Origin of the sequence: Candidatus Frankia alpina, from assembly GCF_902806485.1 — a bacterium.
GTDB lineage: Bacteria > Actinomycetota > Actinomycetes > Frankiales > Frankiaceae > Frankia > Frankia alpina.
Genome location: NZ_CADCWT010000017.1, coordinates 1 through 41,210 on the forward strand (window position 1 = coordinate 1; position 41,210 = coordinate 41,210).

A 41,210-nucleotide genomic window follows, 5' to 3' on the forward strand; every position below is an offset into this window, starting at 1 on the left:
ACATTGATGTCACGCAAAGCGACGAAACGTTATCGGGAAAGGCTCAATGCGATGGAACACCGCGGCGTCCGCGCCGAAGGGCAACTCGCCGGTGAGCCTGTAGTAGGCGGTGGAGCCCAGGGCAAAAATGTCTCCGGCGGGTCCGAAGGATCGTCCCTGAACCTGCTCCGGCGCCATGAATGCCGGTGTGCCTATCCGGGCCCCGGCCTGGGTGATGGCGCCGGACGAGGCCTCCACCGCACGGGAGATACCAAAGTCGATCACGCGTGGGCCGTCCGACGCGAGAATGACGTTCCCCGGCTTGAGATCACGGTGGATGACACCAGCGGCGTGGATGGACTGCAACGCCTCCGCAACTCCGGCGAGCAGGACCAGGACGGTCTCCGGGGGGAGCATGCCCTGACGAGCGACAGCCGCGGCCAGCGAGGGCGCGGCGACGTACGCGGTGGCCAACCAGGGCTGCGCGGCGTCGGCGTCATAGTCGATGACCGGGGCGGTATAGAGGCCCTGCACCCGTTGGGCGATTGCCACTTCCGAGGCAAAGCGTCGGCGAAACTCCGCGTCGGCGGCGAACTCCGGCCGAGCAACCTTGATCGCCACCGGTCGGCCGCCCGGGGTGTAGGACAGGTAGACCGCGCCCATGCCGCCCGCACCGATCCGGGCCCGGAGCCAGTATCCGCTGATCTGGCGAGGATCCTGTGGAGCGAGCACCGCGTCCCAGACCGGCGTCGAGCCACCCGGAACGCCCGGCGGCCTGCTGCTCATCGTCCTCCTCCGAGCCATGCCGACCGGCGGCGTCCAACCGAAACGCATCTAATTATAACGTTCCGCATCAATATGAGTACGGGAAGCAAGGCGACGGGATCGCGGCATCGGCACCGCTCAGCCGCACGCTGCCTGGCCACAGCGGACATGCGTTGCCCAGGAGAAACGCTGAGGATGGACGGCGGGCCGCCCGCTCGTCCGGAGCTGAGACAGCGCATGGATCGTCGGCCCCAGGACGGACGGGGGCGACAGGATGCGGGACGAGACATGGGCGACGAGGGGTCGGGAAGGCGGTGCGTGCGAACCCGGACCTGGGCCTGGGCCCGTTGCCGGGCTCGGGGACACAGTCGCCCGGAGCCTGGCATCTACGGCACGATCCTCACCGCCGGGCTGATAGCCGCCCAGGACCCGCGGACCGATCCGCTTGCCGACGTCCTGATCACGGCCGCCGTGTTCTGGCTGGCCCATGGCTACGCGCACGCCGTCGCCCGGCCGGCTCACCCCCGGCGAGGCCACCAGCGCGCGGGCGGCCGTCTCACCACCACGAGGGCTGCGGCTGGCCTGGACGGCGCTGGTGGCGAACTGGCCGCTCGTGCGGGCCGCGCTCGTCCCGCTCGGCGTGCTGGTCCTGGCCCGCGCCGCCCGCGCCGCGGGCCTCGGCGGCTGGCGGTTGGCCCGCTACGCGACCGGCAGCTCCCTGCTCGGCCTGATCCTAGTCGCCCTGGAAGTCCTCATCCACTGAGGCGGTTGTCCTGGCCGGCGACGCGGCTGATTGTTCGGTCGATCACTGCGCGGACCGGAACGGGGGGCCGCCCTCGAATACTTCTCGCGCGTACCGCGTCGGTTCCGAAACAGGGGCTCTGACCTGCAGCGATGTCGTGATCATGTCATTGCGGTGACTTTTGCTCCTCGTCTGTCGAGCTCCCGGATGTTTCGATGCGCGGGTCCGGCGCCGCCCGTCCTCCGCTCCACCTGGCGACCCCGCCACCTGGCGTCGGCGCAGTCGATTCCTTCCTGGCCCGAGGAGCCACCTTGAAGATCTTTACTGCGACGGCGGCCGCCCAGGGCCGCCGACACAACGACTTCAACTACTGCATCGAGGGGGAGCTCGTGTGGATCGGGCTCGTCTGCGCGACCGATCGCCGGAACCCCGACGGTGGATGTGGCTGTGGGCGCGCGTTCGCAGGGATGTCCTCTCACCGGGCGACGACGACGGCGATGATTCGTGACGTCGCAACGGACCGCCGCCGGTACATCGGTGCGTTACGAGCGAGTCTCGAAGCGTAGCGATGGCCTGCCTCCAGCGCCGACGACCTGGCCGACGGTTTGATGCAGCTCGTCGGTGACTGGCCGGTGGGTACCGTCGTCGAACGCCGGCTTGACGAGGTGCGCGTCCGTGTCTGGCCGCGGCATGCTTGATCGGTGGATCGGCGTGGTCCTGCGACGACGGAAGGCGAAGGCGTCCGAGGCCGGCCGGCGGGTGGCGCCTGCCGGCCCCGGGAGCCGCGGCTTAGGTGAGGGCGGCGAGGGCGGCGAAGACGGGGCCGAGGCGCTCGGTGTAGCGCTCGGGGCGGCTGACCTCGTCGAGGCGGGCCTCGTCGAGCGGGAGGCCGCGGTCGCCGGCGTGCTTGCGCAGGGTTTCGCGGAACGGCACGCCGGTCTGCCAGGTCTCCATCGCCGCCGCCTGGGTGATGGCGTAGGCGTCCTCGCGGGACAGGCCCGTCTCGACCAGTTCCAGCAGCACCGCCGAGGTGTAGACCAGCCCGCCGGTGGCGTCGAGGTTCGCCCGCATCCGGGCGGTGTCGACGACCAGGCCGGTGACCAGCCGGGTGGTCAGGTGCAGCAGGTAGTCGACGCCGGCGGCGGCGTCCGGCAGGGCGATCCGCTCGGTCGACGAGTGCGAGATGTCACGCTCGTGCCAGAGCGGCACACCCTCCAGCACCGGGACGTACTGGGCCCGCACGATCCGGGCGAGGCCGGCGATCCGCTCCGACATGATCGGATTCTTCTTGTGCGGCATCGCCGAGGAGCCCTTCTGCCCGGAGCCGAACGGCTCGGACAGCTCCCGGACCTCCGTGCGCTGGCCGTGGCGCACCTCCAGCGCGACCGCCTCGCAGATGGTCGCCAGCCCCGCCAGCGCCGCCACCCAGTTCGCGATGCCGTCGCGCAGCACCACCTGGGTCGCCACCGGCGTCGGGCGCAGGCCCAGCTTGTCGGCGACGTACGCCTCGACGTCCGACTCGATGTTCGAGTACGTCCCCACCGCGCCGGAGATCTTGGCGACGGCGACGTCGGCGCGGGCGGCGCGCAGCCGGTCGCGGCAGCGGGCGAGGCCGAACGCGAGGTCGGCGACCCGGTGGCCGAAGACGGTCGGCTCGCCGTGGATGCCGTGGGTGCGCCCGACCCGCAGGGTGTCCCGGTGGGCCAGGCCCAGCTCGCGCAGGGCCGCCACTAGCGTGTCCGCGCGGGCCAGCAGCAGGTCGGTCGACTCGACGAGCTGCAGCGCCAGCGCCGTGTCCAGCAGGTCCGACGACGTCATCCCGAAGTGGACGTAGGCGGCGGCCGAGCGGGGTTCGGTGCGGTCCGCCCAGGCCGACAGGAAGGCGATCACGTCGTGCTGGGTGGCGGCCTCGATCTCCGCGACCGCCTCGGGCGTGGGAGCGGGGGCCGCCCGAACCGGTGCGACGGAGTCGGCGGGAATCCGGCCGGCGGCGGCGTGCGCCTCCATGACCAGCACCTCGACCTGGCACCACAGCTCGTACTTGCGTGCCTCGGACCATACCCGGCCCATGTCGGGCAGGGTGTACCGGCCGATCACGGCTGGGCGGCGGCGGTGGCCACCGTGCTCAGGGCGTCCGCCGCGGCCTGCTCGAAGTCGTCCTTGAACGCGGCGAGCTTGAGGCTCAGGTCGGGGTCGGACAGCGCCAGGATCTGAACGGCGAGGATCGCCGCGTTCGTTGAGTTGTTCAGCCCGACGGTGGCGACCGGCACGCCCGGGGGCATCTGGGTGATGGCGAGCATCGAGTCCATCCCGTCCAGCGCCCCGCCGGAGATCGGCACCCCGATCACCGGCAGCGTGGTCAGCGCCGCGACGGCACCGGGTAGCGCCGCGGCCAGGCCTGCCCCGGCGATGACCACCGAGATGTCCCGGGCCCGCAGCTGGCCGACGTACTCGGCGAGGGTGCGCGGGGCCCGGTGCGCCGACAGCGACACCTGCTCGTACGGCACGCCGAAACGCTCCAGGGTGGCGCCGGCCTTGCTCATCGTCTGGGTGTCCGACGGCGACCCGAAGACGACGGCCACCCGGGGACGGTCGGATCCGGTGCTGCTCTGCGACACGGTCTACTCCTTCTTCCTCGGCCGCGTCGGGTCCCCGCCCGGCGCGGTGTCCGCGCGATGTACGTCAGCCGCATGACGCATCCGCGACGGTTCCCCGATATCGGTTCGGTAATGGGCGTCGGCCAGCGAGATCCGGCTGACGGCCTCGTAGGCAGATCCTCGCGCGGACTCCAGGTTGGAGCCGATCGCCGTGACGGACAGCACGCGCCCGCCGGACGAGACGACCTGGCCGCCGGTGTCCCGGCGGGTTCCGGCGTGCAGGACGTCGACGCCCGTCAACGCGCCGGCGGCGGCGAGCCCGCGGATCGGGTCGCCCAGGCGCGGGGCCGCCGGGTAGCCCGGCGCGGCCACGACGACGCTGATGGCGGCGCCCGAACGCCACACCGGCGCGCGGCGCCCCGACAGCACGTCGGTCAGCGGCGTGCTGAGCAGGGCGAGGATGGCCTGCACCTCGGGATCGCCGAAGCGAACGTTGAACTCCACCACTCGCGGGCCGCGGGTGGTCAGCGCGAGCCCGGCGTAGAGCAGGCCGGTGAACGGGGTGCCGCGCCGCGCCATCTCGTCCACGGTCGGGCGGATCACCGTCGCCACGATCTCTGCGGACAGCCCGTGTGACGCCCAGGGCAGCGGGGTGTACGCGCCCATCCCGCCGGTGTTCGGCCCGGTGTCGCCGTCGCCGACCCGCTTGTGATCCTGGGCGGGTAGCAACGGCAGGACCGCGCCGGACTCGGTCACGACCGCGAACAGCGAGACCTCCGGGCCGTCGAGGTACTCCTCCAGGACGACCCGGTCATCCGGGCCACGCAGGCTCGCGCGCACGGCGGCGACGGCGGCATCGCGGTCGTCGGTCACGGTGACACCCTTGCCGGCGGCCAGTCCGTCGTACTTCACCACGTACGGCGGGCCGAACTCGTCGAGGTCGGCCAGGGCAGGCTCGACCTCGGTGTGGTCGCGGGCGGCGGCCGTGGGAACGCCCGCGGCGGTCATGACTCCCTTGGCGAACGCCTTGCTGCCCTCCAGCCGGGCCGCGGCGGCGCTCGGCCCGAACACCGGCAGGCCGTGGGCACGCAGCTCGTCGACGGCCCCGGCGACCAGTGGCACCTCCGGACCGATCACGGTGAGATCGGCGCCGACCCGCTCGGCGAGCTCCGCGATTGCGTCCGGGTCGGCGACGTCGAGTGGGCGGGGCTCGGCGAGCTCCGCCGTGCCGGCGTTGCCCGGCGCGCACACCAGCGCGTCGACCTTCGGGTCGCGAGCGAGCGCCCGGCAGAGGGCATGCTCGCGCCCGCCGGAGCCGACGACCAGGACCTTCATCTTTTCACCTCAGGGCGGGGGCGGCGGCCGGCCGCGCGCCGGCGGGCACCGGGGGACGGGCAGGTGGCCGGGGAGAGGGCGGTGGGGCCGGAGGCGGCCGGACCGTGGCCGCGCCGCGGCGGAGCGCAGGGCGGGCGAGGGCCGGAGGCGGCCGTCAACGCTGGTTCCCGACGCGCGGCGCCGGGGAAGGGAACCGGCGCGGGCGCATCGAGCGGCGCGGCACCCCGACGAGCGCCGGAACGGGCTGGGAGCCGTGGTGGTCGGGTCGGGTCACCGGCTCAGCCTAGCGCGTAGCTGATCATCAGGTGTCCCGCGCCCACCCGTCGACGGCCATCAGCCGGGACATATCGGGCACGCAGCTCAGTGCGAGACCAGCCGGTCTGCCGGGCCTGCCAGGGCGTTCCGCTCAAGCCGTGTTCGTGGATCACCCAGCCTCAGCCGAAGCTCCAGGCGGAGGCCACAAACCACCGTCTGCGGCTGCCGGTGTCAAAGTCCGGTGGTCGTGAGCGAGGCGGAAAGGCGTGGCGTTACTGCATCAGGGTGGGCCGGGAAGACGAGCGGAAGCGAACCACCGTCGAGGTGTCGAAAGGATGAGATGGCCCCGAAACCGGGGCTGCGTTCCGTGCGCCGGGATTTGGTCTGGGGTTCCTGTTTACCACCCAGGTGGTGGCGGTCGTCTGCGCGCGGGGGGGCGTGCGGTGCGGGGGAAGTGTTGCGGTGCGTTGTGTACGGTTCCGGGGCTCAGACCGTGCAGAACGCACCGCAATCGGCCCCGCTCCGCCCCGCCTGGGTTCGGGTTCGCCGAGTCAGAGGCCGACGCCCGCGCGCCAGAGCAGGTGGGCCATCCCGTGCACCAGGTGCAGGGCGCAGCGGCGAGCGTCCACCTCGGCCATGCCGGCGACGATGGCGGCCGCGTCGACCGGCCAGACGCGGACCTCCCGGCCGAGCACCGTCAGCGGCGACGGATCGTCGCGTCCCTCGAAGGCACGCCCGCTCGGTTCGACGAACAGGTGCAGCGATCGCCCGGCGGCAGGGAAGGACTCGCACCGCCAGTACAGCAGCGGCCAGGCATTCAGCCGCTCGCGGCGCACCCTGCGCGGTGACTGCCCGCCGGCGGGCGGCTCGTCGTCGCCATCCGCCGCGACCCGCGCGGGGATGCTCCCGTGCGGGTCGACAACCGCGCGTGGCCGGGACCCGTGCCGGCCGCCGGTCCGGCGCGCCATGGTGCCGCGGGCCCGCACGGTGACCGGCGGCACCAGGCTCTCCGCGGCGCAGAAGTCCAGGAAGTCGCGGATCTGGGCGTCGACGTGGTTCGCGACTGCGGCGGCGCGTTCGAGCCGCTGCGCCTCGGCGCGCTTCGAGCTGCGGATGGCGTGGCTGCCTCGCAACAGCACGTCGGTGAGTGTGTCCGGCAGCGCCTCGCCGGTGGGGGAGAACCCGACGGGCCAGGCGTCGGAGTCGGTCGAGCGCAGGTACCGGTGCCGCACCGCCGGCGCCCACAATGCCGGCCGGGTGTCGGCGGCGGGCCGGGTGTCCGCGGCGGTGCGGGTGTCCGCGGCGGTGCGGGTGTCGGCGGTGACGGGGGTGGATGGCGCCGGCATCTGGCCGGGGACGGAGTGATCGTCGCCGGACAGGCGGGACCCTGCACCGGTCACCGTCCTCACCCCCACCCGTCGCCGCTGAACGTGACCACCCAAGCGTCGATGGTAGCGCTGTGTAATGCAAGCGCGGCGGTGTGAGGGCGGGGCGGCCGAGCGGGGTCAGACCAGTTCGTTGATGACCAGGGTCTGGTCGCGGCCCGGGCCGACGCCGATCGCGGAGACGGGGGCGCCGGAGAGATTCTCCAGCGCCCGGATGTAGTCCTTCGCCGTCGCGGGCAGGTCGGCGTACTTCCGCACGTCGGAGAGGTCCTCCTGCCAGCCCGGCAGCTCGGTGTAGATGGGACGGGCATGGTGGAACTCGGTCTGCGTCATCGGCATCTCGTCGACCCGCTTGCCACCGATGTCGTAGCCGACGCAGATCGGCACGCGGTCGAAGCCGGACAGCACGTCCAGCTTGGTGAGAAACAGGTCGGTCAGGCCGTTGACCCGCACCGCGTAGCGGGCGATCACCGCGTCGAACCAGCCGGTGCGCCGCGCACGGCCGGTCGTCACGCCGAACTCACCACCGATGCGCCGTAGCTCCTCGCCGACCTTGTCGTCCAGCTCGGTGGGGAAGGGGCCGGCGCCGACCCGGGTGGTGTACGCCTTGATGATCCCGATGACCCGGTTGATCCGGGTCGGCCCGATGCCGGCGCCGGTCGCCGCGTACCCGGCGGTCGGGTTCGACGAGGTCACGAACGGGTAGGTGCCGTGGTCGACGTCGAGCAGCGTGCCCTGGGAGCCCTCCAGCAGCACGACCTCGCCCGCGCGCAGCGCCCGGTCCAGGACGAGGCCGGTGTCGGCGATGTGCGGGCCGAGGCGTTCGGCGTAGGCGGCGTACTCCTCGACCACCTCGTCCACCTCGATCCGCCGCCGGTTGTAGACCTTCGCCAGGACCTGGTTCTTCTCCCGCAGCGCGAGTTCGAGCTTCTTGCGGAAGATGCCCGGGTCGAGCAGGTCCTGGACCCGGATGCCGGTGCGGGCGACCTTGTCGCCGTAGGTCGGGCCGATGCCGCGGCCGGTGGTGCCGATCCGCGCCTTGCCCAGGTAGCGCTCGGTCACCCGGTCGAGGGCCCGGTGGTGCGGCATGATCAGATGGGCGTTCGCGCTGATCAGCAGGCGCGAGACGTCGATGCCTCGGGCGGCGAGCCCGTCCATCTCAGTGAGTAGCACACCGGGGTCGATCACGACTCCGTTGCCGATCACCGGCACGCAGTCCGCCCGCAGGATGCCGCTGGGGATCAGGTGGAGGGCGTAGCGCTCCTCACCGATGACCACCGTGTGGCCGGCGTTGTTGCCGCCCTGGTATCGGACGACGTAGTCGACGGCGCCGCCCAGAAGGTCGGTCGCCTTTCCTTTTCCCTCGTCGCCCCATTGGGCGCCGATGAGGACGAGAGCGGGCACCGGGCGAGGTTACTAGGGATGGCACTCGCGCGGGGCCGATCGCGCGATACCCCTACCAACCGATGTCGGTGGCTCACGGCGCGTCGAAGTCGAGTGCGCGGGCGGCGGTGGGATCGCTGTCGGTGAGGAACGCCTTGCAGCGGGCGGCTTCCTCGGTGTCCTCGATGGCCGCCGCAGCGCGGGCGAGCGCAGCCAGGGAACGCAGGAAACCGCGGTTCGGCTCGTGCGACCAGGGAATCGGCCCGTTGCCCCGCCAACCGGCGCGGCGCAGCGCGTCGAGCCCCCGGTGGTATCCGGTGCGGGCGTACGCGTACGCCTCGACGGGCCGGTCGCCGGCCAGCGCGATCTCGGCCAGGGCGGCCCACGGGGCGCTCAGCGCGGGCGAGGCGGCGGCCACGGCGGCCGGCGCCTCGCCCGCGGCCAGCGCGTCGGTGGCGATGGCGTCGGAGGGCAGCAGCGTCGGCGGCGGACCGGAGAGCAGGTTGCGGCCCGGATCGGACGGCGTCGTCATGGGAGCATCCTGCCGCACGGTCGGGGCGTCCCCTCGCGCCGGGTCAGGATCGGACGGTGACGTTCCACAGGTTCTGGCCGACGGCACCGGGCTGGCCGTCGCTGACCCGGGTCAGGTAGCCGTAGAGGGCGGCGATGCCCTGGGACTGCGGACCGAACTTGCCGTCGACGGTGAGCACGAAGCCCTTGTTGCGCATCGCCGCCTGCCAGACGAAGGCGTCCGGGCGGACGTCGTCGCTGTATCCGGCGTTGAGGACGGTGCCCTTGTAGGCGTTGTCGCCCATCTCCTGGCGGGCGCGGTCGAGCGTCATCGGCGGCTCGGCGGGGGTGAGGGCCTGCTCGATGACGTCGCCGGAGCCGACCGAGGCCGGGCCATTGTTCGCCAGGCCCATCTTCCGGGAGCAGGACGGCCAGGGCTGCCAGCCCCGGGCGTTGTAGAGCTTGGCGGCCGCCTCGTCCTGCGCGGCGGGGGACGCCTGGTAGGGCCGGCCGGAGTAGCCGAGGCCGTGCCACGTCTGGTCGTCGAACTGGTATACGCCGGAGAAGCCGTTGCCGGTGTTGATGGCGTAGTTCCCGCCGGACTCGCACTGCCGGAGCTTGGCGAAGTCGTCGGCGGTGGCGGCGCCGGCTGGGGCCGCGGTGACCGCGAGCCCGCTGCCGACGATGGCCGTCACCGCGCCGGTGGTGCGAAGGATACGACCCGCAGTCGAGTGGGCCTGCGGGGCCCGATGTTTACCACCACGCTGTCCTGACGGCATGTCAGTCCAATCCCGATCGCCTGCGGGGTGAGCTGTCGGGTGCGGGCTGGGATGGCCCGGCCGGTTCGCCCAGATCCTTCGGTGCTGCGTGGGAAACGTTCTCCCCACCGGATGGCTGGGACGAGCCTGCTTAACCCCAAGGGCGTCTGGGACGCCCGAATTGGTGGGTCCCACACTCCTGCCCGTTGCGGTGCGTACTAGTGCCGACCGCTCGTACGTCGGGCAGGACTCGGCGTCCGTCCGAGCGGCCTCGCCAGGGTGGCGAGTGATCGGGACTCTAGCGATAGCGGTCCAGGGGGCGCAAACCGGGTGGTTCGGAGTAACCAGGTTGGGACACGCGAACGGCGGAGCCCGAGAGTGCCGCCCGATCGGGCGGCGGGGTGTGCCGGCGGCGCGGCGGGGGTATCCCGACCCCGCAGGGCGCATCCGGCGTGGAGATGGTGGCCGACCGGCCCGTTTCGGAACGCGCAGCGGAGATCGTCCGGGCGGGCCGGTCGGGTCGAGTTGGTGAGCTTCCCTGCCGGTGTCACCGGGGTGGGAAGGTCGTCCGGGAGCCGTGACGCGCGTCCCCGCGTCCCGGGCCGGATGGACTACGTGTGGAAGGTGCCGTTAGGCGGCGCGGCGATCGGCCGGATGGCTACCGCGCGTGACGCGGCGCTCAGCCGAAGGTGGCATGCCAGGTCGCCGGGCCGACGATGCCGTCGACGGCCAGACCGTGGGAGCCCTGGAAGGAACGGGCGGCGGCGGCGGAGCGTGGTCCGAAGTGGCCGTCGACCGCAATCGGGTAGCCGAGCTGGCTCATCCGGGTCTGCCAGGCTCGCACATCGGCGCGATCCTGCCTGGCCAGCGCGGCCGTGAGGGTGCGGGTGAAGTGCGGGGTGGTGGAGGCGACGGGGCTGACGGTCAGCACGGCACGCTGCGCCGAGCGCGACGCCTGCACCGCGCCGCTGGACGACGTGCCCCCCGCGAGTTGGTTGGCGCCCATCCCGCGGCCGCAGACCGGCCACTGGCCGAAGCCGGAGCGTTGAGCGAGCCGGAGAGCGGCCTGGTCCTGGACCGCCGGTGCCGCCTCGTGGGGCAGCCCCCCGTAACCGAGGCTGCGCCAGGTGCTGGCCGAGAACTGGTACGCACCAAAGTAGTTATTTCCGGTGTTGGTCGTGTAGTCACCGCCGGACTCGCACTGTCGCAGACCCGCCCAGGTCGTCGCCGCCTCGGCCGGCTGGCTCACCGCGAGGGTGCCGCCGACTGCCGCTGCGAGAACCGGAGCAACCATGAGGGTCCGCGCCCTGATGCGGGTTCCGGCGCTCCATTGTCGGCCACTGGTACGTGCGTCGGACATATATTGTGGTCCTTCCCCACGCCTGCGAGGTGAGCTGTCGGATTCGGGCTGGGAACTGCCCGGCCATGCCAGGTATTCCTGGGGACGTGTGCTCGCACCGAAAGACCCTCGTGCGACCGTCCTCATGGCTTCACCCCGAGAGCATCGAATCCTTTCGACGCTCGGAGATGGTTCCCCCGTTCCTGCCGCCCAGTCTGGTGAAATCGCCGGTCGGGGGCAGGATTCGGCGTGCCGCCCGACGAATGCCAGACGTTGTTGTCGGCACGGCGAAGACCATAACCACGCCGCCCGGCGAGTCGCCAAGCATTGAATAGGGCGCGTGAAAAAGAGCACAGTCGGCGCGCCTGCTTGAGTAGCCCCGGAGTGACTGGTATCGCGCGTGCGCGCCCGCTCATCAACCTGGCGGTATGGCTGGCAGGGGCATTTGTATCCGGCTGATCACCCTGTTTGCCGATGGGTGATGGCGACCAGAGTGTGGTGAATCGCGCCGAATGGGTGACCTGCGGGGAAGCAATATCGACTGCGGGCCGGCGCGCCGGATGGACGCATTGGCTCAATTACCCCAGTTCGTCCGGTCCAGCCTATCTGTGTGAGAAAAGCTACTGAAACCTGGTGGTGACTCACAAAGACGTCATTCGGGTGCGCCGCGTGTCCAGCCGGTCATGCGGGGGAACGGCGGTGCCCGGAGGCCCAGGTCCCGAGGCCGGATGTCCTGGTTGCCCCTCCCCGGGGCCCCCGGGGCGTTCGGTGCGGCCGCACGCCCGCCTCGTGTGGGCTGATCTGGCCGAAACCTGCTGCCGCTAAGCGTGACCGGGCAACGGACCCGATGGGGACCACTCGGGGAAAAACAGTGGTCCCCCAGTCGCATGGTGCAACTGGGGGACCGTGGGCGCTCGCATGATACGGGACATCGTCGGGACCATCGCCGACGCGGAGCGTGCCAGCCGGAATGTCCGCCGACGCGGGTCGGCGAGGAGCCGGTCCGGCCGGATCGGCAGGGCCAGGCCGGCGATTTAGCGGAAAACCACCCGACCGGCGGCCCAGGACCGGCCCGATGTTGCCCGTTTTGGCCCGACAGCGCCCGGTGGCGCACCCTGGACGACGATCGCCGGGTGTGGTCCTCCGGGCCTGGACGGTTGCGGTTGGGCCGAGTTCGGAAGCCGGCGGTGGCTACGCCTTGCTGAGGGACCGACCGGCGGAGCGGAGGTCCTCGCAGGCCTGGGCCACACGGGCCGCCATGCCGGTTTCGGCGAGCTTTCCGTAGGTGCGCGGGTCGTATGCTTTCTTCGCCCCGACCTCGCCGTCCACCTTGAGCACACCGTCATAATTCCTGAAGGCGTGGTCCACGATGGGACGGGTGAATGCGTACTGGGTGTCGGTGTCCACGTTCATCTTCACGACGCCGTAGTCCAGGGTCTCCCGGATCTCACTGAGGTCGGAGCCGCTGCCGCCGTGGAAGACGAGGTCGAACGGCTTTGCGCCGGCCGGCAGACCCAGCTTCTGGGCGACGTGATCCTGACCTTCGCGAAGAATCGTCGGACGAAGTTTGACGTTTCCCGGCTTGTACACGCCGTGCACGTTGCCGAAGGTGGCGGCCAGCAGGTAACGGCCCTTCTCGCCCGAGCCGAGGACCTCGGCGGTCCGCCACATGTCGCCCGGCGTGGTGTAGAGCTTCTCGTCGATTGCGCCGACGACGCCGTCCTCCTCGCCGCCGACGACCCCGATCTCGACCTCGAGAACGATCTTCGCGGCGGCGGCGTCGGCGAGCAACTCCTCCGCGATCTTGAGGTTCTCCTCGAGCTCGACGGCCGAGCCGTCCCACATGTGGGACTGGAACAGCGGCTCACGCCCGGCCGCGACCCGCTCCCTGGAGATCGCGATGAGCGGCCGGATGTAGGTGTCGAGCTTGTCCGCCGGGCAGTGGTCGGTGTGCAACGCGATGGTGACCGGGTAAGCCTTCGCGACGTGGTGGGCGTACTCGGCCAGCGCCTCCGCGCCCAGGACCATGTTCTTGATCGTCGAACCGGACAGGTACTCCGCACCGCCGGTGGAAACCTGCACGATCCCGTCGCTGCCCGCCTCGGCGAATCCCCGCAGGGCGGCATTGAGGGTCTGCGACGAGGTGACGTTGATCGCGGGGTAGGCGAAGGGCTCGGACTTCGCCCGGTCGAGCATCTGGGCGTAGGTCTCTGGCGTGGCGATGGGCATCGGTGGGGCTCCTTGTCGAAGCTGTCGGGGCGCCGATCAGCCATATACGGCGGCGCTGGGCAGCCCGATGGGACCTGCAGACCGCCGTTGGACTGTTGGTGGGCGAAGGGTATGACGGCACGCCCCGTCGGCGTGGTCGGATGCGGCCGACGTCGCCGGGGCAAAGTCGGCTTCCGATGCGGCGCCGACGCGCAGGTGTCGCGGCGCCGTCGCCTCCCGAGGCGGTCCGGTGGCCGGTGCACGGCTCGCGGGGCGTCCGGGGCGGCGCCGGGGACTTATCCGATTGGCCCGCCGGGCGGCGCGTGCGCCCGATGGCCGAAACGTGGCGCCGTTCCCGGTGCGGTCGCGCGCGGGCGTGGCCCGGTGATGGCCCGGACGGGTGTGGTCCGTCGGCGGGCCCGGGACGTCAACCGCGGCGACGCGCCCGTCACCGAGGCGGGCCCGCCCGGCACACTGGTCACGTGGACGTCGGCAGCCTGTCTGGGACGACGCTGTACATCGTCCTGTTCGCGATGATTTTTACCGAGAGCGGGATCCTGATCGGGTTCTGGCTTCCCGGGGACACGATCCTGTTCGCAGCCGGCTTGGTCGCCGCGGATGCCGGCGCGGACGTCTCGATCTATGTTCTGTCGGTCGGCGTCGCCGTCGCGGCCAGCGCCGGCGCCGCGGCCGGGTATTACACCGGTCACCGGCTGGGCCGTCCCTTCCTGGAACGCCGGTACGCCTCGGCCCTGACCCGGACGGAGGAGTTCTACCGGCGGTTCGGGGCCGTCACGCTGGTGGCCGCCCGGTTTGTTCCCTGGGCGCGGACATTCGCCCCGGTCCTGGCCGGTGCCGTCGCCATGCCGTGGCACCGGTTTCTCGCCGCCGTGGTGTCCGGCGCGGTGGTGTGGGGCACCGGGCTGATCCTGCTGGGCTACGCGGCCTCCGCGATCCCTGGCCTGCGCGACGCCATGGGCTGGTTCGCGCTGGTGGTGGTGGTCGCCTCCGTCCTGGCGGGGGTCGGCGGCGAGCTGCTGCGCCGCCGCGCCGCCCGGAGCCGGGATGCCCGGGGGGAGTCGGCCCCCGGACCGGCCCCCGCGCCGGCCGCCGACCGGGAGCCGGCGAATGATGATCTCCGTCTGGGCGACGGTCTCTCGGAACCGGACCCCTCGGCGGCCTCGGTGGTCGATCGCAAGCGGTGACCGCGGGGTCTCCGCCGCAGGGACGTCGGCGTTGCCCCTTTGTGCCCCCCGTGTGCCCCCCGCGCCAAGGCCCCCGCCCTGGCCGATTCGGCGGGTAATCTCCACCACATTGCTACCCGATCACATCGGGTGGGCGATGGGCGTTGAGGGTGGTAGTTCCTGACTACGTCCAGCTAGCCTTGATCGATCCAGGCACGAGGTCGGGGGGCCGACCGAGCGAAGGGTTCGATGCAACGCACGCGTAATCGGCACCGGGCACCGCGGCGCTCGGTGGTGCCCGGGTTCGGCGTGGCGGGGGGCGTCCTGCTGGTGACGCTGGTGTTCGCGCTGTGGGTCGTCGGCGGCGTCGGCGCGAACGCCGGCCGGGTTGCCGTCGGCGCCGCGAACGCGACGTCGGCGGCCGGCGGGTCGCCCCGGGGGAACGTCGACGGCCCGGCCGCAGATGCATCCTCCGGCCGGGCCGGGTCGGGCAGCCTCACCACGGCGCGTACGGGGGTCCAGGCGCTGGCGGCCCCGATCGGTGGCATCGCCGGTGCGCAGCCGTCGCCGCAGGCCGGTCCGGGCGCGACGGGAATGGCCCCCGCGGGCACCGCCGGTCTCGCCGCGCTCGGTCAGCCGGTCGCCCGGGCTCGGCTGGTCGCCGATGTGATCGCCGCCACGAACCGCGAGCGACGGGCAGCCGGCTGCCCGGACCTGGTGGCCGATCCGGTACTGACGGTGGCGGCCTGGGCGCACAGTGTCGACATGGCCGCGTCGGGCTACTTCCGCCACGACAGCCCCGACGGTCGTAGCCCGTTCGACCGGATGACGGCTGCGGGCTTCGACTTCTCCGTCGCCGCGGAGAACATCGCCGCCGGGCAGCGCAGCGCCGCCGAGGTCGTCCGGGATTGGATGGACAGCCCCGAGCACCGGGCCAACATCCTCACCTGCTCACTGACCCGGGTCGGCGTCGGCCTCGTGACGGGCGGCGCCTACGGCTATTACTGGACGCAGGACTTCGCGACCCCCAGAACGGGCCTCTGAGGCGACACCCCGGTCCGATCACCGAGTGCGCTGCACCGCCCCCGGTACCGGGGGGTTCCGGTTGCGTGCGGGACCGAGGGGCGGCCGACCGGGTCGACTCGCGCCGATGGTCCGCTGTCCCGGGCCGGTCGATCCCGTAGGGTCGGGACGTCGTCGCCGACGGCAGCGAACGCGGCCCGGCCGGCGGAGCTGACTGCGGCGATCGCGACAGGATCGTCGACGCGGGTGCCCCGGTCGTGGGTGATCCGGGTAGGAGGAGTGGGCCGTGGTTCGGGCGGTGGTCACCGGCGCGGCCGGGTTTCTCGGCGGAGCGCTCGCGCATGCACTGCGCCGGCAGGGTGCCGACGTCGTCGCACTGGACGTCCGGCGCGCCCCTGGGGTGGTGCAGGCCGATATCAGCCGGCCAGGTGACTGGGAGCGGGCGCTCGACGGGGCCGAACTGGTCATCCACGCCGCCGCGGTGGGCACCGGCGGCGTCGCGGAGCTCACCCCGGTGCGCCCGGGGCGCGCGGGGGCGCCGCTGCGGGTCCCCGGCGCCGAGGTCCGGCGGGTGACGCTCGGTGGCACCGCCGCCCTGCTCGACGCGGCTGCCCGTGCCGGGGTCGCCCGTTTCCTACATCTGTCCTGCGTGGACGTGTTGTCGCTGGTGGCGCCGCGCGGCAGTGAGCGGGCCGAAACCGGCCTGGTGGGCGGTCCGCTGGTGGACGAGACCGCCCCGGTCGGCCTCACCGGCGACGCGCGGGCCGATGCGCTCGCCGCCGCCGAGCAGGCGGTGGGCTCGGCCGCGGCGCACGGGCTCGGTGCCACCGTCATTCGTATCGGCGATGCCTACGGCCCCCGCGCGGGGCGCTGGACGCTGTGGCCGGTGCTGCTCATGCGGGCCGGGCGGTTCGTGCTGGTGGACGGCGGCCGTGGTGTCCTCAGCCCGGTCCACGTCGACGACGTGGTCGCGGCGGTGACCGCAGTCGCCGCCGCGGACCGCGTCGCGGTCGCCGGCGAGGTGCTGCACGTCACCGGGGGCGAGCAGGTCAGCGCCGCCGAGTTCTTCGGGTACTACAGCCGGATGCTGGAGCTGCCCTCGCCGCGGTCCGTGCCGGGCCGGCTCGTCGAGGCCGTGGACGCGTGGGATCGGGTCCGGGCATTCGGCGTGAGCCGCCTGGCGGCGCCGAGGTCGCCGGCGGCGGGCGTTGTGCCTGGGGCGCAGACACGGGAGCTGGCCGGGACCGCCGCGGTGGCCGCACTGCCCGGTGTCGCCCCGCCGGCGTCCGTGCCGGGCCGACCCGCCGGTGCTCTGGTCCGCGGTCTCGGGGCCCGGCTCGTGGCCGGCGTCGACCCGCGCGCCCGGGTGGACCTCGGGGCGCTCGGCCTGCGCGAACTGACCCGCGACGCCGGCTTCTCCATTTCCCGGATCGGCCGGCTGACCGGTTGGTCGCCCGCCGTGTCGCTCGCCGACGGCATGGACCGCACCGAGTCGTGGCTGCGGGAACGGGGCCTGCTCGGGGTCCGGGAACCGTCCCGTCGTGGGTGAAGGGCCGACCCTCACCACCCCCCGGCTGCTCGCCCTGCCGCTCACCATCTGGAACGCCGGGTACGTCGCCGAGGAGCTCGCGCCCACGCTGGCGTTCACGGCGGTCGTCGCCCGGTCGGGCGGGCGCGGCGGGGACGGAGTCGGCCCCTACGGCGGGATCGTCGGCACGGATCCGCACGCCGCCGCCCCGGACCCGCTCGACCCGGCCGGGTCGCTGCGCCGTGAGCTGCGCCGCCGGGCCGGTGCCGGCCGGTCGGTGCTGACCTGGGTGCTGCGGCTCAAGTCGGGGCCGTCGGCCGTCGGTCTGATCGCCGCGGACACCCAGGGCCGCCGCGCGGTCGTCGGTGTGTCGATCGTGCTCGGATGCCGGCACGAGGGGTACGCGACCGAGGCGGTCCGCGCCGTCGCCGGCTGGTTCGAGTACCGCGGTGCTCTGGTGGAGACGAGGATCCGCCGCGGCGACGGGATCGGGAAGCGGCTGGGACAGGCGACCTCGTTCGTGCCTACCCCCGTCCTGATAGCCGACTGGTGGCGGATCTGGTTGCGCCTGCCGACGGATTGATCATCCGAGCGGTTACTCACTGTCACGTGGTCCGGTCGCTGCCTGTCGGTGCGGCGCCACCTCGGCCGTCCCGGCCGGTCACGTGCCCGGACCAGCCCATTTCGTGCTTGCCGGGCCGAAAATCCCTGCCCGGCGCCGTTGTGCGAACCTGCGCGGAGTTGTGTCGGCGTTGCCGTGATGGTGGCCTGCTGTCAACCTGGCGACATCCGTCTTCTCGTAGTTTCGTCGGCACAGGGCGAGCGGTGGACACGCCGCGACGGCAGCTCCCTGTTCAGACCATGATGCCCTGGGGCACCATGTAAAGCGATGTCGCGACCGTTGGCCGACGGGTCGAGTGAGGGCGGGGCGTCCAAGGCGGTCCGTGGGAGGTCCGCCTCGCGTCCGGGGAGGGGAGCCCGAACGGTTCGGCGCTACCTGCGCCTGGGAGGTCAGTAGCATGAGCGTGGATACCCCTCGGGGGACACCGGCCGGAGTCCGGCCGGGAGAGGTCACCTACGACCATCTGATCATTCCGTCGCACTGGCGGCGGTCCAACGAGTCCACGCCTGGCGCGTCCAACGCGTTGTTTCCACCCGATGGCGGGGCACCCGCCCAGTCATCCCTGCCGCCGATCAACCCGACGACCGGGGCGATGACCGGTCCCCTGCTGGTCGGGACGACGGCACGGGCCTTCGCCAAGCTCGATGATCTGATCCGGCTCAGCGCCGAGGACAAGGCCGTCATCGCCGCCCGCCGGGACGAGGCCGAGCGGGCGCTACGGGCGATCTTCCCGCCCGGGTGTGCGCTGCCGCTGGTCGGCGTCGCGACGATCGGGTCGGCCGGGCGGGACACCATGATCCGGCCGCTGGACGAAGTCGACATCTTCGCCGTCTTCTCCGCCGCGAACAGCGCCTGGAAGCGGTTCCGCTGGGACTCGCGCGACCTGGTGCTCTGCGTGCGCAACGCGATCGGCGGCGAGCGGATCCAGACGATCGGCAGCCGCGGCCAGGCGCTGCGCATCGTCTACGATTCGCCGCCCGACGTGCACCTCGTCCCCGCGTTCGACCACCCCCGGGCCGGCTATGTCATGCCCGACCGGGTCGGTGGCTGGCTGCCGACCCGCCCGGAGCGGCACACGAGCTGGACCGCCGACCTCGGCCCTCGGGTGATCTCGGCGGTGCGCCTGCTCAAGGCGTGGAACCGGGTGTGCGGCAGCCACCTGCGCTCGTTCCACATCGAGACGCTCGCCGGACAGGTCCTCGCAGGGCGCGGGCTCAACACCCGGCAGGGGCTCGCCGAGGTCTTCCGTCACATGGACGAGGTCGGTCTGGTGGCGGCGGACCCGGCGGACGTCGGTGGCGACCTGTCCGCCTACCTGTGCCCCGAGGACGTCGACGCGCTCGCGGAGACCATTCGGGCCGCCCGGATCTACTCGGCGAAGGCGGTCGGAGCGGAACAGGCCGGGGACCACGAGGAGGCCGTGGCCCTGTGGGGCTCGGTATTCGGCCCGGAGTTCCCGACCTTCGGCTAGGTCATCCACCGGTCCGGTAGGGCCGAGCGGCGCCCCAGCCGGGACCGCTCGGCCTGGACGGCGACAATCCGCAGTGCCTCGGCCTGGTCGCGCAGGCCGGCCCGCACCCGCACCGGTCCGCCGGTGGTGTCCAGGTGCACGTCGGCCAGGCGCAGCAACCGGGCCAGCGGGTTCGCCACCAGACGGATGCTCTGCACCTTGCCGTGCGGGATGAGATCGGTGTGCCGGTGCAGCAGCCCGTGGCGCGCGACGAAGACCACATCGTCTGCGCCACAGGACAGCGCCCGCCGGTGGATCGGGGCGAGCAGCGCGGCCCGCCGCGGCGGGCGGGTCAACGCGACCGCGGCCACGTCCACCCCCGGCAGCAGCTTGCCGATCAGCTCCAGGGCCTCGTCCCGGCGGGCGACCGGGAGCAGGACCGACGGGCCGGCACCGGCAACGTTCATCCGGATGGTCACCCAGCCGCAGGGGCGCCACAGCATCGGTTCCCCGACGCTGATTGCCTGGACCCGCCCCGGCGGGACGGTGGCGTGGGCGTGCTCAAGCAGCCCGCTGTCGATGCGCAGCCCGTCCGGCGACTCGGACACGGTGTACGGGTAGCCGGCGGCGAAGATCCGGAAGGTGGTGTGCCAGAGCCAGCCGAGCAGCGGGATCGCGCCCAGGCCACCGGCCCTGGTGCCGGTGAGCAGCGATGGCGTGGCGATCGCCGCCGCCCCGAACAACACCGCCCACGGCTCGGGCGACAGGGCGATCGCGGCGATCAGCCGCCTCGGCGGCACCTCGGCGAGCGGATGGTGCGGCGCCTCGCCGGCGTCGGGAGCGAGCCCGGCCGCGGTGGCAAGCAGCTCGGCGCGCAGCCGGTGGGCGTGCCCGATCGACAGGTACCGCAGGTCGGACCCGGAATCGCCGCCGTCGGAGTCGGATCGTTCCCGGCGTTCCCGGCCTGCCAAATCCAGGCGCAGGATGGCCAGCCCGATCATCCGGGCGAGCAGTGGCTGGACGATGTCCACCGACTGCAGTCGGTCCAGCCGGACGTAGCGGGTGCGACGCACCAGCAGACCGGTGTCGAGCCGCAGGCCGTCGCGTTCGATCCGGTAGCGGGTGAACCGCCAGGCGCAGTACCCGTAGGTGCCGGCCGCGGGAATCAGGAAGATCAGGGTGAGGCCGACAGCCCGGGCCGTGACGTCCTCGGCGAAGTTGCGCCCGACGGTCGCGGCGAACGCGGCGACGATCACCCAGCCGCGCAGGAACGGCGTGAGGGGATGCAGCCGGTGGAAACCCGTCCGGCGCGACCACGGTGGTGTCCCGTCCGGTGGTCTCACGCTCGGTGGTCACAGGCTGGCCGACCGGGCTTCGCCGCGTTCGGTGAGGGCGTCGCGCAGCCGGGCGGCCTCCCGCTGGGGCAGTCCGGGGATGACGGCATCGCTGGCCGCCGCTGCGGTGTGCAGCTGCACCTTGGCGATGCCGAAGCGCCGGGCGAGGGGCCCGGCGGTGACATCGACGAGCTGCATCCGCCCGTAGGGCACGACGACCAGGCGGCGCACCAGCACACCCCGGCTGATCAGCAGATCGTCCTCCCGCTCGGCGTAGCGCCAGGTCCGCCAGCCCGCGCCGATGGACCACCAGGCCCAGATCGCCGCCAGCAGTGGCGCGGCGGTGAGCAGGACCCAGGGCCAGCCGCCGACCGAGAGTGAGATCAGCAAGGTGAGCGCCACCGCCAGGATGGTCCCGAGGACCAGCAGTGTCCGGCGCAGGCGCCGCAGCCCCGGCGGTAGGACCCGCCACTGTTCGGGATCCGGCAGGAGAGCGTCGGGCATGCCGCAACGATAAGTCGCACCTCGAATACGACCGGCCGGAATGGGACGAGCCGCGGGGTGAGCTGGCCGCGGATCTACACCCGATGGCGCGGTGGCCGTGGGCGCGGCGTCGAGATCGGTCCGCCGGGCGCGTGCTGTCGGTGCCGTCCGTGCGAGCCAATCGGCTGGGCCACCAGATGCGTCGGCCGATGTCCAGCGTCAGCGCCGGCACGAGGATCGACCGCACGACCAGAGTGTCGAGCAGGACGCCGAAGGCGACCACGAAACCGACCTCGGTGAGCTGGACGAGCGGAAAGATGATGAGAGCGGAGAAGGTGGCGGCCAGCACGACACCCGCGGAAGTGATCACGCCGCCGGTGACGGCCAGCGCGTGCAGCACGCCGGGCCGGGAACCGATCCGCTCGACCTCCTCGCGGACCCGGGTCATGAGGAAGATGTTGTAGTCCACGCCGAGCGCGACCAGGAAGATGAACGCCAGCAGCGGCAGCGAGGGGTCGGCGCCGGGAAAGTCGAAGATCCAGCGGTAGGCGACGGCGCTTGCGCCGAGCGCGGCGAGGTAGGACAGCACCACCGTCGCCATGAGCATCAGCGGGGCGACGATCGAGTGCAGCAGGAACATCAGCACCACGAGCACAACGACGAGAACCAGCGGGATGATCATCTCGCGGTCGCGCACCGCGGCCTGCCGCACGTCGAGGTTCACCGCCGTGTTCCCCCCGACCAGCGTGCCCGCGACCGGGATCCGGTGCAGCCTGGACCGTAGCTCGCGCACGGTGTCGAACGAACGTTGGCTGTTCGGCTGATCCCGCAGGACGACGAGGAACTGCACCTGGTCGCCGGCGCGGCCGATCTTGGCCGTTCCCGCCACCCCCGGTGTCGCGCGGATCGCGACATCGACCTGCGCCGCCGCCCGCTCGGAGGCGACGACGTACGTCGGCGCCGCGACTCCCGGCGGGAAACCTGCGGAGATCAGTTCGATGCCGTGCACCGACTCCACCCGGTGCCGGAAGCCCTGGTCCTGCCGCAGCGCGGTGTTTATCGTCAGCAGGCCGACGACGAGCACCCCCAGCGCCAGCGAGGTCCCCACCCATACCGCCCGCGGACGCCGGTCGATCGCCGCGCCGATCCTGACCCAGCGCCCCGGCTCCTCGGCGAGGTCGAACTCGGTCAGATCCTCGTGACCGGGGGCGGTGGGCGCGGCCAGCGCGTTCAGGTGGGCGGTTCGCGCCGCCGGTCCCCGCCGGGCCGTGTCGGTGACCGGGGGATGTTCTCCGAAGCGGGGGATCAACGGCCAGAACAGTCGACGTCCGCAGAGCACCAACGCCGCCGGCAGCAGCGTGGTCATCGTCACCAGTGTGGTCGCGATGCCGATCGCGCCGACCGGCCCGAGCCCGCGGTCGGAGGCCAGTTCCCCGATCAGCAGGCAGAGCATCCCGATGATGACGGTGCCGGCGGAGGCCGCAATCGCGGGGCCAGCGCGCCGCATCGCCTCCCGCATGGCGCGGGCCGGATCCCGATGGCGGGTGAGTTCCTCCCGGTAGCGGGCGATGAGTAGCAGCGCGTAGTCCGTGCCGGCCCCGAAGACGAGTACCCGCAGGATGCCCGCACTCTGCCCGTTGACGGTCAGCCCGCTGTGCCGGGCGAGCAGGCTGATGATCCCGGCCGCGGCCTGGTCCGCGATGCCCACCGACACCAGGGGAACCAGCCACAGCAGCGGGCTTCGGTAGACCACCAGCAGGATCGCGGCGACGATCCCAGCGGTGACGATGAGTAGCCAGCTTTCGATCGTCCTGAACGTCTGGAAGGCGTCGGCGATCAGCCCCGCCGGCCCGGTGATCGCGGCCTCGGTCCCGGCGGGGGAGCGCCGGGTGGCGATCCGGCGCATCTCGCGCACGTTGTCGGTGAACCGGGAGGCGTCGTCGAGCTGGGCGAGAGGGACGGTGAGGACCAGCGCTCGCCCGTTGGGGGAGATGATCGGTCCGAGGACAGGGCCGGAGGCGAAGGGGCGCAGTGCCCCACCGATGGCGGCGGCGGCGGACCGGTCCGCCGGGGTCAGACCCGCCGGCCTGGTCATGACGACGATGGCCGGGACGGCTTCCCCGCCGGGGAAGTGGCGCTGCGCGGCGAGCAGGCGGGTCGACTCGGCGTCCGCCGGGAGGAAGGCGCTCGCGTCGTTCTTCTGCGCGTCCGCGAGGCGGAAGGCCAACGGGCTCGCCGCCCCGCCGACGGCGAGCCAGAAGGCGATGATCAGCCAGGCCGAGCGGCGTCCGATCACCCATGACACGACCCGCCAGCCTCCTGTTCGGCAGTGCTGCGCCCGTCCGTCGGCAAACGGCGCCGGGCGGTCACTCCCGCGGTGCCGTCGCGATCTCCCGGCTCATCCGGCGTCGCGGCCCCGACGGAATCGTCGCAGCTCCGAGGCCAAGCCGCCGAGTCGAGTGGGGCGCAGCCGGGTCGCTTACGGCCGATACGTTCGATCTGCGGCGGCCGGGTCTGCGGCAGCCCAGGCGAGGGCGATGTCCGCCGCGACGGCGACGTTGTTCCGCACGGCGTTGATGTTGATCTCGAGGCTCGCTCCGTCGGTCTCCCGGTGAAAGGTCTCCAGGAGGAACGGGGTGACGGCCTTGCCACGGATGCCGCGTTCCGCGGCCCAGGCCAGAGCGTCGGCCAGCACCCTGTCGTGCAGGGCCGGGTCGAGGGCCTGGTCGCTGGGCAGCGGGTTGGCCACGACGATCGCCGAGGTGAGCCCCAACGCGTCGGCCGCCGTCATCGTCGTGGCGACCTGGCTCGCATCGCTGACCCGCCAGTCCAGGTCGTAGGTGGTGTGCGGCAGGTAGAAGCCGGGGAAGGTCGACGTCCGATAGCCGATGACGGTGATTCCCAGCGTCTCGAGCCGTTCGAGGGTCGCGCTGATGCCGAGGATCGACTTGACCCCGGCGCTCACGACGGTGATCGGCGTGGTCGCCAGGGTCACCAGGTCGGCGGATTCGTCGAAGCTGTCCCCGGCGCCGCGGTGCACCCCGCCGAGACCTCCGGTGGCGAACAGGCGAATCCCGACGCGGGACGCGAGTAGGGCGGTGGATGCGACTGTCGTTGCGCCGGTCCACCCCGTGGCGCAGGCGACCGGCAGATCACGCACGGACAGCTTGACCACGTGGGTGTCGTCGGCAATGCGGCGCAGATCCGGTTCGTCCAGACCGATCCGGGGCACCCCGTCGATCACCGCGATCGTCGCGGGGGTCACGCCCCGGTCGCGGGCCTGCTGTTCCAGCTCCATGGCGACCTCGCGATTGCGGGGCCGGGGCAGCCCGTGCGCGATCAACGTCGACTCCAGCGCGACTACCGGCGCCCCGCCGGCCAGGGCATCCCGCACGGCTGCCGAGACGACGATGTTCGATCTGCCCGCCATGGGCTGACCCTACGTCGTTCCGCCTCCGCCCGATCGGTCGAAAATGGGCGGTCCGCACGGGGTAACCGGGCGACGGCGGGCGGCGCCGCCGGCGTTCACCGCTCGCGCCTCACTGCCCGCGAGCGCGCTCGGCCCGGAACCGCAGCGGCACGCTGTACAGCGTCGCGAACCGCTCGACCGAACCGAACACGTTCTTCGCCGACTCGCTGTACTTCGCGAGGTATCCGGGGTTCTGATCTGCGGGCGCGGCCTCCAGGTCGGTGGTGAGCACGCCGGTGAGGACGACGAAGTCGCCCCCGCGGCCGTCGTCGTCCAGGTGCAGGGAGCTGCGCGGATTCGCCTGGATCCGGCTCAGTCGCCGCGCGGTGGGTTCGCTGTAGAGCTGAGCGCTGGCGGTGGCGGGGTCCCACAGGAACCAGACCGGCGCGGGCTGCGGGGTTCCCGACCGGTCGGTGGAGGTCAGCCAGGCGATCCGGTCCTCGTCCAGCCGCCGGGCGACCTTCGCCCCGAACGCGGTGTCGGGATCGGGAAGTACGGACATCGTCGGCTCCTACAGGGCCTTGGCGGTCGGCTTGATCGCGGCCGAGACGACCAGCCCGGAGCCACCGAGGACGGCGTCGACCAGCACGTCGTCGCCATCGCGGACCTGCCCGGCGAGCAGTTCCCGGGCGAGCTGGTCGCCGATCGCCGTCTGAACGAGGCGCCGCAGCGGCCGCGCCCCGAACACCGGGTCGTAGCCGACGTCGGACAGCCATGCCTTGGCGGGGTCGGTGACCTCAAGGCCGATCCGCCGCTCGTGCAGCCGCGCTCGCAGCCGGTCGAGCTGGAGGTCGACGATGCGGGTCAGCTCGTCGCGGCCGAGCTGGTCGAAGACTAGGACGTCATCGAGCCGGTTGAGGAACTCCGGCTTGAAGGCATCCCGCACCGCGACCATCACGGACTCACGCCGCACCTGCGGGCTCAGGGTGGGATCGGCGATGAACTGCGAGCCCAGGTTCGAGGTCAGGACGAGGATCGTGTTCCGGAAATCGACCGTGCGTCCCTGGCCGTCGGTCAGCCGCCCGTCGTCGAGGACCTGCAGCAGCACGTCGAAGACGTCCGGGTGGGCCTTCTCGACCTCGTCGAGCAGGATGACGCTGTAGGGCCGGCGGCGGATCGCCTCGGTGAGCTGGCCGCCGGACTCGAACCCGATGTAGCCGGGCGGGGCTCCGATCAGCCGGGCGACCGAGTGCTTCTCGGCGTACTCGCTCATGTCGATACGCACGACCGCCCGCTCGTCGTCGAACAGGAAGTCGGCCAACGCCTTCGCGAGCTCCGTCTTGCCGACGCCGGTCGGACCGAGGAAGAGGAACGAGCCGGTGGGCCGGTCGGGGTCGGCGATGCCGGCCCGGGCCCGGCGCACCGCGTCGGACACCGCCCGCACTGCGGTGTCCTGACCGATCACCCGGGCGTGCAGCTCGGACTCCATCCGTAGCAGCTTCGCCGTCTCACCTTCGAGCAGCCGGCCGGCCGGGATGCCCGTCCAGGCACCGACGACCTCGGCGACGTCGTCCGGGCCGACCTCCTCGTTGAGCATCGCCCCGCCGGGGGAGTCCGCGGCGGCCAGCGCGTCGGTGGCGTCGGTCAGCCGCCGCTCCAGCGTCGGGATCGTGCCGTAGCGCAGCTCGCCGGCCTTCGCCAGGTCAAGGTCGCGCTCGGCCAGCTCCGCGGCGCGGCGCACGTTCTCCAGCTCCTCCTTGATCTTCTGGACCTCGGAGATCGAGTCCTTCTCCCGATGCCAGCGCGCCGTGAGGCTCGACAGCTCCTCGCGCCGGTCCGCCAGCTCGCGTTGCAACCGTCCGCGCCGCTCCCGGGAGGCCTCGTCGTTCTCCTTCGACAGCGCCAGGTCCTCGATCTCCAGCCGGCGCACGGCCCGCTCGAGCTCGTCGATCGCGACCGGGCGACTGTCGATCTCCATCCGCAACCGGGACGCGGCCTCGTCCATGAGGTCGATCGCCTTGTCCGGCAGGAAGCGGGCGGTGACGTAGCGGTCGGACAGGGTCGCCGCGGCGACCAGCGCCGCATCGGTGATGCGCACCCCGTGGTGCACCTCGTAGCGCTCCTTGAGGCCGCGCAGGATGCCGATGGTGTCCTCGACGGTCGGCTCGCCGACGAGGACCGGCTGGAAGCGCCGCTCCAGCGCCGGGTCCTTTTCGATCCTGGTGCGGTACTCGTCCAGGGTGGTCGCGCCGATCATGCGCAGCTCACCGCGGGCGAGCATGGGCTTGAGCATGTTGCCCGCGTCCATCGCGCCCTCGGCGGCGCCGGCGCCGACGACCGTGTGCAGCTCGTCGATGAACGTGATGACCTGCCCCTCGGCTTCGCGGATCTCGTTGAGAACCGAGGTCAGCCGCTCCTCGAACTCGCCGCGCAGCTTGGAGCCGGCGACCATCGAGCCCAGGTCGAGCGAGACGATCCGCCGGCCGCGCAGTGACTCCGGCACGTCGCCCGCCACGACCCGCAGGGCGAGACCCTCGACGATCGCGGTCTTGCCGACGCCCGGCTCGCCGATGAGGACCGGGTTGTTCTTGGTTCGCCGGGACAGCACCTGGATCACCCGGCGGATCTCCGCGTCCCGGCCGATCACCGGGTCGAGCTTGCCCTGCTGGGCCCGCTCGGTGAGGTCGATCGAGTACTTTTCCAGCGCGCGGTAGGACCCCTCGGGGTCGCGGCTGGTCACCCGCCGGGCGCCGCCGCGGACCTTGTCGAAGGCGCCGCGTAGCGCGTCCGGGCTCGCGCCGGCGGAGGTCAGGATGCGGCCGGCTTCGCCCCCCTCCTCGGCGAGCGCGACGACGAGGTGCTCGACCGAGGTGTACTCATCGCCCAGCCGGGCGGCCTGCCCCTCGGCGTTGTTGAGCACGGCGAGGAGCTGGCGGGACAGCTGTGGCGCCGAGACGCTCATCCCGGTGGCTCTGGGCAGCCGGGACACCGCGGCCTCGGCCTTCGTCCGGACCGTGTCGACGGAGGTGCCGGCCGAGGACAGCAGCGCCCCACCGACCCCGTCGGGAGCCTCGAGCAGGGCGGTGAGCAGGTGGAGGGGGTCGACGAGCGGTGACCCGTCGCCGGTGGCTCGACTGATCGCTGCGGAGAGGGCCTCCTGCGATCGGGCGGTGAGGCGTTCAGCGTTCATGGCGGATCCCAGTGTGGTCAGGGGCGTGCAGTGTCATTCCTTGCAACGCTCAGCATAGCTGATTCGTTCCCACTCAATCTTGAGGTGAGGTTCGTGTGTTCCGGAAGGGCGAAGGGGGCGGTCAGCGGCGGGGAAGCGGCCGCCACACCACGATCGCGCCGCGGTCGACCGGGACGAGGTCACGCCGGTGGCTGGCGTGCGCCTCGGCCACCTGCCGCTCCGCGTCGCCGCGGGCCCGGGCGAGTTCCTCGGCAAGCTGGCGGACCTGCGCCTGCAGCGCCAGCACCTGAGCGCTGAGGTGCAGGATCTGCCGGATTCCCTCCAGGTTGACGCCCTCCTCCTGGGACAGGCGCTGGACCTCCCGCAGCAGGGCTACGTCCCGGGCGGAATAGCGCCGCCCCCGGCCCGCGGTACGGCCCGGGGTGACCAGCCCGAGTCGGTCATAGGACCGCAGGGTCTGCGGGTGCATGCCCGCGAGCTGCGCCGCAATGGAGATGACGTAGACCGGTGCGTCCTCGTCGTGAGCGGGGCCGGGCAGCGGACCGGTCGGGTAGTACCCCTCCGGCCGGATCGCGGCGGCCGAGGTCAGCGGGTCCGACGGCGACCGTTCCCCCGGCCGTCGCGCCGGAGCCGTCTGCGTGTGTGGCGCGGCCGGCGGGTCGGACGTGCGATTCGGCCGCGCGGTCATCCCGCTGCCTCCATCCGTTCCATCAACGGCGCCCGTGGGTCTTCGGGATGGGCCTGGGCGAACTCGAGCAACGCCGTGCGTGCGCGCGGCGAGAGATCGGCCGGCTTGGGCACAGTCACCTCCAGCGTCACGATGAGATCACCGTTTCCGCCGCCCGCCGTCGGGACACCGCGTCCACGGGCCCGCAGCCGCCGTCCGCTGGACGTGCCGGCCGGCACCTTCACCGTGAGCGGCGCGCCGTCGAGAGTCGGCACCCGGACCGACGCGCCCAGGGCTGCCTCGGTGATCGTGATGGGGAGCGTGATGATCAGGTTGCTGCCCTCCCGGTCGAAGACGGGATGGCGAAGCACATGGACCGTTACCTCAAGGTCACCGGCCGGACCGCCGCGCTCCCCGGGCGTGCCGCGGCCGCGCACCCGCAGTCGCTGCCCGTCACTGACGCCGGGTGGGATGCGGATGCGCTGCTCGCGTTCGCGGCGACCGGAGCCCCGACAGTCCGGACAGGGGTGATCGATCAGCGTGCCCTTACCCAGGCAGTCGCGGCAGGGCTCGGACAGCGCGAATCCGCCCTGGGAACGGGAGACAACGCCGAGCCCCCGGCAGGTCGGACAGGTCCGTGAGGATGTCCCCGGCCGGGCTCCGCTGCCTTCGCAGGTGTTGCAGGTCGCGGCGCCGGGCAGCCGGACCGACGCCTCCAGCCCGGTCAGCGACTTCTCGAACGGGATGGTGACCTCGGCCTCGATGTCGCCACCCCGGCGGGGTCCGCGACCCGGCGACGACCGCTGAAACATGTCGAAGAAACCGCCGAGACCGCCGCCCGCCCCGCCGAGGAGATCCTCGAAGTTGACGTTCGGGCCGCCGCCGTAACCCCCGCCGGGCGCGCCGTAGCCGCCGGGAGCACCGAAGCCCCCGTAACCGCCGGGCCGCCCGCCGTCGAGGCCGCCCGACCGGCCGCCGGCCGCGAACAGCGCCCGAGCCTCGTCGTACTCCCGCCGACGGCTCTCGTCGGAGAGAACGTCGTAGGCCTCGGACACCTCCTTGAACCGGGCCTCGGCCTTGGCGTCGCCCGGGTTCTTGTCCGGATGCAGCTCCCGGGCAAGCTTCCGGTACGCCTTCTTGATGTCGGCCGCCGAGGCGTCCTTCGGAACGTCGAGAGCGGCGTAATAGTCCTTCTCGACCATGTCGCGAACACTCACGGCGCCCCTCCTTTCCTCATCGTGTCGTCCCGCACGGGCTGTCCGCCCGGGCGGGACGGCCGGCCACGTCCGTCAGGTCGCGGCTCGCGTGGCGAACCGGCCGGTGCCGCCGCGGCACGGGCGGTCGGGCGGGCCGGACCCGGCTGCCACCCTCAGTCGGCGCTGACAGTGGGCCCGCCGTGATCAGGGCGGGGGATGCTGCCGGTGTCGTCCGGGAGCGGACTCGGCCGCTCCGCCGGCTCGTCCGGTCGCCCGGATCCGCGGGGCGCTGCCTGGTCGGCTCGCGGCTCGGCTTCGGCTGGTGCCGCCACCTCGCCCGTGGGCTCCGCGACCGCCACCTGTGCGGGGCGCAGGACCCGACCCGCGTGCGAATAGCCGGCCCGGAAGACGTCCACACAGGTCGGGCCGGTCACGTCGGCCCGGTAGGAGTGCATGAGCGCCTCATGGACGGACGGGTCGAACTCGTCGCCTGGCGAACCGTAGCGCTCGAGCCCGGCGGCCTCCAACGTCGCCTCGATGGCCTCGGCGATGGCCTTGAACGGCCCTTCGAGATCCCCGTGGTCACGGGCACGACCGATGTCGTCGAGGGCTGGCAGCAGGCTGGCGAGCAGCTTGGCGGTCGCCTGCTCGCCGCTCTGCTGGCGGTCCCGCTCGACCCGCCGGCGGTAGTTGTCGAACTCCGCCTTCAGCCGCTGCAGGTCCGCCGTGCGTTCGGCGATCTGGTGCTGCAGGGAGGCGACGAGCTCACCGTCGACCTCCTGGACGGGAGCACCGGTGGGAGCGGCGCCCGCCGGTGCGTCGGGCACGGCGGCGGCATCCGCCCGCACCTCGCCGCTCTCCGGGTCGATCCGTCGCCGATCGCGCACGACCACGCGAGGCTCCTCCCCGTCGTCCCTGCCTGCACCCCACCAGTCGCTGGACTGACCGGAGGTCACTTCTTGTCCTCCTCGTCCACGATCTCGGCGTCGACCACGTCGTCGTCGGCCGGTCCGTCGGCGCCGGGGGCACCCGCCCCCTCCTGCGCGGCCTGCTCGTACATGGCCTGGCCCATCGCCTGGCTCGCGGCGGCGAGCGCGTCGGCGGCCTCCCGGATGGCCGCCGTGTCGGTGCCCGCGACGGCGCCACGCAGGGTGCCGAGCTTCTCCTCCACGTCCGACTTCACCGCGGCGTCGATCTTCTCGCCGTTTTCGGCCAGGAACCGCTCGGTGGAGTAGACGAGGGTCTCCGCCTTGTTCCGGCTCTCGGCCTCATCACGGCGGTTACGGTCCTCCTCGGCGTACTGCTCGGCGTCGCGGACCATCCGATCGATGTCGTCGCGCGGCAGTGCGGACCCGCCGGTGATCGTCATCGACTGCTCCTTGCCCGTGCCGAGATCCTTGGCGGACACGTGCACGATGCCGTTCGCGTCGATGTCGAAGGTCACCTCGATCTGGGGCAGGCCGCGCGGGGCCGGCGGCAGGCCGGTCAGCTCGAACATGCCGAGCTTCTTGTTGTACGCGGCCATCTCGCGCTCACCCTGGAAAACCTGGATCTGCACGGAGGGCTGGCTGTCCTCGGCGGTGGTGAAGATCTCCGAGCGCTTGGTGGGAATCGTGGTGTTGCGCTCGATGAGCTTGGTCATGATTCCCCCCTTCGTCTCGATCCCGAGCGACAGCGGGGTGACGTCGAGCAGCAGGACGTCCTTGACCTCGCCCTTGAGCACGCCGGCCTGCAACGACGCGCCGACGGCGACGACCTCGTCCGGGTTGACGCCTTTGTTCGGCTCCTTGCCACCGGTGAGGTCGCGGACCAGGTCGACGACGGCGGGCATCCGGGTGGAACCGCCGACGAGAACGACGTGGTCGATGTCGCTGACCTTGATGCCCGCGTCCTTCACCGCCTGCTGGAAGGGGTGCTTGCAGCGGTCGATGAGGTCGGAGGTCATCCGCTGGAACTCGGCCCGCGTCAGCGACACGTCGAGGTGCAGCGGGCCTTCCGCCGAGGCGGTGATGTAGGGCAGGTTGATCGACGTCTGGCTGGACTGGGAGAGCTCGATCTTCGCCTTCTCGGCGGCCTCCCGCAGCCGCTGCAGGGCCATCTTGTCCTTGCCGAGATCGACCCCGTGCTGACCGTTGAAGGTCTTGATCAGATGATCGGTGATCCGCTGGTCCCAGTCGTCACCGCCGAGGTGGGTGTCGCCAGAGGTGGACTTCACCTCGACGACGCCGTCGCCGATCTCCAGCAGCGAGACATCGAAGGTGCCGCCACCGAGGTCGAAGACCAGGATGGTCTGCTCCTTCTCGCCCTTGTCCAGCCCGTAGGCGAGGGCCGCCGCGGTCGGCTCGTTCACGATCCGCAGGACGTTGAGGCCCGCGATGGTACCGGCCTCCGTGGTCGCCTGCCGCTGGGCGTCGTCGAAGTAGGCGGGGACGGTGATGACCGCGTCCGCGACAGCCTCGCCGAGGTAGGACTCGGCGTCCCGCTTGAGCTTCTGAAGGATGAAGGCGCTGATCTCCTGAGGAGTCAGGTCCTTCGTGTCGACCTTCATCTTCCAGTCGGTGCCCATGTGGCGCTTGACCGACCGGATGGTGCGCTCGACGTTGGTGACCGCCTGCCGCTTCGCGACCTCGCCGACCAGGACCTCGCCGTTCTTCGCGAAGGCCACGACCGACGGGGTCGTGCGAGAGCCCTCGGCGTTCGCGATCACCGTGGGTTCGCCGCCCTCGAGCACGCTCACGACGGAGTTCGTGGTGCCGAGGTCGATGCCGACCGCTCGTGCCATGTCTGTGTGCCTCTCGATCCATTCGATCCATGTCGGCGCCGCGAACGCTGCATGCGAGCCGACCTCGTGGGGTGAAACCTCTCGGTGGACCGGCTCTCCGAGGGTCACCCGGAGAGTGCGGTCCTGCTAACGCTAGGGCGCATCAGGAGGTTGAGCCTGCATGACTCATGATGACGGCTCCTAGCATAACCCGGCAGAGATGAGTCATCAACACTCAACTCTGCGATCCCCGGTGGGATTCCCGCTCGAGGCGATCGACGGGGAACGCCGACCGGTGGCGGGGCGGATCGCGTGACGGGGCGGATCGCGTGGCAGAGCCTTCGGCGCTGCAAGGACCGCGGGCATGCCGCACACCCGACCCCGCGCGGGGTCGGGTGTGGAAGTCGTTGCGGGGTGGTGCCCCGGTCAGGAGCCGGCGGGCGGCTGCGGCTGCGGCTTCGATTCGCCGGACGGGGAACCGTCGGGCGGGTCGCCTGCGCTGCCCGCGGCGCCGGTCCGAGGTGGCGGGGGGGGCTCCCTCGGCGGGCGCACGGCGGCCAGGATGCGGCCCCGGCGGGCGCCGGGGCGTGGCCGCGGGCCCCCGCTGCGCGACGCAGCCAGGCCGATCGAGGTCACCGGGCCGCCGGCGGCATCGGGCGGGCCGTCCGCGTCGAGGTCGGCCGTCGCGGCGAGGGCCTCGCGGCCCGGCACGGTCAGCGGCATCCCGGTCCGCTCGCCGGCGTCGGCCTGCCGGCCCAGGTCGGCCTCGATCTGGGCGAGCCGGTCGAGCATGTCGCTGGCGTCGCCGTCGCGCTCGCGGATGGTGCGCAGCGCGTCCATCAGGATCAACCACTGGTCACGGTCAACGGTGACCTGGTCGGCCAGCCGGTTGGCCGAGAAGGCCGGGAACAGCCGTTCCGCCGCGGCGACGATCTGCCGAACCTCGCCCGGGTTGAGGCGGCCGGGCTTCTTGCGGATGTAGTTGGCGGCGTCCTTGATGCTGATGATCGTCACACCGTCGAGGGCGCCGTCGCTCCACAGCACGTCGGCCTCGACCATCACCAGGATCGGGTTGACCGGGATCTTGAGCATCGGCAGCGCGGCCCGGACCTGGCTGCGGACCTCGCTTCCCAGCCAGGAGGCCCGGTCGATCACCGGCTTGAGCGACTCGTCGTCGCAGATCGCCCCGCCTTTGGTGTAGCGCACGGTCCCCTTGCTGCTGTCGCTGCCGATCACCATCACCCCGCCCGGACCGATCGCGAGGTGGCCGATGGTCGCCTCGGAGTACGGCACGGCCCGGTCGTGGAGGATGATGTAGCCCTGCCGGCGCAGCCGGGCGATGGCCCGGGCGGTCCTGCGCTCGGCCTCGGCGCCCTCCCGCAGCAACTCGATGTCCGGCGCGGTGCCGTACGCGGCGATGATGATGCCGGCCGGCCAGGCCAGGAAGACCAGGAAGAACACGGCGATCGCGATGCCCGGCTGCCCGACCCCGAAGCCGATGACCAGAGCGAGGACGAGGCCGAGCACCGCCGCCCGCACCGCGATGCGGGGGACCTGCCGCGCCAGCCGGTCCCGCCGGACCAGTGCCTGGTTCTCCCTGGCCCGCTGGTACTCCGTCTGCAGGGACTGCCCGGGACGGCCGACTCGGGTCATCGTCGGCCTGGTGATCGTTGCCATCGTGCCCACCATGGTTCGCAGGGGTCGTCAACGTCGGTAGGGGCCCGTCCGTCGCGAACGCCGGGCATCGTCGCGACAGCGCTGGCACCAGGCCCACACATGCCTCGGCGAAGCTTGCACCGCGGGGCACACGATCGCCCGGTCACCGTGGGCGAAAGGTCGTCCCTATGGTGCGTCGAAGGTCCTTGTAGCACAAGGGTTGACATCATCGACTTCGGTGTCCTCGCGGCGTGGACGAGGTCGAGACAGGGGCGGGACGGTGCTGGTGCCACGACCGCCGCCGGCCGCCCGCCGAGGCCGGCGCGGTACGCGGGTGCGTGACGGTGCGGTAGTCGTGGCGGTGCGAGACGTTGCGCGTCGGTTGAGCATCTGCCACTGAAAGTAGCAGTCCAGCGCACTCGGCGCGGGCGATCGGACCTTCGGACCCCCTATCTCGGGCCGCTCGGACCACGTCGTGGCAGGGTCGGTGGTAGGCGGGCTCGCCGCCGGCTACGAAGTCACCGCTGTCCACATCGGGATCTGCGCGAACGACCTCGGCCGGCGGATGGGATAGGGCTCGTCGAACGGGTGGCACGGCTCATTCGTCCCGTTTTGTTACTGGCCGGTACGAGTAAGCTCACCCGCGACGGTGGGTGCCCAGATGGAGGATGCTGTGAGAATTGCGATCGGTGGAGCGATCACGCTGATCGCTCTCGCGGTTGCCGGCCGCCGAGTGTTCTGGTTGTTCCGGCTGATCAGGTCGGGCCAACCGGTGCAGGGCCGGCTGGATGACCTGCCGAAGCGCATCTGGACCGAGATCAGCGAGGTCGGCGGTCAGCGGAAGCTGTTGAAGTGGTCGGTCCCGGGGATCGCGCACTTGTTCACCTTCTGGGGCTTCACGATCCTGCTGCTGACCGTCATCGAGGCCTACGGCGGTCTGTTCGGCGATGACTTCCACATCCCCTGGTTCGGTCACTGGGCGGCCATCGGCTTCCTGGAGGACTTCTTCTCCGTCGCGGTGCTCGCCGGACTGGCCGCCTTCACGATCATCCGGATCAAGAACGCCCCCGCCCGGCTGGAGCGCAAGTCGCGCTTCTACGGCTCGCACACCGGGCCGGCGTGGGTCATCCTCAGCCTGATCACGGCCGTCGTCGTGACTCTGCTGATCTACCGTGGCGCGCAGTACAACACCGGGAACCTGCCGCAGGGCCAGACCAAGTGGGCCTTCGCCTCCTACGTCGTCAGCCGGATCTTCTCGGGTCTGTCGCACGGCGTGAACGAGGACATCGAGACGGCCTTCCTGTTGCTCAACATCGCGGTCATCATGGGTTTCTCCGTACTGGTGGTGTACTCCAAGCACCTGCACATCGGTCTGGCGCCGATCAACGTCGTGCTCAAGCGTGAGCCTGTCGCCCTCGGCCCGCTCGGCAGCACTCCCGACATCGAGAAGCTGATGGAGGAGGACGAGCCGCTCGTCGGCGTCGGCAAGGTCGAGGACTTCACCTGGAAGGCGATGCTCGACTTCGCCACCTGCACCGAGTGCGGGCGCTGCCAGAGCCAGTGCCCCGCATGGAACACCGGCAAGCCGCTGTCGCCGAAGCTGTTGATCATGGACCTGCGTGACCACCTGTTCGCCAAGGCCCCCTACCTGCTGTCCACCAAGGGCGAGACCGAGGGTGAGGCGGCGCCGGCGGCGGTCACCGGGGTCGAGCAGGACGCGCACGCCCACGCTCACCACGGTGTGCCCGAGTCCGGCTTCGGCCGGGTGCCCGAGCCCGGCCAGCCGCAGGTGGACCGGCCGCTGGTCGGGACCGCCGAGGAGGGCGGGGTCATCGACCCCGACGTGCTGTGGTCGTGCACGAACTGCGGTGCCTGCGTCGAGCAGTGCCCGGTGGACATCGAGCACGTCGACCACATCGTCGACATGCGCCGCTACCAGGTGATGATCGAGTCGGCGTTCCCGTCCGAGGCCGGGGTCATGCTGCGCAACCTGGAGAACAACGGCAACCCCTGGGGCGTGTCGCAGCGGACCCGCACCGAGTGGACCGAAGGCCTGCCCTTCGAGGTGCGGATCATCGACGACGGCGAGCGGATTCCCGACGACGTCGAGTACCTGTACTGGGTCGGCTGCGCCGGGGCCATCGAGGACCGGGCGAAGAAGGTCGCGCGTGCCTTCGCCGAGCTGCTCCACACCGCCGGCGTCGAGTTCGCCATTCTCGGCACCAACGAGTCCTGCACCGGTGACCCGGCCCGCCGGCTCGGCAACGAGTACCTCTACCAGGAGATGGCCAAGGCGAACATCGAGCTGCTGAACTCCGCGGGCGTCAAGAAGATCGTCGCGACCTGCCCGCACTGCTTCAACAGCCTCGCCCGGGAGTACTCCTCGCTCGGCGGCGAGTACGAGGTCGTCCACCACACCCAGCTGCTCGGCAAGCTCGTCGAGGAGCGCAAGCTGGTGCCGATCACCCCGATCGACTCGTCGGTCACCTACCACGACCCGTGCTTCCTCGGCCGGCACAACAAGGTCTACACCCCGCCGCGGGAGATCCTGGCGGCCATCCCCGGCATCCGAGGCCAGGAGATGCACCGCTGCAAGGAACGCGGATTCTGCTGCGGCGCCGGCGGCGCGCGGATGTGGATGGAGGAGAAGATCGGCAAGCGGGTCAACGTCGACCGGGTGGAGGAGGCCCTCGGCCTCGACCCGGACGTCGTGTCCACCGCCTGCCCGTTCTGCATCGTGATGCTGACCGACGCCGTGACGGAGAAGAAGCTCTCCGGTGAGGCGAAGGAGAGCGTCGAGGTGCTCGACGTCTCGCAGCTGCTGGCCCGCTCGCTGGTGCCGGCGACGCCGGCGGCAACCCCCGTCGAGCCCGTCGGCTGACCGGCGGCCAACCCCGCCAACCCCGCCGCGAACCGGGGCCCTCGCCACCCGCGAGGGTCCCGGTTCGTCGTCTACGAACCCCGGCCGGCGCTGTCGGGGTGTCCGACTGCTTATCCGGAGGGATAAACCGGGCGTGGAACCTCTGGATAAGCAGGGAGCCCGGCGCGGCACGCAGCGGGGTCAGCCGGGCGGGAGTTCCCCGTTCGGGACGGGGGCGCGGGTGAAGTCCCGGTAGGCGCGGGACGGCGTTGGACCGCGCTGGCCCTGGTAGCGGGAGCCGTAGACGGCCGAGCCGTAGGAGTGCTCGGCCGGCGAGGACAGCCGGAACAGGCACAGCTGGCCGATCTTCATGCCCGGCCAGAGCTTGATCGGCAGCGTCGCGACGTTCGACAGTTCCAGCGTGACGTGCCCGGAGAAGCCGGGATCGATGAAGCCGGCGGTCGAGTGCGTGAGCAGCCCGAGCCGGCCCAGGCTGGACTTGCCCTCCAGCCGGCCCGCGAGGTCGTTCGGCAGGGTGACGATCTCCAGCGTCGAGCCGAGCACGAATTCGCCCGGGTGCAGCACGAACGGCTCGTCACCCTGCGGCGCGATGAGCTCGGTGAGATCCTCCTGCTCGACAGACGGGTCGATGTGGCTGTACCGGTGGTTGGCGAAGACCCGGAACCAACGGTCCAGCCTCAGGTCGATGCTGGACGGCTGGATCAGGGCGGGGTCGTGGGGGTCGAGGCGGATCCGGCCCGCGGTGATCTCGGTCCGGATGTCCCGGTCGGACAGCAGCACGCCGTGGACGTTAGAGCATCCGCGGTCGATCTTCACCGCCCGTCCACCCGGCCGACGGGGAGCGAGACGTAGCGTGACATGGGTAGGAGAGGCGCGTCCGCTCGGGGAACGGCCGGCCGGAACGGGGCCGTCCCGGCGGAAGGCGGAAATGCGGACACAGGCGGGAGAAGCATGCTGGGGCTACCCGATCACATTCAGGCGTGCCTGTTCGATCTCGACGGGGTGCTCGCCAATACTGCGACGGTGCACGCGGCCGCGTGGAAGGAGATGTTCGACGACTTTCTGGAGAACTGGGCCAGCCGGTCCGGTGAACCGTTTGTCGCGTTCGACATCGGGGGGGACTACGCCGAATACGTCGACGGTCGGCCCCGGGCCGACGGGGTGCGTGCCTTTCTCGCCGCCCGCCACATCCGGCTGCCCGAGGGGACGGCGGACGATCCGCCGTCCGCGCTGACAGTCAACGCGCTGGCCAACCGCAAGAACATTCTGCTCCTGAAACGGATCAGGACCGACGGCGTGGAGGTCTACCCGGGTTCGCGGGTCTACCTGGAGCGGTTGGCGAGGCACGCTGGGCCCAGGGCCGTGGTCTCCTCCAGCGCCAACTGCGTGGAGGTGCTGCGGTCCACCGGCCTCGACACCTTCGTCGACGCGGTCGTCGACGGTGTGGTCGCGGCCCAGGAACGCCTGGCCGGCAAGCCGGCGCCGGACACCTTCCTCGCCGGCGCCAAGCTGCTCGGCGTGCCCCCGGAACGGGCGGTGGTGTTCGAGGACGCCCTGGCCGGTGTCGAGGCTGGCCGGGCCGGCGGCTTCGGCTACGTGGTGGGCGTCGACCGGGTCGGCCAAGGGCATGCCGAGCAGCTGCGCAGGCACGGCGCTGACGTCGTCGTCGAAGACCTGGCCGAGCTGCTCGCGCCGTCTGCGCCGTCTGCGCCGTCCGGCCTCGGGCGTGGCCCGGCATGATCGATAAGGCGTCTTACCTGATTGAGCCGTGGTCGATCCGGGAATCCGGCGTCGACCTCTGGGATCTGGGCCGGTCCGAATCGCTGTTCGCGTTGTCCAACGGCCATATCGGGCTGCGCGGGAACCTCGACGAGGGCGATCCGCACGGCCTGCCTGGCTCGTACCTGAACTCCGTGCACGAGCTGCGCCCCTTGCCGTACGCCGAGGCCGGGTACGGCTATCCGGAATCCGGACAGACGGTCATCAACGTCACCGACGGCAAGATCATCCGCCTGCTGGTGGATGACGAGCCGTTTGACATCCGGTACGGCGAGCTGCGGTCGCATCAGCGGGTGATCGATTTTCGGGAGGGTGTGCTCAGCCGCGACGTGGAATGGGTCTCCCCGGCCGGCCAGACGATCCGGGTGCACTCCGAGCGGCTGGTGTCGTTCTCCCAGCGGTCCATCGCCGCCTTCTACTTCGAGGTCGAAGCGGTCGATAATCCGGCCCGGGTCGTCATCCAGTCGGAGCTGGTGGCCAACGAGCAGCTCCCGACCCGGCGCGGCGACCCACGGGCCGCCGCCGCGCTGGAGTCGCCGTTGATCTCCGAACGCCACCGCGCCGACGGGACCAAGGTCGAAACCGTCCACATCACCCGGCACAGCGAGATCCGGGTCGCCGCCGCCCTGGACCATCACTTCGAGGGCCCGGATTCACTGGGCATCTCCTCGGAGAGCGAACCCGACGCGGGCCGGGTCACCGCGACGGCTGTGCTGCTGCCCGGCCAGAAGCTGCGGATGGTCAAGTGGCTCGCGTACGGCTGGTCCGAGCAGCGGTCCCTGCCGGCGCTGCGAGACCAGGCCGCGGCCGCGCTCGTCGCCGCCCACCAGACCGGCTGGGGCGGCCTGGTGCGCGAGCAGAAGGAGTACCTCGACGCGTTCTGGAACCGTGCCGACGTCGAGGTCGACGGCGACTCGGAGGTTCAGCAGGCCGTTCGGTTCGCGCTGTTCCACGTCCTGCAGTCGGCCGCCCGGGCGGAGCGCCGCGCCATCCCGGCCAAGGGCCTGACCGGTCCGGGCTACGACGGGCACGCCTTCTGGGACTCCGAGACGTACGTGCTGCCGGTGCTGACCTACACCGCCCCCGATGCCGCGGGCGACGCGCTGCGCTGGCGGCACGCGACCCTGCCGCTGGCCCGGGAGCGGGCCGAGCTGCTCGGCCTCGCCGGCGCCGCGTTCCCCTGGCGCACCATCCACGGCGAGGAGTGCTCCGGATACTGGCCGGCGGGGACGGCGGCGTTCCACGTCAACGCCGACATCGCCGACGCGGTCGCCCGCTACGTCAACGTCACCAAGGACGAGCGGTTCGAACGCGAGGTCGGCCTGGAGATCCTGGTCGAGACGGCGCGCCTGTGGCGCTCGCTGGGCCACCACGACCTCGACGGCCGGTTCCGCATCGACGGCGTCACCGGCCCGGACGAGTACTCGGCGATCGCTGACAACAACGTCTACACGAACCTGATGGCGCGGCGGAACCTCATCGCCGCCGCGGACGCCGCCCGCCGCCATCCCGCCCGCGCCGCCGAACTCGGCGTTGACGCCGAGGTGACGGCCTCCTGGCGGGACGCGGCCGAAGACATGTTCATCCCCTACGACCCCCATCTCGGGGTCCACCCGCAGTCCGAGGGATTCACCGAGCACCAGGTCTGGGACTTCGAGCACACCACGCCCGAGCAGTACCCGCTGCTGCTGCACTTCCCCTACTTCGACCTTTACCGCAAGCAGGTCATCAAGCAGGCGGACCTCGTGCTCGCGATGCAGCGCTGCGGCGATGCGTTCACCATGGACGAGAAGATCCGCAACTTCGCCTACTACGAGGCGCTGACCGTCCGGGACTCGTCGCTGTCGGCCTGCTGCCAGGCGGTGATGGCCGCCGAGTGCGGCCACCTCTCCCTCGCCCATGACTACCTGCGCGAGGCCGCGCTGATGGACCTGCGCGACATCGAGCACAACACCGGCGACGGCCTGCACATGGCCTCGCTCGCGGGAAGCTGGATCGCCCTTGTGGAGGGCTTCGGTGGCCTGCGTGACAGCGGCGAGGTCATCGCTTTCTCTCCCCGCCTGCCCGAGGGCCTGACCAGGCTCGCCTTCGGCCTGTGTGTGCGCGGGCGCCACCTGCGGGTGGAGGTGTCCGACGCGACGGCCACCTACACCGTCTCCGACGGGCCGGCGATAACCCTGCTCCACCACGGCCAGACGGTGCGCGTCCAGCCGAGCAAGCCGGTGAGCCTCGACGCGCCGCCCGCCCCCGTGCTTGACCGCCCCAAGCAGCCCTCGGGCCGCGAGCCGCTACGCTTCCTGCGCCCGCCTGGCGTCGGTGGCCAGCTGAGCGCCGGGAGCGCCGCCGGTGCGGTCCCGTCCAGCATCGGCAGCGGCGCGGACGGCTGACGACGGGCCGGCCGTCGGCGGCCCACCGGGTTGCCGGCCGGGCCGTCGGCACCGGGGCGTGGACAGGGGCTTTCCCCCGCCCCGCCCCGCCGTGCCGGCCCCTCCATCCGGTACGATGCGGATGCGCTACGCGGGCGTAGTTCAGAGGCAGAACACGAGCTTCCCAAGCTTGCAACGCGGGTTCGATTCCCGTCGCCCGCTCCACCCTTCCGCCTCTGGTCAGAAACCTTCCCGGACCGGGGTGACGGTCTTTCAGGTGATCATGATGGGCTACGGGCCATCCACAAGCCATCCACGGGTCGCTAGGTCAGCCCCCGGCACGCCGCCGTCGGGCTTCTCCCAGGAGACCGGCCCCAGCCCCGATGCGACCGTCCGGGTCTAGCGCGGTCCGGGCGCCCTTGGAA

At 71.7% G+C, this 41,210-nt stretch carries 29 protein-coding genes, 1 tRNA gene, 3 pseudogenes and 1 riboswitch; of the genes and pseudogenes, 11 read left to right on the forward strand and 22 right to left on the reverse strand.

The annotated features are described in order from the left end of the window. Positions 1-42 precede the first annotated feature (42 nt). A pseudogene (locus G6R25_RS03920) lies at positions 43-765 on the reverse strand (serine/threonine-protein kinase); the annotation flags it as partial. 466 nt (positions 766-1,231) lie between these two features. Between G6R25_RS03920 and G6R25_RS03925 the strand changes: the two are divergent. Both G6R25_RS03925 and G6R25_RS30105 read left to right on the forward strand, forming a co-directional pair. Continuing rightward, positions 1,232-1,507 (forward strand): hypothetical protein, encoded by a 276-nt coding sequence (locus tag G6R25_RS03925; protein ID WP_163551859.1) that lies wholly within the window; start codon positions 1,232-1,234, stop codon positions 1,505-1,507. Between the two features lie 194 nt (positions 1,508-1,701). Further along, positions 1,702-2,184: pseudogene (locus tag G6R25_RS30105) on the forward strand (DUF7715 family protein). 91 nt (positions 2,185-2,275) lie between these two features. Here G6R25_RS30105 and purB read toward each other — a convergent pair. The 9 genes from purB to fbaA all read right to left on the reverse strand — a co-directional run bounded on the left by purB (position 2,276) and on the right by fbaA (position 13,277). Further along, positions 2,276-3,583: an adenylosuccinate lyase gene (purB, locus tag G6R25_RS03930; protein ID WP_163551861.1), complete on the reverse strand. Its 1,308-nt coding sequence runs from the start codon at positions 3,581-3,583 to the stop codon at positions 2,276-2,278. After that, positions 3,580-4,104: a 5-(carboxyamino)imidazole ribonucleotide mutase gene (gene purE / locus G6R25_RS03935; protein ID WP_136448341.1), complete on the reverse strand. Its 525-nt coding sequence runs from the start codon at positions 4,102-4,104 to the stop codon at positions 3,580-3,582. Before purE ends, purB begins: the two co-directional genes overlap by 4 nt. A gap of 3 nt (positions 4,105-4,107) precedes the next feature. After that, on the reverse strand, positions 4,108-5,418 hold the full coding sequence (purD, locus tag G6R25_RS03940; RefSeq protein ID WP_163551863.1) for a phosphoribosylamine--glycine ligase: 1,311 nt from the start codon (positions 5,416-5,418) through the stop codon (positions 4,108-4,110). Positions 5,419-6,224: 806 nt separating this feature from the next. Continuing rightward, complete coding sequence (locus tag G6R25_RS03945) at positions 6,225-7,073, reverse strand: hypothetical protein (protein ID WP_235947364.1); 849 nt, start codon at positions 7,071-7,073, stop codon at positions 6,225-6,227. A gap of 105 nt (positions 7,074-7,178) precedes the next feature. After that, positions 7,179-8,462: an adenylosuccinate synthase gene (locus tag G6R25_RS03950; protein ID WP_163551865.1), complete on the reverse strand. Its 1,284-nt coding sequence runs from the start codon at positions 8,460-8,462 to the stop codon at positions 7,179-7,181. 73 nt (positions 8,463-8,535) lie between these two features. Continuing rightward, positions 8,536-8,973 carry a DUF3151 domain-containing protein gene (locus tag G6R25_RS03955; RefSeq protein WP_163551867.1) on the reverse strand — a complete coding sequence of 146 codons (438 nt, stop codon included), beginning with the start codon at positions 8,971-8,973 and terminating at the stop codon, positions 8,536-8,538. Positions 8,974-9,016: 43 nt separating this feature from the next. Further along, the gene (locus G6R25_RS03960) at positions 9,017-9,730 is read right to left on the reverse strand and encodes a transglycosylase family protein (RefSeq protein ID WP_163551869.1); all 714 of its coding nucleotides are present in this window, start codon (positions 9,728-9,730) and stop codon (positions 9,017-9,019) included. A 658-nt stretch (positions 9,731-10,388) separates the two neighbouring features. Further along, the gene (locus G6R25_RS03965; protein WP_163551871.1) at positions 10,389-11,069 is read right to left on the reverse strand and encodes a transglycosylase family protein; all 681 of its coding nucleotides are present in this window, start codon (positions 11,067-11,069) and stop codon (positions 10,389-10,391) included. 6 nt (positions 11,070-11,075) lie between these two features. Further along, positions 11,076-11,308: riboswitch (cyclic di-AMP (ydaO/yuaA leader) on the reverse strand. A 931-nt stretch (positions 11,309-12,239) separates the two neighbouring features. Next, positions 12,240-13,277 carry a class II fructose-bisphosphate aldolase gene (gene fbaA / locus G6R25_RS03970; protein WP_163551873.1) on the reverse strand — a complete coding sequence of 346 codons (1,038 nt, stop codon included), beginning with the start codon at positions 13,275-13,277 and terminating at the stop codon, positions 12,240-12,242. Positions 13,278-13,738: 461 nt separating this feature from the next. On the opposite strand from fbaA, the gene G6R25_RS03975 reads away from it, so the two are divergent. The 5 genes from G6R25_RS03975 (at position 13,739) to G6R25_RS03995 (ending at position 19,084) form a co-directional block, all read left to right on the forward strand. Further along, positions 13,739-14,461 carry a DedA family protein gene (locus G6R25_RS03975; protein ID WP_163551875.1) on the forward strand — a complete coding sequence of 241 codons (723 nt, stop codon included), beginning with the start codon at positions 13,739-13,741 and terminating at the stop codon, positions 14,459-14,461. Positions 14,462-14,689: 228 nt separating this feature from the next. Continuing rightward, complete coding sequence (locus G6R25_RS03980; protein ID WP_163551877.1) at positions 14,690-15,484, forward strand: CAP domain-containing protein; 795 nt, start codon at positions 14,690-14,692, stop codon at positions 15,482-15,484. A gap of 265 nt (positions 15,485-15,749) precedes the next feature. Further along, a complete protein-coding gene (locus G6R25_RS03985; protein ID WP_163551879.1) occupies positions 15,750-17,012 on the forward strand; it encodes an NAD-dependent epimerase/dehydratase family protein in 1,263 nt (420 codons plus the stop codon). After that, positions 17,005-17,574: a GNAT family N-acetyltransferase gene (locus G6R25_RS03990; protein WP_163551881.1), complete on the forward strand. Its 570-nt coding sequence runs from the start codon at positions 17,005-17,007 to the stop codon at positions 17,572-17,574. The genes G6R25_RS03985 and G6R25_RS03990 overlap by 8 nt, the downstream gene beginning before the upstream one ends. 436 nt (positions 17,575-18,010) lie before the next feature. Beyond that, positions 18,011-19,084: a nucleotidyltransferase domain-containing protein gene (locus tag G6R25_RS03995; RefSeq protein WP_163551883.1), complete on the forward strand. Its 1,074-nt coding sequence runs from the start codon at positions 18,011-18,013 to the stop codon at positions 19,082-19,084. On the opposite strand, the gene G6R25_RS04000 is transcribed toward G6R25_RS03995, so the two are convergent. The 11 genes and pseudogenes from G6R25_RS04000 to G6R25_RS04050 form a co-directional block, all read right to left on the reverse strand. Further along, a complete protein-coding gene (locus G6R25_RS04000) occupies positions 19,081-20,406 on the reverse strand; it encodes a PH domain-containing protein (RefSeq protein ID WP_163551891.1) in 1,326 nt (441 codons plus the stop codon). The genes G6R25_RS03995 and G6R25_RS04000 overlap by 4 nt on opposite strands. 9 nt (positions 20,407-20,415) lie before the next feature. Beyond that, positions 20,416-20,901, reverse strand: a complete 486-nt coding sequence (locus G6R25_RS04005) for a PH domain-containing protein (RefSeq protein ID WP_163551893.1) — start codon at positions 20,899-20,901, stop codon at positions 20,416-20,418. A gap of 217 nt (positions 20,902-21,118) precedes the next feature. After that, a pseudogene (locus tag G6R25_RS04010) lies at positions 21,119-23,185 on the reverse strand (MMPL family transporter); the annotation flags it as partial. 174 nt (positions 23,186-23,359) lie between these two features. Then, complete coding sequence (locus G6R25_RS04015; RefSeq protein WP_163551895.1) at positions 23,360-24,310, reverse strand: pseudouridine-5'-phosphate glycosidase; 951 nt, start codon at positions 24,308-24,310, stop codon at positions 23,360-23,362. Positions 24,311-24,419: 109 nt separating this feature from the next. After that, the gene (locus tag G6R25_RS04020; RefSeq protein WP_163551897.1) at positions 24,420-24,851 is read right to left on the reverse strand and encodes a TIGR03667 family PPOX class F420-dependent oxidoreductase; all 432 of its coding nucleotides are present in this window, start codon (positions 24,849-24,851) and stop codon (positions 24,420-24,422) included. A gap of 9 nt (positions 24,852-24,860) precedes the next feature. After that, positions 24,861-27,479 carry an ATP-dependent chaperone ClpB gene (gene clpB / locus G6R25_RS04025; RefSeq protein WP_163551899.1) on the reverse strand — a complete coding sequence of 873 codons (2,619 nt, stop codon included), beginning with the start codon at positions 27,477-27,479 and terminating at the stop codon, positions 24,861-24,863. 121 nt (positions 27,480-27,600) lie between these two features. Next, positions 27,601-28,167, reverse strand: coding sequence for a heat shock protein transcriptional repressor HspR (locus tag G6R25_RS04030; RefSeq protein ID WP_163551901.1), 567 nt, complete (start codon positions 28,165-28,167; stop codon positions 27,601-27,603). After that, positions 28,164-29,363 (reverse strand): molecular chaperone DnaJ, encoded by a 1,200-nt coding sequence (dnaJ, locus tag G6R25_RS04035; RefSeq protein WP_163551902.1) that lies wholly within the window; start codon positions 29,361-29,363, stop codon positions 28,164-28,166. The genes G6R25_RS04030 and dnaJ overlap by 4 nt, the downstream gene beginning before the upstream one ends. A 152-nt stretch (positions 29,364-29,515) precedes the next feature. Next, complete coding sequence (gene grpE, locus G6R25_RS04040; protein ID WP_235947367.1) at positions 29,516-30,229, reverse strand: nucleotide exchange factor GrpE; 714 nt, start codon at positions 30,227-30,229, stop codon at positions 29,516-29,518. A 65-nt stretch (positions 30,230-30,294) separates the two neighbouring features. Further along, the gene (gene dnaK, locus G6R25_RS04045; protein WP_163551905.1) at positions 30,295-32,124 is read right to left on the reverse strand and encodes a molecular chaperone DnaK; all 1,830 of its coding nucleotides are present in this window, start codon (positions 32,122-32,124) and stop codon (positions 30,295-30,297) included. 405 nt (positions 32,125-32,529) lie between these two features. Continuing rightward, positions 32,530-33,780 (reverse strand): nuclease-related domain-containing protein, encoded by a 1,251-nt coding sequence (locus tag G6R25_RS04050; protein WP_163551906.1) that lies wholly within the window; start codon positions 33,778-33,780, stop codon positions 32,530-32,532. 652 nt (positions 33,781-34,432) lie between these two features. Here G6R25_RS04050 and G6R25_RS04055 point away from each other — a divergent pair. Beyond that, complete coding sequence (locus G6R25_RS04055) at positions 34,433-36,640, forward strand: (Fe-S)-binding protein (RefSeq protein WP_163551907.1); 2,208 nt, start codon at positions 34,433-34,435, stop codon at positions 36,638-36,640. A 180-nt stretch (positions 36,641-36,820) separates the two neighbouring features. On the opposite strand, the gene dcd is transcribed toward G6R25_RS04055, so the two are convergent. Next, on the reverse strand, positions 36,821-37,420 hold the full coding sequence (gene dcd, locus G6R25_RS04060) for a dCTP deaminase (protein ID WP_136448739.1): 600 nt from the start codon (positions 37,418-37,420) through the stop codon (positions 36,821-36,823). 171 nt (positions 37,421-37,591) lie between these two features. Between dcd and G6R25_RS04065 the strand changes: the two genes are divergently transcribed. From G6R25_RS04065 to G6R25_RS04075, 3 genes are all read left to right on the forward strand, one after another. Further along, a complete protein-coding gene (locus G6R25_RS04065; protein WP_163551908.1) occupies positions 37,592-38,380 on the forward strand; it encodes a beta-phosphoglucomutase family hydrolase in 789 nt (262 codons plus the stop codon). After that, positions 38,377-40,806 carry a glycoside hydrolase family 65 protein gene (locus G6R25_RS04070; protein WP_163551909.1) on the forward strand — a complete coding sequence of 810 codons (2,430 nt, stop codon included), beginning with the start codon at positions 38,377-38,379 and terminating at the stop codon, positions 40,804-40,806. Before G6R25_RS04065 ends, G6R25_RS04070 begins: the two co-directional genes overlap by 4 nt. A gap of 130 nt (positions 40,807-40,936) precedes the next feature. Next, a tRNA-Gly gene (locus G6R25_RS04075) sits at positions 40,937-41,010 on the forward strand. Positions 41,011-41,210: the final 200 nt, after the last annotated feature.

Coding starts and splice junctions, on each gene's coding strand:
- G6R25_RS03925 (WP_163551859.1), top strand. CDS start 1,232: ATGGCTACGCGCACGCCGTCGCCCGGCCGGCTCACCCCCGGCGAGGCC.
- purD (WP_163551863.1), bottom strand. CDS start 5,418: ATGAAGGTCCTGGTCGTCGGCTCCGGCGGGCGCGAGCATGCCCTCTGC.
- G6R25_RS03955 (WP_163551867.1), bottom strand. CDS start 8,973: ATGACGACGCCGTCCGATCCGGGCCGCAACCTGCTCTCCGGTCCGCCG.
- G6R25_RS03960 (WP_163551869.1), bottom strand. CDS start 9,730: ATGCCGTCAGGACAGCGTGGTGGTAAACATCGGGCCCCGCAGGCCCAC.
- G6R25_RS03965 (WP_163551871.1), bottom strand. CDS start 11,069: ATGTCCGACGCACGTACCAGTGGCCGACAATGGAGCGCCGGAACCCGC.
- fbaA (WP_163551873.1), bottom strand. CDS start 13,277: ATGCCCATCGCCACGCCAGAGACCTACGCCCAGATGCTCGACCGGGCG.
- G6R25_RS03980 (WP_163551877.1), top strand. CDS start 14,690: ATGCAACGCACGCGTAATCGGCACCGGGCACCGCGGCGCTCGGTGGTG.
- G6R25_RS03995 (WP_163551883.1), top strand. CDS start 18,011: ATGAGCGTGGATACCCCTCGGGGGACACCGGCCGGAGTCCGGCCGGGA.
- G6R25_RS04005 (WP_163551893.1), bottom strand. CDS start 20,901: ATGCCCGACGCTCTCCTGCCGGATCCCGAACAGTGGCGGGTCCTACCG.
- G6R25_RS04015 (WP_163551895.1), bottom strand. CDS start 24,310: ATGGCGGGCAGATCGAACATCGTCGTCTCGGCAGCCGTGCGGGATGCC.
- G6R25_RS04020 (WP_163551897.1), bottom strand. CDS start 24,851: ATGTCCGTACTTCCCGATCCCGACACCGCGTTCGGGGCGAAGGTCGCC.
- clpB (WP_163551899.1), bottom strand. CDS start 27,479: ATGAACGCTGAACGCCTCACCGCCCGATCGCAGGAGGCCCTCTCCGCA.
- G6R25_RS04030 (WP_163551901.1), bottom strand. CDS start 28,167: ATGACCGCGCGGCCGAATCGCACGTCCGACCCGCCGGCCGCGCCACAC.
- dnaK (WP_163551905.1), bottom strand. CDS start 32,124: ATGGCACGAGCGGTCGGCATCGACCTCGGCACCACGAACTCCGTCGTG.
- G6R25_RS04050 (WP_163551906.1), bottom strand. CDS start 33,780: ATGGCAACGATCACCAGGCCGACGATGACCCGAGTCGGCCGTCCCGGG.
- G6R25_RS04065 (WP_163551908.1), top strand. CDS start 37,592: ATGCTGGGGCTACCCGATCACATTCAGGCGTGCCTGTTCGATCTCGAC.
- G6R25_RS04070 (WP_163551909.1), top strand. CDS start 38,377: ATGATCGATAAGGCGTCTTACCTGATTGAGCCGTGGTCGATCCGGGAA.